We start from the raw sequence: 56,585 nt of genomic DNA on the forward strand, positions 1-56,585 counted from the left end.
GGGTCAACAAGGCCGCGCTCGACGCTGCCGGCGGCAAGGAGCCGGCGAACTGGGACGAACTGGTCGCCCTGCTCGACAAGTTCAAGGAACAGGGCATCACGCCGGTCGCCCATGGCGGCCAGCCGTGGCAGGATGCGACGATCTTCGACGCGGTCGTGCTCTCCTTCGGCAACGATTTCTACAAGAAGGCCTTCATCGACCTCGATCCGGAAACGCTGGGCAGCGCCCAGATGAAGGAAGCCTTCGACCGCATGACGAAGCTGCGCTCCTACGTGGACGACAACTTCTCCGGCCGTGACTGGAACCTGGCTTCCGCCATGGTCATCGAGGGCAAGGCCGGCGTGCAGTTCATGGGCGACTGGGCGAAGGGCGAATTCATCAAGGCCGGCAAGAAGCCCGGCACGGACTTCGTCTGCATGCGCTTCCCGGGCACGCAGGGCTCCGTCACCTTCAACTCCGACCAGTTCGCGATGTTCAAGGTGGCCGAGGACAAAGTCCCGGCGCAGCTGACCATGGCGTCGGCCATCGAGAGCCCGACCTTCCAGTCGGCCTTCAACGTGGTCAAGGGCTCGGCCCCGGCCCGCACGGACGTTCCGGACACGGACTTCGACGATTGCGGCAAGAAGGCGATCAAGGACCTGGCGGAAGCCAACACCAACGGCTCGCTCTTCGGCTCCATGGCCCACGGCCACGCCAACCCGGCTTCGGTCAAGAACGCGATCTACGACGTCGTGACCCGGCAGTTCAACGGCGAGCTTTCCTCCGAGGAAGCCGTCGAGGAGCTGAAGGCTGCCGTCGAGGCCGCGAAGTAAGCGAACGACGCTGCCCCTCACCCCGGCCCTCTCCCCGCAAGCGGGGAGAGGGAGACGGAGAGGTCACGGCATAGTCCTTCTCCCCGCCTGCGGGGAGAAGGTGCCGGCAGGCGGATGAGGGGCGTGCCTCGCCGCCGACAAACACACAATAACGGTGGTATCGACCATGGATAGCCGAAGCCGGCTGCAGGAGCTTCTGCCGAAGCTCGTGCTGGCACCCAGTTTCCTCATCGTGCTCGTCTTCGTCTACGGCTTTATCGCCTATACGGGCTTCCTGTCGCTGACGGACAGCAGGATGCTGCCCTCCTACAATTTCGTGGGGCTGAGCAACTATTCCAAGCTCTGGGCGCTGCCGCACTGGTGGCGGGCGATCTCGAACCTTGCGATCTTCGCCTCGCTCTATATCGTCATCTGCTCGGTGCTGGGCTTGGCGCTCGCCATCCTGCTCGACCAGAAGATCCGCGCCGAGGGCATCCTCAGGCCGATCTACCTCTACCCGATGGCACTCTCCTTCATCGTCACGGGCACCGCCTGGAAGTGGTTCCTCGACCCCGGCATCGGCCTTGAGAACACCATGCACCTCTGGGGCTGGGAAAGCTTCGCCTTCAACTGGATCAAGGATCGCAACTACGCCATCTACTGCGTGGTGATCGCCGCCGTCTGGCAGTCCTCAGGCTTCGTCATGGCGATGTTCCTCGCCGGCCTGCGCGGCGTCGACAACGAGATCATCAAGGCCGCCCAGATCGACGGCGCCTCCACCGCCACCATCTACCGGCGCATCATCATTCCGCTGATGCGCCCGGTCTTCCTCTCCGCCTTCGTCGTGCTCGCCCACCTCGCCATCAAGGCCTACGACCTCGTCGTCGCCTTGACGGGCGGCGGTCCCGGCCAGGCGACCGAGCTGCCGGCGACCTTCATGTATTCCTATACCTTCACCCGCAACCAGATGGGCATCGGCGCCTCCTCGGCGATCATCATGCTGGTCATGATCTTCTCGATCATCATCCCCTACCTCTATTCCGAGATCCGCGGAGGCAAAGGCCGATGAGCGCGCAAAACCCCGACAATGTCATCTCGCACAACAGGCTGACGCGCGCGCTGATCTACACCGCGCTCACCCTCTTCGCGGTCTACTACCTGCTGCCGCTCTACGTGATGCTGGTGAACTCGCTGAAGCCACTGGAGGAAATCCGCCAGGGCGGCATGCTGAACCTGCCGCAGGTCTGGACGATCGAGCCCTGGCTGCAGGCCTGGTCGACGGCGCAGATCGGCGTGCAGCCGACGGGGTTGCGCCCGTTCTTCATCAACTCGATCCTGATGGTCGTACCGGCGGTCGCCATCTCCACCATCATCGGCGCGCTGAACGGCTACGTTCTGACGAAGTGGCAGTTCCGGGGCTCGAACGTCTTCTTCGGCCTGCTTCTCCTCTCCTGCTTCATCCCGTTCCAGATCGTGCTCATCCCGATGGCACGCATCCTCGGCATGCTCGGGCTTGCCGGCTCGCTCTGGGGTCTCATCCTCGTGCACGTCGTCTACGGCATCGGCTTCACGACGCTCTATTTCCGCAACTACTACGAAAACTTCCCGACCGAGTTGGTGCGCGCGGCGCAGATCGACGGGGCAAGCTTCTTCCAGATCTTCTACCGCATCCTGCTGCCGTCCTCCGGCCCGATCATCGTCGTCTCGGTCATCTGGCAGTTCACCAATATCTGGAACGACTTCCTGTTCGGCGCCTCCTTCTCCGGCGCGGCGACGACGCCGATGACCGTGGCGCTCAACAACCTCGTCTCCTCGTCCACCGGCGTGAAGGAATACAACGTGCACTTCGCCGGCGCGATCCTCGCGGCGCTGCCCACCCTCATCGTCTACATCGTCTCCGGACGGTACTTCGTGCGCGGCCTGATGTCCGGCGCCGTGAAAGGATAGTCCCATGTCGTTCCTGAAGATCAGCAACCTGCGCAAATCCTACGGCGCGCTCGAAATTCTGAAGGACATCAACCTGGAGATCGAGCAGGGCGGCTTCCTCGTGCTGGTCGGCCCCTCCGGCTGCGGCAAGTCCACGCTGCTCAACACGATCGCCGGGCTGGAGCCGATCACCTCCGGCGACATCGCCATCGACGGCCGCTCGGTCGCGGGCCTGCACCCTTCCAAGCGCGACATCGCCATGGTGTTCCAGTCCTACGCGCTCTATCCGAACATGACGGTGGCCGGCAACATCGCCTTCGGCATGGAGATCCGCGGCGTGCCGAAGGAGGAGCGCGACAAGGCGATCAAGCAGGTCGCCGACATGCTGCAGATCGGCCATCTTCTCGACCGCAAGCCCGGCCAGCTCTCCGGCGGCCAGCGCCAGCGCGTCGCCATGGGCCGCGCGCTGGTGCGCGACCCGAAGCTCTTCCTCTTCGACGAGCCGCTGTCGAACCTCGATGCCAAACTGCGCGTCGACATGCGCACGGAGATCAAGCGCCTGCACCAGCGCATGAAGACGACGATCGTCTATGTCACGCACGACCAGATCGAGGCGATGACGCTCGCCACCAAGATCGCCGTACTGAAGGACGGCGTGCTGCAACAATTCGGCTCGCCGGCGGACATCTACAACAATCCCGCCAACACCTTCGTCGCCGACTTCATGGGCTCGCCCGCCATGAACCTGCTCAAGGGCAAGGTGGAGCAGAACGGATCCGGCCTTGCCGTCTCGCTCGCCCGCCATCAGGCCGAGCCGCTGGTGCTGTCCGTCCCCAACGCACCCGGCAGCCTTTCCGCCTATAGCGGCAAGGACGTGATCTTCGGCATACGCCCCGAGGCGCTGACCGACCCCGACGGCGCGGACCGCAATGCCCGCACGGTGGCCGAGGGCGACTGCCTGATCGAGGTGGTGGAGCCGGCCGGCGCGGATACCTTCGCCGTTACCCATCTCGGCGGCAAGGAGATCGTCGCCCGCCTGCGCGCCGACGTGCGCATCGCCGCCGGCCAGACGGCACGCCTTGCCTTCAACCTCGACAAGGCGGTGTTCTTCGATCCCGCCAGCCAGCTTCGCATATCCTGAGCAAAATCATGACCACGCAGCCGGACATCGTCATCATCGGATCGGGCATCGGCGGTTCCACCATGGCCGCCGCGCTCGCCCCGACGGGCGCGAAAATCGTTATCCTCGAAGCGGGCGATCATCTGCCCGACCGCCCGGAAAACCGCGACCAGCGCGCCATCTTCCAGCGCGGCCATTTCCGCCCGAAGGAGATGTGGTACGAGGCGGACGGCACCGCCTTCAACCCCGGCAACTACTACAATGTCGGCGGCAACTCGAAATTCTACGGTGCCGTGCTGGTGCGCTACCGCCGGGAGGACTTCGAGGAGATGCGCCACCGCGACGGCGTCTCCCCCGCCTGGCCCTTCCCCTATGAAGCGCTGGAGCCGTGGTACTGCGCCGCCGAAAAGCTCTACAACGTCCGCGGCACGCTCGGCGAAGACCCGACCGAACCGCACCATTCCGCACCCTACCCCTTCCCGCCCGTGCCGGACGAGCCTGCCATCGCCGAGGTGCGCGCAAAGATGAAGGCGAACGGCCTGCATCCCTATTCGCTGCCGCTCGGCGTCGACATCGACCGCTGGCTCGCCAAGGCGAAGACGCCGTGGGATGCGCATCCGAACGCCGACGACGGCAAGATGGACGCGGAAAGCGTGGCGCTTGCCGAAGCCCTGAAGCATCCGAATGTCGAACTGCGCACGAATTGCCGGGTGACGCGGCTCGCCACCGCCCCGCACGGCCGCACCATCGCGACGGTGCACTACCAGCGCGGCGACGTGGCGGAGAGCGTTTCGCCGAAACTCGTCATCCTCTCGGCCGGCGCCGTCCAATCCGCCGCGCTGCTGCTGCGCTCCGCCTCGGAAGCCTTTCCCAAGGGGCTCGCCAATAGCTCCGACCAGGTCGGCCGCAATTTCATGAACCACAATTCGAGCGCCGTGATCGGCCTTTCGCCCTTCTACAGGAACACTTCCGTCTACCAGAAGAGTTTCGGCTTCAACGACTATTACCTTTCTGACGGAAACGGCGGCCCGCCACTCGGCAATGTGCAGCTTCTCGGCCGCGTCTCGGGAAAGATACTGAAGGCCAACATGCCCTCCGTTCCGGAATGGCTGCTGGAACAGGTCGCGTCCCGCGCCATCGATTTCTACGCCATGAGCGAAGACCTGCCGCATCCCGAAAGCCGTATCATGGTCGATCGCGACCGGATCGTCCTGAAATGGACACGGACCAACTGGCAGGCCCATCTCGATCTCGTCGCCAGGCTCAAGGCTGCGCTGAAGAAGGCGGGCTTTCCCGTCGTGCTCACCAGAGCCTTCGACAAGCGCACGCCCTCGCACCAGTGCGGCACCGTGCGCATCGGCAACGACCCGGCGAGCGCGCCGCTCGACATCTGGTGCCGTGCCTATGACCATCCGAACCTCTTCGTGGTCGACGCCTCCTACCTGCCGACATCGGCCGCCGTGAACCCGGCGCTGACGGTCGCCGCCCAGGCACTGCGCGTGGCCGACCACATCCACTCGAGGGATCTCGCCGCATGACGACCTCCGCACGCTCCGTCGCCATCGTCACCGGCGGCCGCCGCGGCATCGGCTTCGGCATCGCCAAGGCGCTTGCGGCGGAAGGTTTCGACATCGCCATCACCGGCATCGGCGAGAGCGACGCGGCGACCGACACCATGCTCGCCGACCTCGCCACGCTCGGCGCGCGCGCGATCTACCTCAAGGCGGACCTCGCCGATCTCTCTGGCCATGCAGCAACGGTCGCGGCTGTCGAAGACCAGCTCGGCGCCATCGGCTGCCTCGTCAACAATGCCGGGATCGCCTCCGTCGTGCGTGGCGATTTCCTCGATCTCGCACCGGAGAATTTCGACGCGATCGTCGCCACCAACCTGCGCGGCACGGTCTTCTTCACCCAGGCCGTGCTGAAGGCGATGCTGAACGAGGCGGCAGGACCGCGCTCGATCATCAACATCACATCCGTCTCGGCCGGCCTCACCTCGCCCGAGCGGCTCGACTATTGCATGACCAAGGCGGGGCTTGCCGCCTTCAGCCAAGGGCTGGCGCTCAGGCTGGCGGAGACGGGCATCTCCGTCTTCGAGATCCGCCCCGGAATCATCCGCTCCGACATGACGGCCGGCGTCTCGGCGAAATACGACGCCCTGATTGACGACGGCCTCGTGCCGATGAAGCGCTGGGGAGAGCCGGACGACATCGGCGCCGCCGCGGCCGCGCTGGCGACCGGAAAATTCGCCTTCGCCACCGGCTCGGTGATCAATCTCGACGGCGGGCTGTCGATCGGCCGGCTGTGAGCAAGGATTGGCCCCTCACCCCGCCCTCTCCCCGCAAGCGGGGCGAGGGGGCGAGAGGGCACGGCAAATCCCTTCACCCCGCTTGCGGGGAGAAGGTGCCGGCAGGCGGATGAGGGGCAGCCCCACCCGGCGCGGCACCGAACGTTTCTGAGGACGAAGACATGACTTACGACTATATCATCACCGGCGCCGGCCCCGCCGGCTGCGTGCTGGCAAACCGGCTTTCCGAGGACCCGACGGTGCGCGTGCTGCTGCTGGAGGCCGGTGGCGGCGACTGGCATCCGCTGTTCCACATGCCCGCCGGTTTCGCCAAGATGACCAAGGGCGTCGCCAGCTGGGGCTGGGAGACCGTGCCGCAGAAGCACATGAAGGGCCGCGTGCTGCGCTATACGCAGGCAAAGGTCATCGGTGGCGGCTCCTCGATCAATGCGCAGCTCTATACCCGCGGCAACGCCGCCGACTACGACCTCTGGGCCAGCGAGGACGGCTGCGAGGGCTGGAGCTACCGGGAGATCCTGCCCTATTTCAAGCGCGCCGAAGATAATCAGCGCTTCGCCGACGACTACCATGCCTACGGCGGCCCGCTCGGCGTTTCCATGCCGGTCTCGGCCCTGCCGATCTGCGACGCCTATATCCGCGCCGGCCAGGAGCTCGGCATTCCCTACAACCACGATTTCAACGGCCGCCAGCAGGCCGGCGTCGGCTTCTACCAGTTGACGCAACGGAACCGCCGCCGCTCCTCCGCCTCGCTCTCCTATCTCTCGCCGATCCGGGACCGGAAGAACCTCACCATCCGCACCGGCGCGCGCGTCGCCCGCATCGTGCTGGAAGGAACGCGCGCCGTCGGCGTCGAGGTGGCCACGGGCAGTGGCGTCGAGACGATCCGCGCGGATCGCGAGGTGCTGGTCTCGTCGGGGGCCATCGGCTCGCCGAAACTGCTCCAGCAGTCCGGCATCGGCCCGGCCGACCACCTGAAATCGGTCGGCGTCACGGTCAGGCACGACCTGCCGGGTGTCGGCTCCAACCTGCAGGACCATCTCGACCTCTTCGTGATTTCCGAATGCACCGGCGATCACACCTATGACGGCGTGGCGAAACTGCACCGCACGCTCTGGGCCGGCCTGCAATATGTGCTCTTCCGCTCCGGTCCCGTCGCCTCCTCGCTCTTCGAGACGGGCGGCTTCTGGTATGCCGATCCCGATGCGCGCTCACCGGACATCCAGTTCCATCTCGGCCTCGGCTCCGGCATCGAGGCGGGCGTGGAAAGATTGAAGAACGCCGGCGTGACGCTGAATTCGGCCTATCTGCACCCCCGCTCGAAGGGCACGGTGCGCCTTTCCTCCGCCGATCCCGCCGCCGCGCCGCTGATCGACCCGAACTACTGGGAGGACCCGCACGACCGCACAATGTCGATCGAAGGGCTGAAGATCGCCCGCGAGATCATGCAGCAGGCGGCGCTGAAGCCCTATGTGATGGCCGAGCGCCTGCCGGGACCGAAGGTCGTCACCGATGAGGACCTGTACGAGTACGGCTGCGCCAACGCCAAGACGGACCACCACCCGGTCGGCACCTGCAGGATGGGGACGGGAGCCGACGCCGTCGTCGGGCTCGATTTGAAGGTGCACGGGCTTGAAGGTTTGCGCGTCTGCGACAGTTCCGTCATGCCGCGCGTTCCCTCCTGCAACACCAATGCGCCGACCATCATGGTGGGCGAGAAGGGCGCCGACATCATCCGAGGCCTGCCGGCGCTGCCCGCCCAGGTCTTCCTGCATGAACGCAACGACGCGCGCCCGCGCGCCCGCGCCAACATCCGGTAGGTAGAACCATGATCCGTCATTGCGTCTTCATCCACTTCAAGCCGACCATCTCCGCCGCCTACAAGGCCGAACTCTTCAACGAGATCGACGCCCTGAAGGATCGCCTGCCGGGCATGCTCGCCGTCCATATCGGCGTGAATGTCAGCCCGGAAGCAGGCATGGACAAGGGGTTCAGCGACGGCTTCATCGTCGATTTCGCCGACAGTTTCGCGCGGGACGCCTATCTGGAGGACCCGGAGCACAAGCAGACGGGCGCCCGGCTCGTCACCGCCGCCGAAGGCGGCATCCAGGGCATCCTCGTCTACGACCTCGAAACCGAAGATCGCTAGAGCATTTCCAGCCGAAGCAAGATCGCTTCGGCGTCGGATAATGCGGTAAGAACAAATCTGAGCATCTCCGTTGAACCTGAGATGCTCCAGGGAGCAGTTTCATACCCTTGCGGGCCTTGCTTCAGACGCGCCCCGCCCTGCGAGACAGCAGGCGCTCGAGTGCGGAGAAGGCATCGTAGATCAGCACCGCCAGCACGGCGACGACGAGGCCGCCCTGCAGCACGAAGGCGAGGTTGTTCGATTGCAGCCCGGCGATGATCACCTCGCCGAGCGTCTTGGCCGCCACCGTGGAACCGATGGTGGCAGTGGCGAGGCTGATGACGACGGAGAGGCGGATGCCGGCGAGGATGACCGGCAGCGCCAGCGGCAGCTCCACCCGGGTAAGCCGCTGCCAGGCGGTCATGCCCGTGCCGCGCGCCGCCTCCGTGACGGCGGGCGGCAGGGTGGAAAGGCCCGTCATGGCATTCTCGAAGATCGGCAGCAGGCCGTAGAGGAAGAGCGCGATCAGCGTCGGCTTCTCGCCGAAGCCCACGGCGGGCACGGCGAGCGCCAGCACCGCGACCGGGGGGAAGGTCTGGCCGATATTCACGAGGCTGCGCGACAGCGGCAGGAATTCCGCGCCGATCGGCCTTGTGACGAGGATGGCGAGCCCGACGGCGACGACGGTCGCGGCGAGCGTCGCGGCGAAGACCGTGGCGAGGTGCGAAAGCGTCAGCGACAGCAGGCTGCCCTGGTTGTAGACGGCCGGAGCATTGGTCTGCACCAGCGGTTTCAGCAAGGGTTCGAAGAGCGCCGGCTGGACGAGAAAGGCGATGAGAACGAGGAGTGCCGCCAGCCGCAGGAGATTGGGCAGGAGCCGCTTCATTGCGGCCTCGCGGCGCGCCGGGCAAGGCCGGCAAGCGTGACGCGGCCGAGCCGGGCGCCATCCGCGCCGACGACCGGCAGGGCCTGCCGGCCGGACCAGAGCAGGGCGGACAGCGCATCGCGCTGGCTGGCGGCAGCGGCGATCGGTTCGCCCTCCGCCTCGCCGGCCTCCGCCGCCTCCGCGACGGCGCCGATCGACAACAGCCGGAAGGGCCGCTCGCCGGCGCCGATCAGCGTCTCGACGAAATCCGTCGCCGGATTCACCAGCATCTCCTCCGGCGCCGCATATTGCACGATCCTGCCCTTGTCCATGACGGCGATGCGGTCGGCGAGGTGGAAGGCCTCCTCCATGTCATGGGTGACGAGCACGATGGTCGTGCCGAAATGCTTCTGGATCGCCAGCAGGTCATCCTGCGCCTTGGCCCGGATGACCGGGTCGAGCGCGCCGAAAGGCTCGTCCATCAGGAGGATGTTCGGCTCGGCGGCGAGCGCCCGGGCAACGCCGACGCGCTGCTGCTGGCCCCCCGACAGTTCATGCGGGTAGCGCGGGCCGAAGGCGGCGGGGTCGAGCTGGAACAGCGACAGCAGCTCCTTCACCTTGGCCGCGATGCGGGATTTCTCCCAGCCGAGCAAGGTCGGCACGGTGGCGATGTTCTCCGCGACGGTGCGGTGCGGGAAGAGGCCGTGGCCCTGGATGGCATAGCCGATGCGGCGGCGCAGCTCGTAGCCGGGGATGGAGCGGTTGTCGGCGCCGTCGATCAGGATCGTTCCGGAGGTCGGTTCGACCAGACGGTTGATCATGCGCATCAGCGTCGTCTTGCCGGAACCGGATGTGCCGACGATGACGGTGATCGTGTGCGGCACGATCATCATCGAGACGCTGTCCACGACCGCCGTCTCGCCATAGCGCTTGGTGATGCTGTCGATCTCGATCATGCGGCCCTGCCGGGTTTGCGGTTGGAAAGTTCGGTTGCGGCATCGAGCACGATCGCCGCGGCGAAGGCGAGGGCGACCGTCGGCACCGCGCCGAGCAGCACGAGGTCCATCGCCGTCTGGCCGATGCCCTGGAAGACGAAGACGCCGAAACCGCCCCCGCCGATCAGCGCCGCAATGGTCGCAAGGCCGATATTCTGCACCAGCACGATGCGGATGCCGGTAAGGATGACGGGGAAGGCAAGCGGCAGCTCGACGCGGAAGAGGCGCTGGCCATCCGTCATGCCGATACCACGGGCGGCATCATTCGCATCGCGCGGCACGCCGGCAAGGCCGACCACCGTGTTGGCGACGACCGGCAGCAGCGAATAAAGGAAGAGCGCGATGAAGGCCGGCGCCGCGCCGATGCCGCGAATGCCGAGCGCCGCGGCCCCCGGCACATGGACGGCGATCCAGCCGAGCGGGGCGATCAGCAGGCCGAAGAGCGCGATCGAGGGGATCGTCTGGATGATGTTCAGCACGTTGAGCACGCCGGCGCGCAGCGCCTCCACCCGGTGGCAGAGGATGCCGAGCGGCAGGCCGACGAGCGTGGCGGCGACAAGCGAGCCGAGCGCCAGGACGACATGGCGGCCCGCTTCCAGCCAGAAGCTGTCGGCCCGGCTGCCATATTCCTTGAGAATCGACAGCCCGTCCCAGGCGCCGGACATCAGAAGCCCCGCGGCAGCCGCGGCGACAGCGGCAAGCAGCGCGACCCGGGCGAGTGGAGAAAGCCGGAGACGCGCCAGCGCATCGGCCGTCAGCAGCGCGAAGGCAAAGCTCAGCAGCCAGAAGCCGGAGGCCGGCGAGACGCGGGCATAGGTGTTTTCCGGCGGCGTGAGGTGACCGGCGGAAAGACCGACGAGGATGGCCAGCGCCAGCAAGGCGACAAGCCCCAGCAGCAGCCGGAAGACCGTCGGCGTCTTCAATACGACGACAACGATGGCGATGACGGAAAAGCCGAGCAGCGTCGCGCCGAGCCCGGCGGGAAGCGCCTCCAGGATACCCCGCGCCTCGCCGGGCACGATGCGGTTGGCCCGAAAATTGGCGAAAGGCGCCAGAAAGGCGCCATAGGCCAGCAATACGGCGATCACCACGCCGAGCTTGTCGATCCGGAACGTCATGAACGCCTTTCGAGGAGAGGTCCCCCGCCCGCAGGGGCGGAGGACAACCGCACCTTACTTGATGAAGCCGTTCTTCTTCAGGAAGTCCTCGGCAACGGCCTTGGCCGGCTCGCCGCCGACCTGGACGCGACCGTTGAGATCCTGCAGCGTCACGAGATCGAGCTTTTCGAAGACGGGCTTCAGGATCTCCTCGATCTGCGGATTGGCCTTCAGCACCGCCTCGCGAATGATCGGCGCCGGCTGGTAGACCGGCTGCACGCCCTTGTCATCTTCCAGAACCACGAGGCCCGACGGCGCGATGCCGCCGTCCGTGCCATAGACCATGGCGGCATTCGCACCATTCGTCTGGTTGGCGGCCGCCGCGATCGTCGCGGCCGTATCGCCGCCGGAAAGCGTGATGAGCTGTTCCGGCTTCAAGGTGAAGCTGTAGGTCGTCTGGAAGGCCGGCAACGCCGCGGCCGAGTTCACGAATTCGGAGGAAGCGGCAAGCACCACCTGGCCGCCATCAGCGACATATTTGCCGAAATCGCTCAGGGTCACCAGCTTGTTCGGCTCGGCGACGTCCTTGCGCAGCGCGATCGCCCAGGTGTTGTTGGCAGGGGACGGCGTCAGCCAGACGAGCTTGTTGGCGTCGAAATCGAGCGTCTTGGCCAGCTCATAGGCCTTGGCCGCGTCCTTCCAGGCGGGGTCCTCGGCCTTTTCGAAGAAGAAGGCGGCATTGCCGGTATATTCCGGATAGATGTCGATCTCGCCGGCGATGATCGCCTGCCGCACGACCGGCGTCGCGCCGAGCTGCACGCGGTCCGTCGTCTCGATGCCGTTGGCATTCAGCACCGAGAGGATGATGTTGCCGAGCACGCCGCCCTCGGTATCGATCTTCGAGGAGACGACGACCTGGGCCTGGGCAGCACCGGCCGCAAGCCCGAGGGCCAGAGCTGCTCCGAGGAATTTGACGACTGGACACATGAGATAACCCTTTCGTTCTGTGCGGGAAGCCATGGCGGCATTTTCACCACGTTTGGGAAAGCCAGTCCCGGCAAAGCATTTCATATATGGCAGTCAATCGCAAAAAATAGACTGCGCCGCACCGACAGGGCATGCCGTTTGTTGCAGCGCTCAAAGCGCTTTCAAGATTGCGCGAAGCGGCAGCCTTTTGCAACAGAAACGCGTTGCAATTGCCGGTCGCATCCGACACTCTCGCCTTGGCCCGCCTCATTTTCCGATACCGCATTTCATCCTTGCCGGGAAACCATCCCGGGCCGATGTCCGGCGCAGATCTGTGAGGGACAATGAGCATTTACATTCTCGCAGTGCTGATCGGCATCGTGGCGGGGCTGCGCGCGATGACGGCGCCGGCCGCCGTCAGCATCGGGGCGGCGCTCGGCTGGCTCCCCGTCTCCGGCACTTGGGCTGCCTTCCTGGCCTATCGCTTCACGCCCTATGTCTTCGGCGCCCTCGCCCTCGTCGAGTTCGTCACCGACCAGCTGCCGGGCACGCCGAGCCGCAAGGTGCCGCAGCAGTTCGGTGCGCGCATCGTCAGCGGCGGGTTCTGCGGCGCAGTTCTCGGCACCATCGGAGGGTCGATGATCGGCGGGCTCGTCGCCGGCGTCATCGGCGCGGTCATCGGCACGCTCGGCGGCTATGAAGCCCGCAAACGCCTCGTCATGGCCATCGGCGGCAAGGATCTTCCCATTGCGCTGCTGGAAGACGCCGTCGCCGTGCTGCTCGGCCTCTTCGTCGTCTCGTCGGTCGTGCCATGAAGCGGTTCGACGCCATCATCATCGGCGCGGGCCAGGCCGGCCCGTCGCTTGCCGGCCGGCTGACCGCCGCGGGAAAGACGGTGGCGCTCATCGAGCGCAAGCATGTGGGGGGCACCTGCGTCAACACGGGCTGCATGCCGACCAAGGCCATGGTCGCCAGTGCCTATGCCGCCCATCTCGCCCGCCGCGGTGCCGATTACGGCGTGGTGACGGGCGATGTCTCCATCGATTTCGCCAGGGTGATGGCCCGCAAGGACAAGGTGCGCTTCGATGCACGCAGGGGCAACGAGGACTGGCTGGCTGGCATGAAGGGCCTCACCTTCATCCGCGGCCATGCGCGTTTCGAAAGCCCGACGGAGATTCGCGTCGGCGAGGAACGGCTGTCGGCCGGGCAGATCTTCCTCAATGTCGGCGGCCGGGCCGTCGTGCCGGATTTTTCAGGGATCGGGGACGTGCCGCATCTCGACAATGTCTCGATGATGGAGCTGACCGAGGTGCCGAAGCACCTCATCATTGTCGGCGGCAGTTATATCGGGCTGGAATTCGCCCAGATGTTCCGCCGCTTCGGTTCCGAGGTGACGGTTGTCGAAAAAGGGCCGCGGCTGATCGCCCGCGAGGACGAAGATGTCAGCGCCGCCGTGCGCGACATCCTCGAACGCGAGGGCATCGCCATCCGCACGGGGGCGGAGTGCATTCGCTTCTTCAAAAGCGTTGACGGCGTCGGGGTGGGCGTCGACTGCACGGCGGGCGCGCCCGAGATCCCGGGCTCCCATATCCTCCTCGCCACCGGCAGGCGGCCGAACACCGACGACCTCGGCCTCGACAAGGCGGGGGTGGCGACGGACAGGCGCGGCTACATCACCGTCGACGAGCGGCTGGAAACCAGCGTGCCCGGCATCTTCGCCATGGGCGACTGCAACGGCCGCGGCGCCTTCACCCACACGGCCTACAACGATTTCGAGATCGTCGCCGCGAACCTCCTCGACAATGAACCGCGCAAGGTGAGCGACCGCATCCAGACCTATGCGCTCTACATCGACCCGCCGCTCGGCCGCGCCGGCATGAGCGAGACGGAAGCGCGCAAGACCGGCCGCAAGCTGCTGGTCGGCACAAGACCGATGAGCCGCGTCGGCCGCGCCAAGGAAAAGGGCGAGACCCTCGGCTTCATGAAGGTGATCGCCGATGCGCAGACGAAGGAAATCCTCGGCGCCTCCATTCTCGGCACCGGCGGCGACGAGGCGGTGCAGGGCATTCTCGATGTGATGTATGCGGGCAAGCCCTATACGACCATCACGCATGCGGTGCACATTCATCCGACCGTCTCAGAGCTGATCCCGACGGTTTTCGGCGACATGCAGCCGGTGGAATGAGGCGGCTTGGGTAGGTGGGCCAATCACCTTGCATTGGAGCCGAGGGCGGCCCCTCATCTCGCTGCCGCGACCTTCTCCCCGCAAGCGGGGAGAAGGGCAAGAAGCAAAGTTTTCCTCCCTCAATAACGCCGCTATCCTAGGAAACCGGCGCAACACCCCCTTCGCCCCGCTTGCGGGGAGAAGGTGCCGGCAGGCGGATGAGGGGCATCGCCTGCCGGCACCGGTCCTTACTTCTTGCGCAACGTCAGCGCCGGGTTATGGGCGAAGAAGTTGTGCGGCATGATGTGCACGGTCTTCCACTCGGTCGACATGACCGGCCAGTCCTCCATGCGCGGAATGTGGTGGAAGCCGGCGGAGAACCAGGTGACGATGTCCTTGCCCATCAGGTTCTGGTCCTTCTTGACCCACTCGGCGAGCGTATCCGAGCCGTCGCTCTGCATGGCGAACTTGCCGCCGGCATAGCGCTGTTCCGGATCGTAGACCGTGTTCCAGACCGAATATTCGATATAGGCGTTGCGCTTCATCGGCGGGTCGTTGGCATAGTCGTAGGGACCATAGGCGACATTGCCGTGATGGATCATCCAGCCGGGCTCGTGGCCGAGATAGCCTTCGCGCGACGGGTTGGAGATGTGGAAGTAGCGCGGCTGCATCGCCGAGAGCCTGTAGCGCGCCTCCATTTCGGTCTTCGGCATGTTGTGCTCGACCGTCCACATCGACTTGCGCGGGCTCGACGCATCGAGCTTGGCCGGCACGATATCCATGGTCGAGAAATGGTTCACCGGCTGGTCGACGTCGAAATCGATGCGGAAGTTGAAATAGTGGTCGTGGTTGGCGGCCACGAGGTTCGGCGCGATCAGCGTGCCATAGGCGGTGTCCGCCTTCGCCGTCGCATCCTTCATCGAGGCCGAGGCGACGCCCTTCACCGCATCGAGGCCGGTCGCGCCGACATAGATGTTGATCTGGCCGTTCTGCTGCAGGCGATAGTCGATGAGATAGTCGTAGTTGCCGACCTCGGAGGCCGTGCGCACCACGAGTTCCGTCGCCGGGCGGCCTTCCGCCGGCACCGGGGTTTCCGGCGTCTGGGCGAAGACCTCGAAATGGCGCCAGGCCGGATCACCGATATTGCGCTCGAAGACGCAGATCGCATCGGGGATGACGAGCGGCGAACCCTTGTCGTCGGCGATCGTCGCCGGCAGGAAGGTGGCGTGCGCGGGGCAGTCGATGCCGGCGCGCAGCGGGCTCAGGAAAAGGCCGAAGCCATATTCCCCGCTGTCCATGTAGGTGCGCCAGTACCAGCCCTCCGTCGGGTCCATATAGGGCACGAAGACCTCGGAAAGATGCGCCTGGTAGATGACCGAGCGCCAGGTGCCGTCATCGTTGACATCGAGATTGGAGACGACGAGGCCCGGCCGCTTGTCGACGCGGAAGTTGAAGCGCCAGATGTCCCATTCGACATGGCTGCCGTCGATCCTGTAGTTCGGTCCGCCGTCCTGAACGAGCGTGACGGGCTTCATTTCCGGACGCAGCGGCAGACGCGCGGCGACCTCCTCCTCCGTATAGCCCCAGCTATCCTTCGGCGCCTGTTCCACGACACCGGTATCGATGACGCGCTGCACCTCCTTCTTGCCGATATCGTAGATGGCGAAGAGGCCCTCGATCGGCTTGGCATAGAAGTTGGACCCCTCCGGCACCTGGTAGCACGGCACCTTCATCAGGCGGGAGTTCCGGTATTCCTCCGTGAAGAAGTTGCCGCCCGTCAGCGGCAGGCAGAAGGCCTGCTCGGGCTTCAGGCCCCGCTTTTCAAGCCCCGCGATCATGTCCGGATGGCCGAGCGCGCCTTCCAGCGCGTTCATGAACTCGGTGAACAGCACCATCGGCTGGCCGGCCGTCTTGCCGTTGCTCTCGACCGTACCCCTGGAGATGTTGACGACCGCCTCGTTGAAGCCGTCGGCGCTGGTGAAGTAGACCGTCGCCTTGCGGTCGAGGCTGTCGCCCTCCTTCCAGGCAAGAACCTCCGCCTTGGCCGGCTCCTTCAGCTCGATCAGCGGATAGAGCGTGTCGTCGTCCGCCACCTTCTGCTCGCGCAGGATCTGGTTGATCTTCTGGTATTCCTCGGCCGTCAGCCCGTCGAGCGGATGGGCGGCGGCCGCGCCGGCGGCAAGGACGAGCGCAAGAGCGCTCGTCGCCAGATGTTTCGTCAGTCTCATGATCGTTCCCTCTTTTCGTTTGCTTCCGTCAGGCAAAGACCACCTGGATGTCGGTGTATTCGGCGAGCCCCTCTTCGGCGAACTCGACGCCGATGCCCGAGGCCTTCACGCCGCCGAAGGGCACGTTCGGCTGGATGGCGCCATGCTTGTTGATCCAGACGGAGCCGCAGGCGAGACGCCCAGCCACCGCCTTCGCGGCCGCGATATCGGACGACCAGACGGAGCCGCCGAGTCCGTTCGGGCTGTCATTGGCCAGCCGGATCGCCTCTTCGACGTCGGAGTAGCGGATGATCGGCAAAGCCGGCCCGAACTGCTCCTCGTCGACCAGCGCATCGCCGTTGCGAAGGCCGGCGATGATGGTCGGCGGGAAGAACAGCCCATCGCCCGGTTCTCCCCCGAGCAGCACCTTGCCCCGCTCCTTCGCATCCGCGACGAGGCGCGAAACCTTGTCGAACTGCATGCGGTTCTGGATGGGGCCGAGGATGCTCGCCTCCTCCATTCCGTCGCCCACCTTGATGCCCCGCGCATAGGCGACCAGCGCCTCGCAGACCGCATCGTGGATGGTGTCGTGCACATAGAGCCGCTTCATCGCCGCGCAGGTCTGGCCGTTGTTGATGAAGGCACCCCAGAAGAGGCCTTCGGCGATCGCCGCCGGATCCGCGTCGGGCAGGACGATGCCGGCGTCGTTGCCGCCGAGCTCCAGCGTCAGGCGCTTCATCGTGTCGGCGGCGGACCGCATGACCCTCTGGCCGGTGGCGCAGGAGCCGGTGAAGACGATCTTGCGGATATCAGGATGCGCCGACATGGCACCGCCGAGATTGAACGCCTTGTCGTCGCCGGTCACCACGTTGACGACGCCCGGCGGCAGCACCTCGTTCATGATCTCGACCAGCCGCAGGGTGGAAAGCGGCGTATGGGGCGAGGGCTTGACGACGACCGTGTTGCCTGTGCGCAGCGCCGGCAGGATATGCCAGACGGCGATCATGACCGGGAAGTTCCACGGCGTGATGGAGCCGACGACGCCGAGCGGCTTGCGGGTGAGCTCCACCCGGCCCTGCTCGTTGTCCTGCAGCACCCGCGCCGGCAGCGAAAGCCCGGTCGTGTAACCCGCCCAAGCGACGGCGCCGCCGACCTCCCAGCGCGAGCCGAGGCCGTTGAGCGGCTTGCCCTGCTCGAGCGTGATGATCTCGGCAAGCTCGCCGGCATGTTCCTCGATCTTGGCCGTCACCGCCGCGCAGGCCGCCTGCAGGGCAGCATCCTCCTGCGCCGACCAGGAGGCGAACGCCGCCTTGGCGACCGAGACCGCCGCATCCAGCTCCGCCCCGCCCATGTTCGGCGCGCGACCGACCTCCTTGCCCGTCGCCGGGTTGAGAACGGCGAAGTCCGCGCCGACGTGCGCCGGTTTGCCACCGATGGTAGCCTTGAATTCCGTCATGTCCGCCTCCTCCATGAACGTCCCGCCGCCTCCGGCGGGGACATATGGTGGCAGAGACTAGAGGGACATGGCGCGCCGGACTTGGACGGCACCGTCCCGCCTTTTGGATAAAAGCGTCAATGGCAGCGGGCGACCGCGCCCGGCGTCATGCCGTATTTCTTGCGGAACTCGCGGTAGAAATAGGAAAGGTCGTTGAAGCCGCAATCGAAGGCGACGGCCGTGACGCCCTCCGCCGCCTGCTCCCCCTTGCGGGCGGAAAGCCGCGCATGGGCAAGCTCCAGCCGGCGGTTGAGCAACCGATGGCCGGGCGTTTCGCCGAGCGGCCGGAAATGCCGCTGCAGCATGCGCTCCGAGACGTTGAGGCGGACAGCCAATTCACGCGGCCCGAAGCCCGGATCCGCACGGTGGCGATCGATCATCGCAAGCGCCCGCGACAGCAGCGTCTCGGCGGGCGCGGCAACGCCCGTCACGCGGGTCGAATGCAGGTAGGCGCCGAGAAGGCAGAGGAAGGCTTCGCCAAGCTGCGCCTGCGCGCCCTCCTCCAGCAGCATTTTCGCGATGACCGCGCGCATGGCGAGCCAGAGAGGATCGTCGCGCGAGATCGAAAGCCCGCCGGTGCACGGCGTGCCGAAGCGGTGGAGCATCTCGTCGCGTGGGATGTGCAGCGACACCTGGTTCGAGCGCTCGCCGCGATAGAGGAAGGTCGAGGGCCTGACGGAATCGACGAGGAACATGTCGCCGGGCGAAAGCTCCGCGACCTGCTCGCCCTGCTCGACGCGACAGTGGCCGGCATCCTGCACCAGCAGGAAGAAATATTCGCCGGGATCCTGCCGGATGGAGCGGGTGTTGCGCGCAACTTCGGAGGCATCGAGCGCGACGATCGCCGTATCGAAGGGACCGACGCGCCGCGTCGTGACATCGCCATTGACGACGCCTGTCCGCCCCATCGGCTCCAGGTCGAAGGAGCCGCAGACCCTCCTTATCTCCGCCTCGAGAATTTCTACCGGCACCGGCTTGTGTCCCGGCGTCATCAGCGACTGCATCGTGCCCTCCCCGGCTCTAGCAGAAAGCCTGTTCTCCCAAAACTATCTCACCACAGTCCGCGTCGCTTGCCTATCGCCGGAAGCCTTTCCCATCTGCGAAACACGCAATCTTTTCGCCCTTCCGCAAGGCAGTCCTGCCCGAATTGCCTTACCCGGCAAGCACCGAAAAGCCGCCGGCTTCCGCCGCCCGCCGCAGGCCGTCGCTCGGCGACTCGGCAAGGCCTTCCCCGGCCAGGCGATCCAGCACCGCCACCACTTCGGAAAGGCCGCGCGCTTCGGCATGGTGCATCGGCCCGCCACGCCAGCGCGGGAAGCCGTAGCCATGGATCTTCACGAGATCGATATCGGCGGCGCGCAGCGCCACGCGTTCTTCCAGGATGCGCGTCGCCTCGTTGACCATGGGCAGGAGGATGGCGTCGACGATGCCTGCCTCGTCCCATGTCCGCTGCGCCCGGCCCTCCGCCGCCTCGGCGATGATCGCGGCCACGGTTTCGGAGGGTTTCGGCGCACGGTCGCCCGGCTGGTAGTCGTACCAGCCGCCGCCGGTCTTCTGGCCGTAGCGCTCAAGGGCGCAGAGCCGGTCGGCAACGGGCGCGAAAGGCGTCTCGCCCCGCTCGCGCGCCGCCTTGCGCTGGAAGGCGGCGATGTCGAGGCCGCCGAGATCCTGTGCCTCGAAAGGTCCCATCGGCAGGCCGAAGGCCCGCATGGCGGCATCGACCGCCGCGGGCGTCGCACCCGACAGCAAAAGCCGCTCGGCCTGCGCCCGCGTCACCTTCAGGATGCGGTTGCCGATGAAGCCGTCGCAGATGCCGGCGCGCACCGGGATCTTGCCGAGCAGGCGGGCGAGCGCGAAACCAGTCGCCAGCACCTCCGGCGCGGTCGCCTCCGTCGGCACGATCTCCAGGAGCTTCATGATCTGCGCCGGGCTGAAGAAATGCAGGCCGAGGAAGCGTTCCGGATGACTGACGCCTTCGCTGATCGCGTCGGGATCGAGATAGGACGTGTTGGTGGCCAGAACCGCATCCGGCCGGCAGACCGCCGAGAGCCTTTCGAAGACGGCGCGCTTGACGGCAAGATCCTCGAAGACCGCCTCGATGACGAGGTCCGTATCGGCCAGCAGGCCGTAATCATCGCCGCCGGTGACGCCGGCCACGCGCTCGTCCGCTACGGCCTGCGGGATGCGGCCGCGCTTCACCGAGCCTTCATAGATGCCCCGCACATTGGCAAGCCCGCGCTCGACGGCCGCCGCGTCGCGCTCGATGAGGACGACCGGCAGGCCGGCATCGCGCAGCGCCGCGGCAATGCCCGCGCCCATCGTGCCGCCGCCGATGACGGCGGCCGAGCGGATGGCGCGCGGCGTGACGCCGGCAAGCTCCGGCGGGCGCGGCGCGGCGCGCTCGGCAAAGAAGACATGGCGCAGCGCCGCTGCCTGCTCCGAGCCGCGCAGTTCGAGGAAGGTTTCCCGCTCGAAGGCCATGGCGCTGGCGAAATCCGTCTCGCTTGCCTTCCGCACCGAGACAAGCGCCCGGAGCGGTGCGGCTTCCCGCTTCGCCCTGGCCGCCACGGCCTTTTCGGCACCTTCCCAGAAACCCGCCTCGACGGGGGCGACGGTACGGCCGGAGATCGGCTGCGGCCGGGCCTTGCCGGCAATGGCGTTCGCAAAGGCAATTGCGCCGGCCCGCAGGTCGCCGTCGATAACGGCATCGATCAGGCCGAGCACTTCCGCCTTCCTCGCACCGACCGGGCTGCCGCTCGTCACGAGATCGACGGCAGCGGCCGCGCCGATCAGCCGCGGCAGGCGAACCGTGCCGCCCGCGCCGGGGATGATGCCGAGCTTGACTTCCGGCAGGCCGAGGCTGGCGCTGGGAACCGCCACGCGCCAGGCGCAGCCGAGCGCCACTTCGAGCCCGCCACCGAGCGCGCTGCCGTGGATCGCCGCAACCCACGGCTTCTTCGCACCTTCGATGGTCGCCACCACGTCCGGCAGATGCGGCGGCTGCGGCGGCTTGCCGAATTCGCTGACATCCGCCCCGGCGATGAAGGTGCGGCCGGCGCAGATCAGGACGACGGCCTTCACCGCCGCGTCCGCATCGAGCGTGGCGACGGCCTCGACGAGAGCCTGGCGCAGCGCCTGCGACAGCGTGTTGACGGGCGGGTTGTCGACGGTGACGACGGCGATGGCGTTTTCGCGGGCGATGGTGACGGTCATGGTCTCATATTCCCAGATAAGCGGCGCGGATGCGTTCGTCGGCGATGAGTTCGGCAGCGGGCCCGGACATGGTGATGCGGCCGGTCTCCATGACATAACCGCGATCGGCGACCGAGAGCGCGCCGAATGCGTTCTGCTCGACGAGCAGCACGGTGACGCCGAGCGCCTTGAGGCTCTTCACCACGTCGAAGATCTGCGCCACGAGGATGGGGGCGAGGCCCATGCTCGGCTCGTCAAGCAACAGGCAGGAAGGGCGGCCCATCAGCGCGCGGGCGATCGCCAGCATCTGCTGCTGGCCGCCGGAAAGGCCGCCGGCCGCAAGGTTGCGCTTCTCCTTGAGGATCGGGAACATGGCGAAGGCGTCGTCCCGGTCCCGTTCCACCTTGTCGTCGGAAAAGAGATAGGCGCCGAGGCGCAGGTTCTCCTCCACCGTCAGGTTGGTGAAGATCTGGCGCCCCTCGGGCGACTGGGCAAGGCCGCGCCGCACGCGGGCATGCGCCGGCACCGTCGTCAGCGCCTCGCCGCGAAAGACGATGGACCCGGCCGAGACCGGCTGGATGCCGGAAAGGCACTTGAGCAGCGTGGTCTTGCCCGCGCCGTTCGCGCCGACCACCGTGACGATCTCGCCGGAGGCGACGTCGAGGTCGATGCCGTGCAGCACCTCGATGCGGCCGTAGCGCGAACGCAGTCCTTCAACCGTCAGCATTTTGCGCCTCCGCCGCCTGGGCACCCAGATAGGCCTCGATAACGCGCGGATCGCGCGCGATCGAAGCCGGCTCGCCCTCGGCGATCTTCTCGCCATGGTCGAGCACCACGATATGGTTGGAAATGCGCATGACCATCTTCATGTCGTGCTCCACCAGCAGGATCGACACACCTTCGGCCGCGACCTTGGCGATCAGGTGGTCGATCTCCTCCGTCTCGACGGCATTGCAGCCGGCGGCCGGCTCGTCGAGCAGCAGCACGCGCGGTTTCAGCGCCAATGCGCGGGCGATCTCCAGCCGCTTCAAGGCGCCATAGGAGAGCGAGCCCGCCTCCTGCTCGGCGGCCCGGCCGAGGCCGACGCGGTTGAGCAGCGCACGCGCGCTCTCTTCGGACGCCCTGCTGCGGCGGCGCGCGGCGGGCAGCGAGAAAAGATCGGCAAAGACCGAGCCACGCTCATGCAGGTGATGACCGGCGACGGCGTTTTCCAGCACGCTCATCGACTGGAAGATCTGCAGGTTCTGGAAGGTCCGCGACAGGCCGCGCCGGGCGAGCCGATGCGGCGGCATGCGCGTGACGTCCTCTCCATCGAGCGCGACACGCCCGCGGGCCGGGGCGTAGACGCCCGAGATCATGTTGAACAGCGTCGTCTTGCCGGCGCCGTTCGGGCCGATGACGGAGACAATCTCGCCGGGTTTCAAGGAGAAGCCGACATCGTTGACAGCACGGACGCCGCCGAAATCGATCCCCAAGCCTTCGATCTGAAGCAGGCTCATTCTGCCCTCCCCCGGATGCGGCGCGCGATGGAGGGCAGGAGACCCTCGCGCATGAAGATCATGACCAGCATCATGACGAGACCGAGCATGAGCTGTTCGTATTCCTGGAAGACCGTCAGCACCTGCGGCAGCGTGGTGAGGATCGCCGCGCCGAGGATGGCGCCGAGCACCGACCCCGCCCCGCCGAGCACCGCCATGGTGACCATCTCGATCGAATGCATGAAGCCGGCGACATCAGGCGTGATGAACTTGTTCTGCAGCGCCAGCAGCGAACCCGAAACCGAGGCATAGACCGCCGACAGGACGAAGGCGACGAGCTTGTAATGGGCCACATCGACGCCGACCGTGCGGGCGGCGACCTCCGACCCGTGCAGCGCTCGGAGCGCCCGGCCGGTCGGGCTGTGGTAGAGGTTGAGCGCCAGCCAGGCACCGACGACCAGCACGAGGCCGGAGAAGGCGTACCAGAATTCGGTGTTGGAAAGATCGATGCCGATGGCCTTCAGGACGGCGCGAAGGCCCAGCTCCGGCACCGCCATGCCGTCCGGCCCGCCGGTGAGCTGCGCCTCGTTGGAGAGCACCATCGAGACGAGAATGCCGAAGCCGAGGCTGGCGACGGCGAGGTAGTAGCCCTTGAGCCGCAGGATCGGCCGGCCGACGAGGAAGGCGATGGCTGCGGAAAGCGCCGCGCCCAGCACCGCCGCGAGCGCCGGGTGCAGGCCGAGATGGACCGGCGCCAGCGCACAGGCATAGGCGCCGATGCCGGCAAAGCCCGCATGGCCGAGGCTGATCTGGCCGGCATAGCCGATGAGGATGACGAGACCCGTCACCGCAAGCCCGTTGACGAAGATTAGCGAGCCGACGCGAAAATAGTAGGAGGAGGGGAAGAAGACCGGCGCGATCGCGATGACCGCGGCGAGGAGGAGGAGCGTGGTTGCCTTGCTGGAGAGCCGCATGATCACACCCGATCCGTCGACTTGCGGCCGAAAAGGCCCTGCGGCATGGCGAAGAGCACGGCGAGGATGACGACGAAGGCGGCCGCGTCCTTGTATTGCGAACTGATATAGCCGGCCGTCATCGCCTCCAGGATGCCGAGCAACAGGCCGCCGACGAGCGCGCCCTTGGGATTGCCCATGCCGCCGAGCATGGCGGCGGCGAAACCCTTCAGCGCCAGCGCCAGCCCGACATCGTAGCTCGTCAGCGTGATCGGCGTCACGAGCACGCCGGCAAGCGCGCCGATGGCGGCGGACATGGCGAAGGAAAGCGTCATCACATAGTTGGTGTTGATCCCGACGAGCTGGGCCGCGATGCGGTTGTTCGCCGTCGCCAGCACGGCGCGGCCGATCAGCGTGCGCGTGAAGAACAGCCAGAGACAGAAGAAGATCGCGAGCGCGCCGGCAATCACCCAGAGGCTCTGCGGCAGGATGGTCGCGCCGCCGATGAGGATCGGCTGGTCACCCGAAAAGGCCGGGAAACGATGGATCTGCTTGTCGAAGACGAGCTGCGTCGCGCCGCGGATGAAGATCGAGGCACCGATGGTGATGATGATCAGCGAGACGACGGGCGCGCCCCGCGCCGGCTCGATCGCCAGCTTGTTGAGCGCAACGCCGATACCCGCCGTCGCGATGATGGCGATGAGCGCGGCAAGCGGCAGCGGCAGGCCCGCGGCATGCGCGAAGAAGGTGATCATGCCGCCGAGCATGACGAACTCGCCCTGGGCGAAGTTCACGACGTCGGAAGCGTTGTAGATGATCGTGAAGCCGAGCGCGACCAGCGCATAGACCGCGCCGACCGTGATCCCGGAGAGTAGGAATTGCAGGAGTTCGGGCATGAATGCCTCCGCTTCGCGCGCGACGGTTTCCGCCGACCCGCCGCCTCATGGCGCGGGCCGGCGGGCTCGATTACTCGACGATCTTCCAGCCGCCCTTTTCGATCTGAAGCATGCGGAAGGCCGACAGGTCGAGGCCGAGATGATCCTCCGCGGTCATGGTCACCGTGCCGGTCGTGCCGACCAGGCCGGACGTGCCTTCGATCGCGTCGCGGATCGCCGACGGCTCGGTGCTGCCCGCCCGCGTGATCGCGTCGACGAGGATGCGCAGCGCGTCATGGGCGTAGCCGCCGAAGGTCGAGACCGGCTTGCCGGTCGCCTTCTCGTAGGCGTCCTTGTAGGCGACGACGACGGCGCGCTGCGGATCGCTTTCCGGCAGGAGGCCCGCGACGAGCAGCGCCGTGCCCGGCAGGCGCACGCCTTCGGCGGCCTCCGCGCCGGCAAGCTCGATGAAGCCATCCGAGGCGACACCATGCGACTGGTAGAGCGGCAGGCCGACGGCGAGCTGGGCATAGTTGCGCGTGACGATCGCCGGACCCTGGCCGAAACCGGGGTTCAGCACGGCCTGCACGCCGTCCTTGCCCTTGATGTTGGTCAGCTGCGGCGTCATGTCGGCATCGGTCGGGCCATAGGTCTCGTCGGCCAGGACCTCGATGCCGTAGTCGCCGATGATCTCCAGGCACTGCTTGCGCATGGAGGCGCCGAAGCCGTCGGAACCGGAGATCAGGCCGATCTTGCTGATGCCGGCTTTCTTCATGTCCTCGAAGATCTTCGCGCAGGCCATGCGGTCCGTGTGCGGGGTCTTGAAGGTGAAGGGGCGGACGGGATCGATGATCTCGATGGCGCCGGCAAGCGAGATGAACGGGATTTCCGCATCCTCGAAGACCGGGATGATGGCCATGGAGGTGCCCGTCGTCGTGCCGCCGATCACGGCGACGACTTCGTCGTCCTCCACCAGGCGGGTGGCGAAGGTGCGCGCCTTGTTCGGGTCGCCGCCATCGTCATAGACGATCAGGTCGATCTTCTCGCCATTGACGCCGCCGGCCGCATTGATCTCCTCGACCAGCATCTTCAGCGTCTTGGCTTCCGGATCGCCGAGGAAGGAGGCGGGGCCGGTTTCCGAAAGGGTCGCGCCGATCTTGATATCGGCAAGGGCCGGCGCGGCAAAGCCGAGGACGAGCGCCAGCGTGCCGGCAAGCGCGGTGGTGGTGAGCGAAAATTTCATGTCGGTTTCTCCTCCCAACAAAGACAAAGATTGAAGCGTAGACTCCTCACGCCGCCGCGGGGCGGCGCCACATCACCACGCGGAACCGGTTCGCGACGAAGGCCGCATCCGTCAGGCTGGCATTGCCCGCCGGATTGGCACCGGTGACGTGGAAATCGCTGAAGGCGGCGCTCTGGTTCACATAGATGCCGCCGGTCAGGTTGACAGAAAGATTGACGCCCGCCACGGCGAAACGATCGGCGGCGGCCAGAATCTGCGCCTCGTCCGTCGCGTAGAGGGCAGCCGTGATGGCACCCTTGCGCTCGGCGAGCACCGCGGCACGGTCGATGCCGTCCACTGCGTCGTCGACCGCGACGACGAAGGCGATGGGGCCGAAGCGCTCCTCCGCATAGGCGTCCGTATCCGCCGCATCGACGGCGAGGATCAGCGGCGTGGCGGTGCGGGCACCGTCGAGGCCTTCGACGGGAGCGGAATCGCGCACGACGCGGCCGAGGGGACGGGTCGTCGCAATGCGGGCAAGCGTCGCCGGATTGGCAATGGCCCCGCAGACGCCGGCCGCACGCGCCGGATCGGCAAGCAGGCTATCGACGGCAGCGGCGATGCCGGCCGCGACCGCGTCGAAGGACTTGTGGCCCTCATTCGTCTCAATGCCGCCGCGCGGCACGAAAATATCCTGCGGCGCCGTGCACATCTGGCCGGAATAGAGCGAGAGCGAGAAGGCGATGTTGCCGCACATGCCGGCAAAATCATCCGTCGCGCCGATGACGATCGAGTTGACGCCGGCCTCCTCGGTGTAGACATCGGCGCTGCCGGCGTTTTCACGCACCCAGGCGCCGAAGGTGTTGGAGCCGGTATAGTCGACGATGGCGACGGCGGGGTGCTGCACGAGCTCCCTCGTGATCTCGGCACCGGGCGCATCGGCGGCGAGCAGCACGATATCGGCCGCAAACCCTTGCTCCACCAGCACCTGGCGCGCGGTTTCGACGGTGATGGCAAGCGGCAGGATCGCCGCCGGATGCGGCTTGACGATGACGGTGTTGCCGGTCGCGAGGCTGGCGAAGAGGCCGGGATAGCTGTTCCAGGTCGGGAAGGTGTTGCAGCCGATGACGAGGGAAACGCCGCGCGGCACGATACGCCAGTGCTTTTCCATGACGATAGGCGCGCCCTTGCCCTGCGGCTTGGTCCAGGTCGCCTGCGCCGGTATGCGGGTCATCTCGGCATAGGCATAGGCGACGGCCTCGAGGCCGCGATCCTGCGCATGCGGGCCGCCGGCCTGGAAGGCCATGGCGAAGGCCTGGCCCGTCGTGTGCATGACGGCGTTCGCCATCTCGAAGCTGCGGGCATTGAGGCGGGCGAGGATTTCGAGACAGATGCCGGCGCGCGTCTCCGGCGAGGCGGCGGCCCACTGCGGGGCGGCCGCGCGCGAGGCCATGACCAGCATGTCCGCGGAGGCGGCAGGATAGGTGATGCCGAGGGCAGGTCCGTAAGGCGAGACTTCCGCACCGACGCGCCCCTCGGCCGGATGATCGGCAAGATCGAATTCGGCATCGAGCCGTGCCCTGTATGCGGCAAGGCCATCGTCCTTCGCCGTCTCGCCGTATATCCTGCCGCTCGGCACTTCGGGATAGACGGTCCAGAAATCGCGCTTGGCGGCCGCTTCGATCGCGGCGGTCAGCGTCGGGCGATGGCGCTCGAAAAGTCCGGTCATCTCTGGCTCCTCCCAGTCAGTGCTTTTATAATTGACTGACCGGTCGGTTTATGCAAGAGTTTTTTTACGGTCGCCGCTGGGAAGGGCGACAGGGAGGAACCATGACCACTTCCGGCACCATTCTGTCGGCGCTTGCCGATGGCGTTCTGAGCCTCACGCTGAACCGCCCGGACAAGCTCAACGCCTTCAACGACGAGATGCATCTCGCGCTGCGCGCCGGCTTCGAGCGCGCCCATGCGGACGAGGCGGTGCGCGCCGTGCTGCTGACCGGCGCCGGCCGCGGTTTCTGCGCCGGCCAGGATCTCGGCGACCGCGACCCGAAGAAGGGCGTGCCGGACCTCGGCCATACGATCGAGACCTATTACAACCCCCTGCTGCGCCTCATCCGCAGCCTGGAAAAACCCGTCATCTGTGCCGTCAACGGCGTCGCCGCCGGCGCGGGCGCCAACATCGCCTTTGCCTGCGACATCACGCTCGCCGCCCGCTCCGCCCGCTTCATCCAGGCCTTCGCCAGGATCGGCCTCGTGCCGGATTCCGGCGGCACCTGGAGCCTGCCGCGTCTGATCGGCGAAGCCCGCGCCAAGGCGCTGGCGCTCACCGCAGAGCCGCTCGGCGCGGAAACCGCCGCCGACTGGGGCCTCATCTGGCGCGCCGTCGACGACGATACGCTGATGGAAGAGGCGACAGCGCTCGCCGTGCGCCTCGCCGCCGGCCCGACCAGGGGTCTCGGCATGACGAAACGCGCCATCCAGGCCGCCGCCACCAATTCGCTCGACGAGCAGCTCGACCTCGAACGCGACCTGCAGCGCGAGGCCGGCCGCAGCGCCGATTACGCCGAGGGCGTTTCCGCCTTCCTTGAAAAGCGCAAGCCGGAGTTTTCGGGCAAATGAGCGCCGCCGGACTCTCTCCCCAAGCGCTCGCCGAAGCCTGCGCCAAGGCGATGTGGGACGACGACAACGCCACCCGCCATCTCGGCATGGAGCTCGTCTCCGTCGCCCCCGGCGAGGCGGTCATCGCCATGACCATCGCCGAGATCATGACCAACGGCCACGGCACCTGCCACGGCGGCTACATCTTCACGCTGGCGGATTCGGCCTTCGCCTTCGCCTGCAACACCTACAACCAGCGCACCGTCGCCCAGCACTGTTCGGTGACCTTCATCGCACCGGCCTTCCGGGGCGACCGGCTGACCGCGACGGCGCAGGAGGTGTCGCGCCGAGGACGCGGCGGCATCTACGACATCCGCATCACCAACCAGGAGGGCGAGCATGTCGCGGAGTTCCGCGGCCACTCGCGAACAGTCAAGGGCACCCATCTGCCGGAGTGAGGCAGAGGGCACATCATCCCGCATTCTCGGAGGAGATTTTCATGGAAGACCTGTCCCCCCGCCCCGGAGATCTCGAAGCGATCGAGACGGCCTCCCGCGACGAGATTTCCGCGCTGCAGCTCGATCGCATGAAATGGTCGCTGACCCACGCCTACGAGAATTCGCCCTTCTACCGCCAGCGCTTCGACGAGGCCGGCGTGCACCCCTCCGACCTCAAGACGCTCGCCGATCTCGCAAAATTCCCCTTCACCACCAAGAAGGACCTGCGCGACACCTATCCCTTCGGCATGTTCGCCGTGCCGCGTGAAAAGCTCACCCGCATCCACGCATCGTCGGGCACGACCGGCAAGCCCACCGTCGTCGGCTATACCCAGAAGGACATCGACACCTGGGCGACCGTCGTCGCCCGCTCGATCCGCGCCGCGGGCGGGCGGGCCGGCGACATCGTGCATGTCGCCTATGGCTACGGCCTCTTCACCGGCGGCCTCGGCGCCCATTATGGCGCGGAAAAGCTCGGCTGCACCGTCGTGCCGATCTCCGGCGGCATGACGGAGCGCCAGGTGACCCTGATGCAGGATTTCAAGCCGCGCATCATCATGGTCACGCCCTCCTACATGCTCTCCATCCTCGACGAGTTCCGCCGCCAGGGCGTCGACCCGCGGGAAAGCTCGCTCGCCGTCGGCATCTTCGGCGCCGAGCCCTGGACGAACGCTATGCGCGAGGAGATCGAGCAGTCCTTCGACATGCACGCCGTCGACATCTACGGCCTGTCTGAGGTCATGGGCCCGGGCGTCGCCAATGAATGCGTCGAGACCAAGGACGGCCTGCACATCTGGGAGGATCATTTCTACCCGGAGATCATCGATCCGGTCACCGGTGCGGTGCTGCCGGACGGCGAGATCGGCGAACTGGTCTTCACGACGCTCACCAAGGAAGGCCTGCCGATCATCCGCTACCGCACGCGCGACCTGACGCGGCTCCTGCCCGGCACCGCCCGCTCCATGCGCCGCATGGAGAAGATCACCGGCCGCTCCGACGACATGATGATCCTGCGCGGCGTCAACGTCTTCCCGACGCAGATCGAGGAACAGATCCTGAAATGTCGCGGCCTCGCGCCGCATTTCCAGATCGAGCTGACCCGCTCGGGCCGCATGGACAACATGACCGTGCATGTCGAATGCACGCTGGAGGCGGCCGACGAGGGTGCCCGCGCGGGATCGGCAAAGGAGCTCGCCCACCACATCAAGAGCGTGGTCGGCGTCTCCACGAAGATCACCGTGCACGAGCCGGGCGGCGTCGCCCGCTCGGAAGGAAAGGCGAAGCGGGTGGTCGACAACCGCCCGAAGGAATGAAGCGCCGGACAGGACAGTTCCAGCAGGAGTGCGGGAAACGGTTTTGCGTCCGGAGTTGTGTAGAAACAAAGAGATAGGATATCTTCCCCGTTAGAAGACGGATGAAGAGGCCCTATTCCGGCACCGGGTTGACTGTGTATAGGGAGGGCGGCCACCCTCCCGGAAGCAGCCGGGCAAAGCAAAGCAGGATAAAATGGCACGCACGCGCGCAGTTGATTTCGAGGAAAAACAGCGCGGCATTCTCTCGAGTGCCGCAGCGGTCTTTGCCGAGATGGGCATGGAGAAGGCCTCCATGTCGATGATCGCCTCGCACAGCAATGTCTCCAAGGCGCTGCTCTATCACTACTATCCGAGCAAGGACGCGCTGATCTTCGATATCGTGCGCACCCACCTCACCGAACTCGAAAGCGCGATAGAGGCCGCCGACCGCCCTGACCTTGCCCCGCAGGAGCGGCTGCGCCTCCTGGTCAAAGCCGTCCTGGCCAACTACGAGGGCCGGGACAATGAGCACAAGGTGCAGCTCAACGGGACCAGCGCGCTCTCGCAGGAACAGCTTTCCGAATTGCAGGCGATCGAGCGGCAGATCGTCAAGCGCTTCTCCGGCGTCATCCGCGACATCAATCCGGACCTCAACAAGGACCGCCCGCTGCTGATGCCCGTCACCATGTCGCTCTTCGGCATGATGAACTGGGTCTATATGTGGTTCCGCCCGAACGGGCCGGTGACGCGCGACGAATATGCGGACATCGCGACGACGCTGATCCTCGAAGGCGTCAAGGCTGTAACCTGAGGCTTACGCATCACACCTCCCCAAAAACCTCCTACCTCTCCTTCGTCATCCTCGGGCTTGACCCGAGGATGACGTGGTAGGGAGGCAGCGTTGCGCCACAAGAGCAATGCCACCCGCGCTATCCCCCATCCCTCTCCACGTCCTTGCCCGTCGCTGCGACCGATTCCAGCCGCTCGGCAAACTCCCGCCGCAGCGTCCGGCGGAGCTCGGCCGCCTTGTAGCGCCGGATGTCGACCGCATCCCTCGGCTCCAGTTCCGGCACGCGCACCGGCCGGCCGGCATCATCGACGGCGACCATCGTGAAGTAGCAGGAATTGGTATGCCGCCGGTTACCGGAGCGGATGTTCTCCGCCTCGACGCGGATGCCGACCTCCATGGAAGTGCGGCCCGTATGGTTGATCGAGGCGCGGAAGGTGACGAGTTCGCCGACATGGATCGGCTCCTTGAACATCACCTGGTCGACCGAGAGCGTTACCGCATATTGCTGCGAATAACGCGAGGCGCAGGAGAAGGCCACGCGATCGAGCAGGTTGAGCAGTGCGCCCCCATGAACCTTCCCGGAAAAATTCGCCATGTCCGGCGTCATCAGAACGGTCATTTCCAGGCGGCACGGGTCCTGCGCGATCGGCATGCTGCGGTCACTCCCTCGTTTTGGCCACCATCGTCAGGACGTCGTACTGCGCGACTGCGGCACCCAGCTGGTTCGTCACCTGGCAATCCCAGCGCACCTCGCCGTGCTCGGCATTGGCGCGCGGATTGATCTCCTTGCAGGTGAGCTGCACCTGCAGCGTATCACCCGGATTGACCGGTGTCAGGAAGCGCAGGTTGTCGACGCCGTAATTGGCAAGAACCGGGCCCGGCGCCGGATCGACAAAGAGGCCGGCGGCGAAGGAGACGATGAGATAGCCATGCGCCACGCGCCCGTCGAAGAACGGGTTCGCCTTGGCCGCCTCCTCGTCCATATGGGCGTAGAAGGTATCACCGGTGAAATGGGCGAAATGCTCGATATCGTCGAGCGTCACCGTGCGCGTTGCCGTGATGAGCTGGTCGCCGATCTTGAGTTCCGCCAGCGACTTGCGGAACGGATGCTCGCCGCCCGCCCGCGCCTCCGCACCCGGCAGCCAGCGGCCGGTGACGGCGGACAGCATGGTCGGCGCGCCCTGGATGGCGGTGCGCTGCATGTAGTGTTTTACGCCACGCATGCCGCCCAGTTCCTCGCCCCCACCCGCGCGGCCGGGACCGCCGTGCACCAGGCCCGGCAGCGGCGAACCGTGGCCGGTGGAGGATTTGGCGCTGACGCGGTTGCCGATCATCACGCGGCCATGGAAGGGCGCAAGGCCGAGCACGACCTCTTCGGCGAAGCCCGGATCGTTGGTGAAGACCGAGGCGACGAGGCTGCCCTTGCCGCGCCGGGCGAGGTCGACCGCCTCTTCCGCCGTGTCATAGGGCATGACGGTACTGACCGGGCCGAAGGCCTCGACATCGTGCACGGCGCGGGCCGAGCCCGGCCTGTCGCAATAGAGCAGCACCGGATTGAGGAAGGCGCCGGCCACGGCATCGCCGGACTGGACGCTCGGATTGTCAGGATCGCCAGCGACGATCTCGGCATCGGCGGAGAGATCGCGGATGCGCGCGCGAACCTCTTCGCGCTGGTCGAGGCTGGCGAGCGGGCCCATGCGCACGGCTTCGTCGGCGGGGTTGCCGATCGCCGTCTTGCCGAGGCGCGCGCCGAGGCTTTCGATCAGCGCCTCGCTATAGGCGCGGGGCGCGATGACGCGGCGGATCGCCGTACATTTCTGGCCGGCCTTCACCGTCATCTCGCGGGCGACTTCCTTGACGAAGAGGTCGAACTCCTCCGTGCCGGGCGCTGCGTCGAGGCCGAGCATGGCGGCGTTGAGGCTGTCGGCCTCCATGGTGAAGCGCACCGAGTTTTCGATGATCGCCTTGTGCGTCTTGAGGCGCCGGCCGGTGGCGGCCGAACCGGTGAAGGTCACGGCGTCCTGACCTTCGACGTGATCGAGCAGGTCGCCGACAGAGCCGCAGACGAGCTGCAAAGCACCCTCCGGCAGAATACCGGTCTCGATGATGCGGCGGACCATCAGCTCGGTGAGATAGGCCGTCTGGCTCGCCGGCTTCACGATGGCCGGAACACCGGCCAGCAATGTTGGCGCGAGCTTTTCCAGCATGCCCCAGCAGGGGAAGTTGAAGGCGTTGATATGCACCGCAACGCCCTGCAACGGGCTCAGGATATGCTGCGCGGCAAAGGTATTGTCCTTGGAGAGCGGTTCCACGTCGCCATCGAGCAGGACGCGGGTGTTCGGCAATTCGCGCCGGCCCTTCGAGGCATAGGAGAGCAGCGTGCCGATGCCGCCCTCGATATCGATCCAACTATCGGCGCGGGTCGCGCCGGTGGCGGTGGAAAGGGCGTAGAACTCTTCCTTCCGTTCCATCAACGCCTGACCGAGCGCCTTCAGCATGGCGGCGCGTTCGTGGAAGGACATGCGGCGCAGGGCCGGGCCGCCCTTTTCGCGGCCATGAGCGAGGATCGCCTTGAAATCGATGCCGGAGGAATCGATGAAGGCGACCGGTTCGCCCGTCGAGGCGTCGAGCAGGGGCACGCCCTCCTTCGCGCCGGCGACCCACGCGCCGCCGACATAGCTTTCAAGCCGGCGCGGCCGGTTTGCCATGACGTTCATCTTATTGTCCTTCCTGTATTTTTACGCAATCCCGGATGGAAGACCGCCTAGTTCAATCCAAGCGCGGAAAGCTGCGCATCGACCTCCGCCCGCCAATCGGCAAGCAGGGTCTCGTTGGGCGTATGCCTGAGGCCGAAACGCGACAGCGTCTCGAAACGGGCCGAGCGGGAATGGCCGAAGCTGGCGGCGACACGCGGATACCAATAGGCGACGGAAGCCTTCGCTTTCGCGCGCCCCTCTTCGTCATCCACGATGCGGGTGAGGCCGGCGAGGCCGAGTTCGGCATGGCGCGTCTCGCGCGGCAGGATGGCGCGGAAAACCTCGGCGAGCGGCTGGTAGGAGACACGCGACAATTCCTTGAGCTGCACGACGCTCGCCCGGCCCATCAGCACGTTCATGACGACGGCATCCACCCAGCCTTGCAGCGGGTAATGGAAGACGGAAAGGCGCATGTCGCCGCCCTGCCGCGCCGCGCCGATATCGGCCTCGCGGGAAAGCCGCTCGGCCCAGGGATGGTGCACGGCGTAGCGTCCGCCATCCGCGCCGAAGGTCTCCATGACCCGCAGGACCTTGCCGGCATGATCGGCCTTTTCCAGCACGATGCGGGCGGCGGAGATGCGCTCCTGGATGCCCGGCGCATCGTTGATCGTATCGGCGAAACCGGCGGAGCCGGCCAGCTCGCTGTCGACGAAACTCGCCATCAGGCGCAGGAGCTCGCCGCGATAGCGCGGCGGCACATTGGCGGGCGAGGAGAGCACGCCGCCTTGTGCCAGATAATCCTCGATCGGCATCGTATCGGACATGAAAATTCCCCTTACTGGTCGTAGCTGACGACGATGCGGTCGGTGAGCGGGTAGCACTGGCAGGTCAGCACATAGCCCTGGCGCACCTCGTAATCCTCGAGCGCGTGGTTGACCTCCATCTCGGCCTCGCCCTCCAGGATTTTCGCGCGGCAGGTGGAACAGACGCCGGCCTTGCAGGCATAGGGTGCGTCCATGGCGTTTTCGAGCGCGGCGTCGAGCAGGCTCTGGCCCTGCTTCGGGAACTTGAAGCTGCGCGTCGCGCCGTCGAGCGTGACGGTCGCCTCGCACATCGCGCCCTGGTCCGCACCGGCGACGGCCTCCACCTTGCGCCGGGCGCGGCCGGGCTGCGAGGAGGCGAACAGCTCGAACTTGATCTGGTCGTCGCGAAGGCCGTGTTCGCGGAGCGCTGCGGCAATCGCCAGCATCATCGGCTCCGGACCGCAGATGAAGGCGGTGGCAATCGACTTGATGTCGATCCAGCTCTTGAACAGCGCCGCGCACTTCTCGCCGTCGATGCGGCCGGTGAAGAGGTCGATGTCCTGCGCCTCGCTTTCGAGGACATGCAGGACGGAGAACCGGCCGAGATAGAGGTTCTTCAGGTCCTCCAGCTCCTCGCGGAACATGATCGAGCTGATCTGCCGGTTGGCGTAGACCAGCGTGAAGCGGGCGCGGGGCTCGCGCGACAAGACCGTCTTGATGATCGAGAGGACCGGCGTGATGCCGCTGCCGCCGGCAAAGCCGAGATAATGCTTTGCGACCTCCGGCTCCAGCGCGGTGAAGAACGCGCCCATCGGGGGCATCGCCTCCAGCGTGTCGCCGGGCTTCAGGTTCTCGTTGACCCAGGTGGAGAAGCAGCCGCCGTCGACGCGCTTGATGCCGACCTTCAGGACCCCCTCGTCCTTGCCGGCGCAGATCGAATAGGAACGGCGCAACTCCTCGTCCTCGAACTTGCGGCGGAAGGTCAGGTACTGGCCCTGCGTGAAGTCGAAAACGGCGCGGTCCTCGTCGGAGGGCGCAAGCGTCACCACGACCGCATCGCGCGTCTCGCGGCGAATGTCGGTCACGGTCAGGGGATGAAAACGTGCCATGTGGGCCCTCTCCCTATGGGTCAGATGCACTTGAAATAATCGAACGGTTCCAGACAGTCGGTGCAGCGGTAGCTCGCCTTGCAGGGCGTCGAGCCGAACTGGCTGATCTTTTCCGTGTTCGCCGAGCCACAGCGCGGACAGGCGATCGTCAGGTTCGAACGGCCGGAAAGCCGGTCGATGCGTTTCATCAGCACGCCATCGGCGGCCGTGCCGTCGATCGGTGGGGCGATGCCGTAGTCGCGCAGCTTTTCCCGGCCTTCGGCACTGATCCAGTCCGTCGTCCAGGCGGGCGAGAGCCGGCGTTCGAGCTTCACCTTGTCGAGGCCCTTTCCGGCGAGCGCAGCCTCGATATCGAGGTTGATCACCGTGGTGGCGGGACAGCCGGAATAGGTCGGCGTGACAGTCACCACCAGCGTGTCGTCCCGCCACTCGACATCGCGGATGATGCCGAGGTCAGTCAGCGAAATGACCGGGATTTCCGGGTCCGGCACTTCGGACAGCCAGTGCCAGACCTCATCGACCGAGGGACGAAGCGCCGGGTCCATCGCCGCCTCCTACCAGGTCGCGCCCGGATAGGCGCGCTGCAGGAACTGCATCTCCGACAGGATGAAGCCGAGATGCTCGGTGTGCACGCCGCGACGACCGCCCTTGTGCATGTAGCCATCGGCTGGTTTCTTCAGCGTGCCTTCGGCCAGCGTCTCCGCGACGATCTCGTCCCAGCCCGCCTTGAGGCTTTCGGGCGCCGGGACGATGCCGGCCTCGACCAGTTCGGCGTCGAGCGCATCGCTCATGAACATCTCGCCGGTGAAGGGCCAGAGTTCGCCCAGCGCTTCCTGCATGCGGCGATGGCTTTCGGCCGTGCCGTCACCGAGGCGGATGACGAGGTCGCGGCTGCGGTCGAGATGATAGGAGACTTCCTTGAAGGCCTTTTCCGCGATCTCGGCAATGCGCGTGTCGGAAGACCCCTTCAGTGCCTTCAAGAGCAGATAGTGCCAGGCGTCGAACAGGAACTGCCGCATCAGCGTCTTGCCGAAATCGCCGTTCGGGCGCTCGACTAAGAGGATGTTGCGGAATTCGTAGCCGTCGCGCAGATAGGCAAGATCATCGGCGGAACGGCCCTTGCCTTCCACCTCGCCGGCAAGGCCGAGCCAGAGCTGGGTCTGGCCGATCAGGTCGAGCGCGGTGTTGGCGAGCGCGATATCCTCTTCCAGCGCGGGCGAGTGCCCGCACCATTCGGAAACGCGATGGCCGAGGATCAGCGTGTTGTCGCCGATGCGCAGCAGGAATTCGAGAAGCGCGGCCTGACGGGCCGCCGGGTCGAGTGCCGCGGTCGCCATCACATATGCCCCACTTCATCCGGAATATCGAAGAACGTCGGGTGCCGGTAGACCTTGGAGTTCGACGGATCGAACAGCGGGCCCTTTTCCGAGGGTGCGCTGGCGGTGATCTCGGAGGATTTCACCACCCAGATGCTGACGCCCTCGTTGCGGCGCGTATAGACGTCGCGAGCATTGTTGATCGCCATTTCGGCGTCGGGCGCGTGCAGGCTGCCGACATGGCGATGGTTGAGGCCGTGCTGGCCCCGAATGAAAACTTCCCAAAGCGGCCATTCGCTGGACATCGTGCTCTCTCCCTTACTCGGCGGCGATCTTGGCGCTAGCGCGACGGTCGGCGACCTTTTCGGCATGCGCCGTCAGGCCGTCGCGGAACCAGGCGCCGTCATCCCATGCTTTTTTGCGGGCGTTGAGGCGTTCCGCATTGCAGGGGCCGTTGCCGGCGATCACGTTGAAGAATTCTTCCCAGTCCGGCTCGCCGAAATCGTAGCCGCCCTTCTCCTCGTTCCACTTGAGATCCGGATCCGGCACGGTGAGGCCGAGATACTTTGCCTGCGGCACGGTCTGGTCGACGAATTTCTGGCGCAGCTCGTCGTTGGAGTTCTGCTTGATCTTCCAGGCCATCGACTGGGCCGAATGCACGGAAGCGTCGTCCGAGGGACCGAACATCATCAGCGACGGCCACCACCAGCGGTTCAGCGCGTCCTGCACCATGGCCTTCTGGGCCGGCGTGCCCTTCACCATCTTCATCAGCACGTCGTAACCCTGGCGCTGGTGAAAGCTCTCTTCCTTGCAGATGCGCACCATGGCCCGCGCATAGGGGCCGTAGGAACAGCGTTGCAGCGGCACCTGGTTCATGATCGCCGCGCCATCGACCAGCCAGCCGATCGCGCCGATGTCCGCCCAGGTCAGCGTCGGATAGTTGAAGATCGAGGAATATTTCGCCTTGCCGGAATGGAGCTGCGCATACATCTCGTCACGGCTGATGCCGAGCGTCTCGGCGGCACAATAGAGGTAGAGGCCGTGGCCGGCCTCGTCCTGCACCTTGGCAAGCAGGATCGCCTTGCGCTCCAGGGTCGGGGCGCGGGTGATCCAGTTGCCTTCGGGAAGCTGGCCGACGATTTCCGAATGGGCGTGCTGGCTGATCTGGCGCACCAGCGTCTTGCGATAGCCTTCCGGCATCCATTCCTTCGGCTCGATCTTCTGGCCGGCGTCGATACGCTCCTGGAAGGCGCGCTCCACGGGGTCCATCTCATCGAGGGAGCGGACGCGGGCGGCATCGGTCTTCACCATCTGGGCATACATGGTCTTTCCTCCTGCTTTACGCGTCAGACGCGTTCGAGAATGATGGCGATGCCCTGGCCGACGCCGATGCACATGGTACAGAGTGCATAACGTCCGCCCTGGCGGTGGAGCTGGTAGGTCGCGGTGGTGACGAGCCGCGCGCCACTCATGCCGAGCGGATGGCCGAGCGCGATGGCGCCGCCGTTCGGGTTCACATGCGGGGCGTCGTCCGGCAGGCCGAGATCGCGCAGAACCGCGAGCGCCTGCGAGGCGAAGGCCTCATTGAGCTCGATGACATCCATCTGGCCGAGCGAAAGACCGGCGCGTTCCAGCACCCGGCGCGTGGCCGGCGCCGGGCCGAAGCCCATGATGCGCGGTTCAAGGCCCGCCGCCGCCATGGCGACAACGCGCGCCTTCGGAGTCAATCCTTGCGCCTTGATGGTGGCTTCATTGGCGATAAGCAAGGCGGCCGCGCCGTCATTGACGCCGGAGGCATTGCCGGCGGTGACCGAGAGATCCGGGCCGTTGACGCCCTTCAATTTTGCAAGTTGCTCGGCCGTCGTGCCGGGACGCGGATGTTCGTCGGTGTCGACGACCAGCGGATCGCCCTTCTTCTGCGGCACGGAAACGGGCACGATCTCATCGGCAAAGATGCCGGCCTCGTGCGCGGCGGCCCAGCGGGCCTGGCTGCGCGCCGCGAAAGCGTCCTGATCCGCGCGGCTGACGGCGAAATCGGCGGCAACGTTGTCGGCCGTCTGCGGCATGGAATCGACGCCGAAGGCCTTCTTCATCCTCGGGTTGACGAAGCGCCAGCCGATCGTCGTGTCGTAGACCGCATTCGACCGGGAGAAGGCGCTTTCGGCCTTGGGCATGACGAAGGGCGCGCGGCTCATGCTCTCGACGCCGCCGGCGATGACGAAATCGCAGTCGCCGGCGCGGATGGCGCGCGCCGCCATGCCGACGGCGTCCATGCCGGAACCACAGAGGCGGTTGACGGTGGTGGCGGGAATGGAAACGGGAAGGCCGGACAGCAGTACGGCCATGCGGCCGACATTGCGGTTGTCCTCGCCGGCCTGGTTGGCGCAGCCGTAGATGAGATCGTCCACCTTCGACCAGTCGACATCGGGATTGCGCGCCATCAGCCCGGAGAGCGGCACCGCCGCCAGATCATCGGCACGAACCGACGACAACAAACCGCCATAACGGCCGATCGGCGTACGGACGGCATCGCAGATAAAGGCTTCGGACACGCGGTTTCCTCCCTGATATCCAAGGGTCGATCCGTTCCTCCAGAAACATTGACCGACCGATCGGTTATCTATTTAGCACTCGATACGTCACAAATCAATGCTGATTTCTCCAAATTATGTGATGTTTCGTTCCAACAGCCGGTATCATAGCACAAACCACGCATTTCCCTATGAAAAGTCGCGCCGGATCGACTCGCGCAGCAGCGAAAGACGGCGGAGCGTCGCCTCGCTCGCTTCAGGCAAGGCGCCGGCCGCCGTGACGAAATGGCGAGCGACATGCAGGTCCGCCTCGGGCGAGAGGCGGAGATAGAGGTCGGCAAAGAGCATCCGGGCCGCCTCCCCCGGCCAGTCCGCCGGCAGGGCCGCCTGCGGCAGGCGCGGATCACGCAGCACGACGAGGCGGAACTGGTGCACGAGCACCAGCCGGGCAACGAGGCTTTCCGCCGCACCGAGCCGCATCCCGCCCCCAAGCAGGTCGGCAAGGCGCCCGAAGCGCCTGAGGAAGCCATGATAGGCCTCGGCATGCAGCGCGAGGTTCCAGTGGTCGGACGCAAAGGCGCCGAGGTCCCGCTCGCCGCTCACCACCTCGCCGCGGAAGACGACGGCCGGCTGCTTGAGATGCGGCAAAGGCCGCGCGCCGACGGCGAGGCGCGGGCCGAGCCGGGCATGACCCGCCCGCTCGAGAACCTGCATCGCCTCGTCCGGTGCCGTCCCCGTCATCTGCACGAAATGCCAGTCCGCGGCCTCCGGCGGGCCGAACAGCAAGCGGGCGGCGGCCGCAAATTCGCTCCGGGCGGGCGCGGCGAGGCGATAGAAGCTGCGCCGCCCCTCCCGCTCGCCGGACAATTGCCCGGCGGCGACGAGCCGCGAGACGGCGGTGCGCACCAGCGTCTCGCTGATGCCGACGGCGGCGCAGGTCTCGATCAGGTTGCCGGTCCACACGACGCCGCCCCGCGGCTCCACGACGTCGCCGTAGATGGTGACGATGAAACCGGCGGCCTTCAGCGGGCTGTCCTCGACGATGGCCCGCAGCAGCGCGCCGAACACGCTTTCCGTCCTGTCCTTGTCCGCCGGCAATCCCGCCCCCTGACCTGTTCCGCTCCAGCCGTGCCGAGGACTAGCCCAGAATCGGCCATGACGGAAAGCCCTACCCGGCCCCACAGAGAAAGGCACGGCCTCGTCAGCAAATATTAAGTTGCATCTGCCATGGTTCGCCGATCGCCGGATGCCGGGCAGAACCTCGCCCGGTGCAACCAGGATGCGCGGAGACACACGGAACGCGATGAACGACCGGAATGCGCAGCTCTCCCTTCAGGGGCTGGGATATTATATCCCCGCCATCGTGGTCGCGCTTGCCGTGCTCATCGCCATTTTTCTCGCCGATGCCCAGAAACAGCGGCTGGAGGAGGAATATCTGCGTTCCTTCACGACAGAGCAGCTCGGCCTGCTGCGCTCGCGCCTCGAAGGCAACATCCACGGCGACATCAACCTCGTGCAGGGCCTCGTCGCGGCGCTTTCGACCGAACCCGACATGCCGCCGAACCGCTTTGCCGATCTTGCGGGCCGCATTTTCCGCAAGGACACGCGGCTGCGCAATCTCGCCATTGCGCCGGATTTCATCGTCTCGCTCATCTATCCGGTCAAGGGAAACGAGCGCAGCATCGGCCTCGACTATCGCAAGAACGAGCCCCAGCGCGCCGCCGCCATGCAGGTCAAGGCGCTCGACCGGCTGATCGTCACCGGCCCGGTCGATCTCGTGCAGGGCGGCCGCGGCGTGATTGCGCGCTACCCGATCCACGCCGGGCGGAACAATGCCTTCATCGGCATCGCCTCCGCCGTGATCGACCTCGACAAGCTCCTGGAGAGCAGCGGCTTCGGTGAAGAGCTCAAGGTCGCCGTCTCGCTTTCCAGCCGGCCGCATGTCGGCGGCGAAGCGAGGACCTTCTTCACGACGGCCGCGGCCGTCGATGCCGATCCGGTGGTGATGACCATCGATATCGGCCATGAGGTCTGGACCATGTCGGCCGCACCGCTGGAAGGCTGGCGCCAGCCCTCTGCCGATCTCGCCTTCTTTCGCGCCGGGCTTGCGCTCCTCGCCGTCATCATCATCGCACCCATGTTCTGGGTCGGCTACCTCATGAAGGATCGCCACCGGCATATTCTTGCGCTGCAGGACCGGGAGGACCAGCTCGAAACCGTCTCGCAGCGCCTGCAGCTCGCACTCGATGCCTCGCGCGTGGGCGTTTGGGAATATGATCCCGAAACGTCGACCCTCACCTGGGATGCCCGTATGCGCGCACTCTACAACGTGCCGCCAGGCCAGCCGATCTGCCGCTACGAGGACTGGCGCGCCGCGCTCCACCCCGACGACCTCAAGGAGGCCGAGCGCGTCTTTACCAACGCCATCGAAACCGAAAAGCCCTATCTCACCGGGTTTCGTGTGCTGACCGCCGACGGTGATATCCGCCACATCCGCGCCCACGGCATGACCTACCGCGCCTCCTCCGGCGCAAAGCGCATCGTCGGCGCCAATTGGGACGTGACGGAGGACAATCGCCTGCAGGCCGAACTGCTCGAGGCCAAGCTGACGGCCGAGGCACAGAACAGGGCGCTGGAGGATGCCCATCTCGTGCTGGAGCACAATTCGCTGCACGACGCCCTCACCCGCCTTCCCAACCGACGCTTCCTCGATCAACAGCTCGCGCTGGCCGGCATGGGCGAGGATGCGCGCCCCCTCACCCTGCTGCATATCGACCTCGACCGTTTCAAGGACATCAACGACACGCTCGGCCATGCCGCGGGCGACGAGGTACTGAAACAGGCCGCGGGCGTGCTGCGCGCCCATATTCCGGCGGAGGACTTCATCGCCCGCATCGGCGGCGACGAATTCGTGCTGCTGTCACGCCGCGACCCGGCAAAGGCCGATTTCAGCGCCCTTTCGGCCCGCCTCATCGAAGCGATCAGCGAGCCGATGGCGATCGAGGGCCACGACTGTCGCATCGGCGCGAGCATCGGCATCGCGACGCGCAACGATGCGGAAGAATCCGCCGAACAGCTGCTCGTCAATGCCGACATCGCGCTCTACGAGGCCAAGCGCCGCGGCCGCAACCGCGTGGAAGCCTTCAACGACGAGCTGCGCCTGCGCACCGTAGAGGTCAAGCGGCTCGGCGACGACATCCTGCGCGGTCTCGAACGCGGCGAATTCCACCCCTTCTTCCAGCCTCAGTTCGATGCCGAGACGCTGGAGATCGTTGGCGTCGAGGCGTTGGCGCGCTGGCAGCACCCGACGCGCGGCATCATCACGCCGGACGTCTTCCTGCCGGTTGCCGAAAGCCTCAACGTCGTCGCCCAGATCGACGAGGCCATCCTCGACCAGGCGCTGTTCCAGTCCATGCGCTGGGAGGGACAGGGGCTCGGCATTGCCCGCGTCTCCGTCAATGTCTCCTGCCAGCGCCTGCGCGACGACGACCTCCTCGGAAAGCTGCGGGCCATGAACATCCGTCCCGGCTCGCTGACCTTCGAACTCCTGGAATCGATTTCCTTCGACACGGCCGACGATGGGTTGAAACAGGCGATCGACGATATCAAGACCCTCGGCATCGATATCGAGATCGACGATTTCGGCACCGGCCATGCGTCCATCGTCAGCCTCCTGGAACTGTCGCCCAAGCGGCTGAAGATCGATCGCCGGCTGGTGCTGCCCCTGCTCGAATCCACCGCGCAGCAGAGCCTCGTCCGCTCGATCATCGACATCGGCAAGGTGCGCGGCATCGAAACGGTCGCGGAAGGCGTCGAGACGCTGGCGCATGCCGAGCTGCTGCGCAGCCTCGGCTGCCATGTCCTGCAGGGCTATGCCTTCGCCCGGCCGATGGCAGCGGACGATTTCCTCGCCTTCGCCAAGGCGCGGGGCTGGATGCCGGCGGTAAAGACCGGGCTCACGACGGCAAGAGCGAGTTGAGCGCATCCGCGACGGCCCGGCCATCATGCTGGCCGCGCTGCCAGGGGTCCTCGAAGTCGCCGATCACCCGCTCGATGCCGAGCCGCGCACCCACATCTTCCAGCGCGCCGTTGCCGAGATAAGCGAAAGGGCCGACGGTCTTTTCGAAGGGCAGCAGCTGGTGGTTCGCCAGGACATGGGTGAAGGGTCGCGCATCCGCCCCCTCCTGCCGCCACCAGAGCGCCGCGGCGATCTCCAGCATGCGCGCCACGTCCAGCCCGCGGGTTTCCCGGCATTGCAGCATGTTGCCGATGAAGATGCGGCGGGCATGCACATTGCGCGCAATGGCCGGCACGATTCCCTCTACGAGAAGATGCGGCAGGACGCTGGTGAAGAAGCTGCCCGGGCCGAAGACGATGGCATCGGCGCTTTCCAGACTTTCGAGCACCGCCTCATTGGCCGACACGGGCGCGCCGTTCCGGCCGGAAAGGGCGATGTCGCGGATGCCGATGCCGCTGGCCGTATCATCGAGCGCCGTCATCCTGTGCTGCCCTTCGATCCGGGTTCCGTCGTTCAGCACGGCGGAAAGTTCGACGCCGTCGGCCGCCGTGGACGGCCAGACATGGCCGGTGATGTCGCAGAGCTTGCGGAAAACGAAGATGGCGGTGTTGATGTCGCTGTTGTGGGCGAGATGCGCACCCGTCAGGATGAAATTGCCGATGCTGCCGTTGCGGAAATCGAAATCCGCGCCGATCGCCGCGCGAAAGGTGCGCAGGTAGTTGAGGATCGCACCGCGCAAACCCGGCTCCATGCGCTCCAAGAGCGGATGGCGGCCTTCGGCATAGAGGGCGAATTCCGCGCGGGCGTCATCCTCCGTCCCGCTGGTCATGCGCGCATTGCAGACCTTGACGACATCGCCCACCTGGCCTTCGCCATGGGCCATGGTCATCAGCGCCTGGCGGATATCGCCGACGGCGAGCACGCCGAGGCTTTCGCGGATGGTCTTGGAGCTGCCCCCGCTGTCCCAGGCCGGCACGATGCGCGTCAGCCGCGCCGGCCCGGAGAGCAGCGCCAGATTGGTCGTGCGGCACGCGGTGCCGCCCGAAAAGAGCACGATATGCGGCAAGCGACCTTCGGCCATCCGGTCTCCTCTTGTCTGCGCTCCGGATTACGGCCCGATATTATAGGCCGCGCCGATGAGGGTCTTGGTATAATCCTCCCGCGGCGCGCTGAAAATGGCGTCCGTGGGTCCCTCCTCGACAATCTTGCCGTCCTTCATCACCACCACATAGTCGCTCATGGCGCGCACCACCGAAAGATCATGGCTGATGAAGACATAGGACAGGCCGTAGCGGGACTGGAGATCGCGCAGGAGCTCGATCACCTGGCCCTGCACGGAACGGTCGAGTGCCGAGGTCGGCTCGTCGAGAATGACGGCCTGGGGTTTGAGGATCATCGCCCGCGCAATCGCGATGCGCTGCCGCTGGCCGCCGGAAAACTCGTGCGGATAGCGGTTGCGCGCCGCCGGATCGAGCCCGACCTCCTTCAGCGCCGCGATCGCCCGCTTGTCGCGATCGGCCCGCGATAGTTGCGGCTCGTGCACGTAGAGACCCTCGGTGATGATCTCACCGACCGTCTGGCGCGGCGAGAGCGATCCGTAGGGATCCTGGAAGACGAGCTGCATGCTGCGCCGGAGCGGCCGCATGCCGGTGCGGTCGAGGCCGGAGATATCCGTCCTGCCGAAACGGTAGGCGCCCTTGCTGGCGATCAGCCTGAGCAGCGCCCGCCCGAGCGTCGACTTGCCCGAGCCGGATTCGCCCACCACGCCGATCGTCTGGCCTTCGCGCAGGCTGATGCTGACATTGTCGACGGCGCGGAACGTGCTGGCGCGCTGCTTCAGGAAGCCGCCGTCGATCTTGTAGTCGACGACGACATTGCGACCCTCCAGGATGATCGGCGCGTCATCCGGCGGCGCGGCCTTGCGGCCATGCGGCTCGGCCTCGATCAGCATGCGGGTGTAGTCAGCTTGGGGGTTCTCGAAGATGCCGGCCGTGCCGCCCTGCTCGACGATCTCGCCGCGCCGCATGACGACGACCCGCTCGGCGAAATGCCGGACGATGCCGAGATCGTGCGTGATGAGCACGATCGCCATGTCGAAGCGTTTCTGCAGGTCGCGCAAGAGCTTGAGGATCTGCGCCTGGATCGTCACGTCGAGCGCCGTCGTCGGTTCGTCGGCGATCAGGATGTCCGGCTCGTTGGCGAGCGCCATGGCGATCATCACGCGCTGGCGCTGGCCGCCGGACATCTCGTGCGGATAGCTGTCGATACGGCGCTCAGGCTCCGGAATGCCGACGAGTTTCAGGAGTTCCAGCACACGCGGCCGGGCCTCCTTCCGCGTACCGCCGCGGTGGTGCACGATCACCTCGGCGATCTGTTTGCCGACGGGATAGAGCGGATCGAGCGAGGTCATCGGCTCCTGGAAGATCATGGTGATCTTCGCGCCGCGGATCTCGTTGAGCGCCTTCGGCGGAAGGCCGACCATCTCCTGCCCGCGATATTTCGCGGAGCCCGAAACCCGTCCGTTCGCGGCCAGCAGGCCCATGATGCCCATCATGGTCTGGCTCTTGCCGGAGCCGGATTCGCCGACCACCGCCAGGGTCTCGCCGGGGCGGACATCGAGGCTGATGCCCTTGACGGCATCGACATCGCCGTCCGGCGTCGTGAAGGAGACCTTCAGGTCGCGCACGGCGAGGATCGGCTCCATGGTCTTCTGTGTCTCTGCCATGTCAGCGATCCTTCGGGTCGAATGCGTCACGCAGGCCATCGCCGACGAAGTTCAGCGAGAAGAGCGTGACGACGAAGAAGATGGCGGGGAAGACGAGCAGCCATGGCGCCGACTGGATGTTGTTCGCGCCTTCGGCGATCAGCGAGCCCCAGCTCGTCAGCGGCGCCTGCACGCCGAGGCCGAGGAAGGAAAGGAAGCTTTCGAGCAGGATCACCTTGGGCACGATCACCGTGACGAAGATGACGACCGGGCCGATCGTGTTGGGGATGACGTGCCGGCGGATGATCTGCCAGTCGGTCAGCCCCAAAGCCTCCGCCGCGCCGATGAACTCCCGGCGTTTCAAGGAAAGCGTCTGGCCGCGCACGATGCGGGCCATGTCGAGCCATTCCACTGCCCCGATGACGATGAAGATCAGCACGAAGCTGCGCCCGAAGAAGACGACGAGCACGACGACGAGGAAGACGAAGGGCAGCGAATAGAGGATCTCGACAAAGCGCATCATCACATTGTCGACGCGCCCGCCCATGTAACCCGAAATCGCGCCGTAGACGACGCCGATGCCGAGCGAGACGAGGCTGGCGAGGAGACCGACGGCGATAGATATCTGCCCGCCGAGCATGACGCGCGCCATGAGGTCGCGCCCGTTCGTATCGGTGCCGAACAGGAAATATTCCCGGTCGACGACACCCGAAAGCGTCAGCTTGCGACCCTCGTCCTCGGTCGAGAGGACTTCCGTCTTGTCGAACTCGTTGGCGCGGTCGAAATAGCGCGTCGTGCGCGGATCGATCGGATTCTCGGCGGTGACGACCGCGGTGAAGGTCTCGCCCTCGACGGAGAAGGACTGAAGCTCGACGCGGGCGCGTGCCGCGACACCCTTCATCGCTTCCTCCAGCGTGTCCTCGCCCGGCCGCGGCTCGAGGCTCGGCGGGATGGTGACATAGGAAGAGAAGACCTGATCGTAGCTGTGGCTGATGAAGAAGGGACCGAAGAACGAGAAGCAGGCGATCAGCACCAGCATCACGGAGCCGGCCATGGCCGGGCGATTGCGACGGAAGCGCATGACGGCGAGCTGGAAGAGGCTGCGCCCCTTCACCTCGCTCTCGGGCACGGGGGAAACGACGGCGTCAGTCATGGCGAACCCTCGGATCGAGCAGGCCATAGAGAATGTCGACCAGCAGATTGAAGACGATGACGAAGATGGCGATCAGGACGACCGTGCCCATGACGAGCGTATAGTCGCGGTTGATCGCCCCGAGCACGAAGTAGCGCCCGACGCCGGGAATGGTGAAGATGGTCTCGACAACCGCCGAGCCGGTCAGGAGAGCGGCCGCGCAGGGCGCGAGATAGGAGACGATCGGCAGCATGGCGCCGCGCATGGCATGCACCACGACCACCGATTTCGCCGGCAGGCCATAGGCCCGCGCGGTGCGGATATGGTCGGTGCGCAGGGCCTCGATCATCGAGCCGCGGGTGAGCCGCGCGAAGACCGCGAGCTGCGGCAAAGCGAGCGCGATCATCGGCAGGATGAGGAAGCGCAGCGACCCGTCGCCCCAGCCGCCGGCCGGCAGCCAGGCGAGCATGATGGCGAAGATCAGCGTCAGCACCGGCCCGACGACGAAGTTCGGCACCGTGACGCCGATCGTCGCCACCGACATGACGGCGAAATCGAGCGCGCTGTTCTGGCGCAACGCCGCGATCGTGCCGACGATGACGCCGCCGACGAGCGCGAGCAACAATGCGTAGAAGCCGAGCTCGACCGAATAGGGCAGTCCCTTGCCGATCAGCTCGGCGACGGAATTGTCCTTGTAGATGTAGCTCGGTCCGAAATCGCCGGTGACGGCGTTGCCCATATAGGTGAGGTACTGTCGCCAGAGCGGCTGATCGAGCTGGTAGGCCCGCATCAGGTTTTCCATCGTGGCGGGCGGCAGGGGACGTTCGAGGTTGAACGGGCCGCCGGGCGCAAAGCGCATGAGAAAGAACGAAATGGTGACGACGATGAATAGCGTCGGCACGGCGCTTGCGAGGCGCCGCAGAACGAAGGCAAGCATGGCCAGGTCTCCCCAGATACGAAAGCGCGCGGCCTCTCAGGAGGCCGCGCACTGACGCCGGATCATTCCGAAACGCTGAGGAAGCGGCTCAGGTGCTGGTTGGCGGCATTGTCCTGCCAACCCTGAACCTTGCTGGAGACGAGCCACAGATCGGCCTGTGTCAGGAGCGGGGCGATCGGCTGTTCCTTCATAAGAAGGGCTTCCGCCTCGTGCAGCACCTTGGCGCGCGTTGCCGGGTCCCGCTCCTCGTACGACTGCTTCATGAGCGCGTCATACTCGACATTGTTGAACTTGCCGTAGTTGAAGGTCTTGTTGGTGCTGACGCTGAGCGCCAGGAAGTTCTCCGCATCCGCGTAGTCGGCGACCCAGCCGGCACGCGCCACGTTGAACGCGCCGCCTTCCTGCAGGTAGGCGTAGTGCGAGGAGACGTCGAGGTTCACCATCGAGACGTCCGCGCCGAAAGTGTTCTTCCACATGTCGGCAACGGCCGTCGCCACGCGCTCGTGGTTCGGGTTGGTGTTGTAGCGGATCTCGATCTTCAGCGGCTTGCCGCCCTCGCCGTAGCCGGCCTCCTTCATCAGCTTGAGCGCCTCATCCTCGCGGTCGAGCTGCGAAAGCGCGCCGAAATCGGCGGTCGCCGGCTCATAGCCTTCCATGCCGGGGGGCACCATGGAATAGGCCGGGAGCTGCGAGCCCGAATAGATTTCCTTGGCCAGGAAGTCGCGGTCGACAGCCATGGAGAGCGCGCGGCGCACGTTGACGTCGCTGTAGGGCTCCTGTCGGGTGTCGAAGGCGTAGTAGTAGGTCGCCAGCGTCGGCGAGACATGGACCTGCTCGCCATAGCTCGCCTTCAGCCGCTCGATCTGGTCGGCGGAGAAGTTGTAGACGAGGTCCATTTCCTTCGCCTCGAAGCGCCGGACCGAAGCGGCCTGGTCGTCGATCGGATAGAAGATCACCTTGTCGAGCTTGACGTTCGCGGCATCCCAGTAGTTCTCGTTCTTCTCGACGACCAGGTTGTCGTTCGGGACATGGCTGACCAGCTTGAAGGCGCCATTGGAAACCATCGTGCCGGGCTTGACGAAGTCGGCGCCGTTCTTCTCGACGCTGGCCTTGGAGACCGGAAGCGCCGTCTGGTGCGCAAGCAGCTCGAGGAAGAAGGGCGTCGGCCGCTCCAGCGTCACTTCCAGCGTCGTGGCATCGACGGCCTTGAGGCCGAGCTGGTCGAGGCCGAGCTCACCCTTGTTGACCTTTTCCGCGTTCTTGATCGGATAGAGGATATTGGCATAGCCCGCTGCGGTCTTCGGGTCTTCCACGCGGGTGAAGGAGAAGACGAAGTCTTCCGCCGTCACCGGGGAACCGTCCGACCACTTCGCGTTCTCGCGCAGCTTGAACGTATAGACCGTGCCGTCGTCGGAGACGGTCCAGCTTTCCGCGGCGCCGGGAACGATCTTGCCGGACGCGTCATAGATCGTCAGGCCCTCGTAGAGGTCCTTGAGGATGAACTCCTCGATGTTGATGGAAGTGTGCGCCTGGTCGAGGGTCTGCGGTTCGCCGGCATTGCCGCGGTGAAGCACCGCTTCTGCAAGAGCCGGACCGGCGCCCAGCAGGATTGCGCCCGCAAGAAGAGCCGCACGAAAGCCAATGAGTCTGTTTGCCATTTTGTTTTCCTTCCCCGGTTGTTATTTTGGGTGCCACATCAATTGTCCCTGTTTTCCCGCTTGGCAAGCCCCTAAAAACACGAAATGCACAAAGGCCGCAGCCCGCGCAGAGGGTCGGATTTTTAAAGCGAAACGCGCCCTTCTCCGCCTGAAGGCAGCGGAAAATGAGAAAAATATTCGCATTTGCCGTTTTTATTCGCAGTTTTCTGCCCATCGTTTTGCACCGATTTCTGCGATCTATCGCCCCATCGAACACTTGAGCCAGAAACGGAGTTCCAAGATGAACTGGTTGAAGACCCTCGCCGCCGCTGCGGCGCTCCAGGCCGCCATTCTCGCCCCGGCCCATGCGGGGGAAAACCTCGCGGCCGTGCAGGCCGCCGGCGCGCTGAAGATCGGCACCGAAGGCACCTATGCGCCCTTCACCTACCACGACACCGACGGCAAGCTGGTCGGCTTCGACGTCGAGATCGGCGAGGCCATCGCCAAGAAGCTCGGCGTCAAGGCCGAGTTCCTGGAAGGCAAGTGGGACGGCCTCATCGCCGGCCTCGACGCCAACCGCTACGACGCCGTGATCAACCAGGTCGGCATCACCGAGGCGCGCAAGCAGAAATACGACTTCTCCGAGCCCTACATCGCCTCCAAGGCCGTGCTGATCGTGCGTGCCGACGACGACAGCATCAAGGGATTCGCCGACCTCAAGGGCAAGAAATCCGCCCAGTCGCTGACCTCCAATTTCGGCAGGATCGCTGAAGGCGCCGGCGCCGAGCTCGTCGGCACCGACGGCTTTGACCAGTCGATCCAGCTCGTCCTGACCGGCCGCGCCGACGCGACGATCAACGACAGCCTGTCCTTCCTCGACTTCAAGAAGCACAAGCCCGATGCCAATGTGAAGATCGCCGCCGAACAGGAAAACGCCGACTATTCCGGCGTGATCATCCGCAAGGGCGAGCCGGAGCTGCTGGACGCGATCAACAAGGCGCTTGCCGACATCAAGGCCGACGGCACGTATCAGGCGATCTCGGACAAGTATTTCGGCCAGGACGTCTCGAAGTAAATCCTGCCCGGGGACCGCTTCGCGGCGGCCCGCTCCTCGACTATAGATAAAACCACGACCTGGCCGGGGATCACCCCGGCCAGCCGCATTTCCGGAGGTTTTTCCCGTGCCGCCGTGGCTTCAACTGATGCTGGATTCGCTTGTCCCCCTGCTGTGGGCCGCGCTCGTCTTCACCATTCCGCTCACCTTGCTCTCCTTCGTGCTCGGGCTGACGCTCGGCCTCGTCACGGCCATCGCGCGGCTGTTCGGGCCGCGCCCGCTCGTCGCCGTCGCCCGCTTCTATGTCTGGGTGATCCGCGGCACGCCGCTTCTGGTGCAGCTCTTCGTCATCTTCTACGGCCTGCCGAGCGTCGGCATCCTGCTCGATGCCTTCCCGGCCGCCCTCATCGGCTTCACGCTGAATGTCGGGGCCTATACGTCGGAGATCATCCGCGCCGTCATCGCCTCCGTGCCGCGCGGCCAGTGGGAAGCGGCCTATTCGATCGGCATGAGCTGGTCGCAGGCCATGCGCCGCACCATCCTGCCGCAGGCGACGCGCGTCGCCGTGCCGCCGCTGTCGAACACCTTCATCTCGCTGGTGAAGGACACCTCGCTCGCCGCCGCCGTCACCGTGCCGGAACTCTTCCAGACGGCGCAGCGCATCGTCGCCACGACCTACGAGCCGCTGATCCTCTACATCGAGGCGGCGCTGATCTATCTCGCGCTCAGTTCCGTGCTGTCGGCCCTGCAGGTTCGGCTGGAAAGGCGCTTCGCCCGCTATGGCGGCTTCCTGGAGGCCCGCACATGATCGAACTCAGCCACATCGAAAAACGCTTCGGCGACAACCATGTGCTGCGCGACATCAGCCTCGTCCTGCCAGAGGGCACGGTGACGGCGCTGGTCGGCCCTTCGGGCGGCGGCAAGAGCACGCTGCTGCGATGCATCAACCTGCTCGAGACGCCGACCTCGGGCTCCATCAAGCTCGGCAGCGAGACGATCGATTTCACCCCCGGCCGAAAGGTGGGCTGGGACGCCGTGCAGAAACTGCGTCGCCAGACCGGCATGGTCTTCCAGAACTTCCAGCTCTTCCCGCACCAGACCGCCATCGCCAACGTGATGGAAGGCCTCGTCACCGTCCTGAAATGGCCGGCCGACAAGGCGCGCGCCCGCGCGATGGAACTGCTTGAGAAGGTCGGCATGGCGCACAAGGCCGACGCCTGGCCGGCAACGCTGTCGGGCGGCCAGCAGCAGCGCGTCGCCATCGCCCGCGCGCTCGCCCCTTCGCCGCGCGTCCTGCTTTGCGACGAGCCGACCTCCGCGCTCGACCCCGAGCTTGCGGAAGAGGTGGTCGAGGTGCTGAGCCGGCTTGCGCGCGAGGGCACGACGATGGTCATGGCGACGCACGACCTGCGCCTCGCCTCGCGCGTTGCCGACACGGTCGTCTTCCTCGATGGCGGCGTCGTCGTCGAGGAGGGGCCGCCCCGCGCAATCTTCTCCACGCCGGAGCGCGAGCGCACGAAAAAGTTCATCGCCTCCCTCAGCGCGCCGCAAAGCTACGATATCTGAAGTGCACGCTACCTCACGTTACGGTAGCAAGGAAATCCGGTTCGCAGCAGTTGCATCGGACAGGCGATTCAAGCAGAGTGACGGAATATGCGTATCTCGCCATGCCCCGGCATGTCTTTCAGGGGAGAAAGTCTCATGATCAAGAAAACACCAAATCCGATCGACGTCTTCGTCGGTTCCCGCGTCCGCCTGCGCAGGCTGATGGTGGGCATGAGTCAGGAAGCGCTTGCCGACCGGCTCGGCGTCACCTTCCAGCAGGTGCAGAAGTACGAGAAAGGCACCAACCGCATCAGCGCCAGCCGCCTCCAGGCGATCTCCGACGTGTTCCGCGTTCCGCCGAGCTTCTTCTTCCAGGACGAAGACAGCGCCGTGCCGGCCGCCGGCGTCATGCACGAGACGGGCGACGTCTCCACCTTCGTCTCCTCCAAGGAAGGCCTCGACCTCAACCGCGCCTTCCTGAAGATCGAGGATGCGGGCGTGCGCAAGTCGATCATCGCGCTGGCAACCGCACTTTCCAAGGCAAGTGCCACCACCGAGGCGGGCGAACGCGCGGACAACGCACCGGAACTGCGGATCTGACCCCACATGCCGGCGCGGCTGCAGACGCTCGGTCATCTGCGCCTGCTCGATGAGGGCGGTAACGATATCGTCTTTCCCGAAAAGGCGCTTCTGATCCTTTGTTATCTCCTGGCGCGCGGCGTGAGCAACATGCCGCGGGCGGATGCTGCAAGTCTCTTCTGGGATGATGCCAACAGCGCCGCCGCCTTCGCCAACCTGCGGCAGACCGTTTCACGAACCCAGAAACGCCAGCGGGAGCTGGACCGGACCTACCTCACCTTCACGGACACCACAATCGCGCTCGGGCCGGAAGCCATCGAAAGCGATATCGACAAGGTGCGCGACGGTGCGGGGCTTTCCGTGCTCGCCGGCCTCCTGACCGACGATTTCCTCAAATATGTCAGGCCCGGCAACCAAGCGCTTTCAAGCTGGATCGTACTGCAGCGGGCCGCGCACATGGCCCTTCTGCGCAGTGCCCTGCTCGACGGGGATGCGCCGGACGGCGCCGGTACGCGCCAGGCCCGCGCCGCCGCTGCGCTGCGCCTGCTCGAAAGCAATCCGAACGACGAGGAGGTGCGTGCCGTGCTGACGGGCCGGACGGCGGTGCCCGCCAGTCTCATGACCCTCCAGCCGCCCGCCCGCGTGCTGACGCCGCAGGAGGCGGACATAGCGCTCCCCCGGCAGAACCCGCCGCGTGTCGTGTTGCTGCCGCCAGTCACCACGCTCGCCGCCCGTACAGCCGCCCGCTTCAGCGAAGCGCTGATCGAGGACGTGACGATCGGGCTCTGCGCGTTGCGCTCCATTTCCATCATCGCTCCGCATACCGCGGCGCAAATCTCGCTCCAGGCCGACAGGGCCGACACCTACGAGCGCCACAAGATCAGCTACATCCTGGAAACGCGGCTGCGCGACGAGGGCGACCATCACACGCTCTTCGCCCAGCTCATCTTCTTCGGCAGCGACGAGGTGATCTGGGCCGAGCGCTTCCCGCTCTCCGCCGAGGGCCTTGCCCGATCGCGACAGATGATCTCGCACCAGATCGCCGGGGCGATCGCCACCGAGATCGAGCGCAACGAACTGGTGCGCGGCGACTACGAGCGTGACGCGGCCGCCTATCGCAGTTTCCTTGTCGGCCAGGTCCAGCTGAAGAACCTCGACCTGCGAGACATCCGCCGCGCCCGCAAGAGCTTTCGCGAGGCCCTGCAGGCCAATGGCGCCTTCGCCCCGGCGATCGGGGGCCTTGCCCGCAGCTACTTCCTCGAATGGCTGGTGACGGCGCGCGGCGACGAGGACCTGCTGCGCCAGGCCGAGCGCCACGCCGAAGAGACCATCCGCGCCGACGAGCGCCTGCCCTCCGGCTACCGCGAGCTTGGCGTCGTCAAGCTTTATGCCCGCCAGTTCGACGAGAGCGTCGCTTATCTCGACCGCGCCGAGGCGCTCAGCCCGCACTACGCCAATGTCATCGCGAGTTATGCCGATACGCTGGTGCAGGCCTCCCGGCCGGATGTCGGCCTCAAGAAGATCGAGCAGGCGATCGACCTCAATCCGCTGCCGCCCGACGAATACTTCTGGACCGCCGCCGGCGCCAGCTATTCGCTCGGCCTCTACCAGCAGGCACTCGACTATATCGCCCGCATGAAGGACCGCACTCCGGCCGACCGCCTCGCCGCGGCAAGCTGGAGCATGCTCGGCGACATGAAGAAGGCGCGGCAATTCATCCGCCGCACCTATGACGTCCACCCGAATTTCGATCTCGACTCCTGGATGGCGATCGTGCCCTTCAAGGAAGAGTGGCAGCGCAGGCACTATTACGACGGATTGAAGAAAGCCGGCTTCTAGCGACCGGCACAAAGAGAGAGGAAGTGGACATGGCAAGACTGGTTGTTCTGGGCATTCAGGGGGACGACGGCCTCTGGGTCGCCGATCTCGATGCCGGCACGGTGACGCAGATCGCCGCCCCCACGACGGGGGCGCTGAAGGCCGCCGATGATCTGCGCAAGGCCGGCGCATCGGTGATCAAGGGTGTCAACCTCGCCGCGCTCGCAACTTCGGCAGATGCCGTGTCCGGCGGCTTCATGGATGCGTCCGGCGGTTTCATGGACCCCTCCGGCGGCTTCATGGACAAGTGAGCCTCGGCCCGGCTCACAGCGTGACCGCCTATTCGGACCGCATCTGCAGTCCCGATGAGACGTGGAGCCGGATCGAGGCCTTGCTGCCCCGGTTCGGCATCACGCGGCTGTCCCGCCTGACCGGGCTCGACAACGTCGGCATCCCGGTCTGGAACGCCGTCAGCCCCAATGCCCGTTCGATCGTCATCAACCAGGGCAAGGGCATCACCGATATCGACGCGAAGGTCTCCGCTGCCATGGAGGCGCTGGAGCGCTCGATCGCCGGTGAGCCTTTGGTGCCGGTGCGGCGGGCCGCACGGCGCGATTTCGCGGCGGCCGGCGAAGCCTGCCTGCCGCTCGATATCTTCGTTGCGAGCGGACAGGCCTTCCTTGCCGAAGACGAGCCCTTCGACTGGCTCGCCGGGCGCAACATCGTGACGGGCGAGACCATCTGGGTTCCGCGCGAAGCCGTCTGCCTCGACAGGACCGATGCGGCACCACGCTTCTGGCAATCCTCCGACGGCCTTGCCTCCGGCAATTCGGAGAGCGAGGCGATCCTGCACGGCCTCCTGGAGCGCATCGAGCGCGACGCCGACCGACTGTGGCGCCTGCTGCCACGCCAGAAGCGCCAGGCGACCGCCGTCGATCCCGCCGGCTTCGCCGATCCGCTCATAGAGGCGCTGGCCGGCCGTTTCCGTACGGCCGGGCTGGATCTGCGCCTCTTCGACATCACCAGCGACCTTGCCATCCCCACCTACGCCGCCGTGCTCGGCGATGCCGGCCTTGCCGCAAGGAAGCGGCCGCTCTTCCACGATGCGACCATCGGCTACGGCACCCATCCCGTGGCCGCGCGCGCCGTGATCCGCACGCTCACCGAAGTCGCGCAATCGCGCCTCACCTATATCAGCGGCGCGCGCGACGATCTCTTCGCCGAGACCTTCACCCGGCCGCTGGCACCGGAAACCCTCGCCCTCTTCGAGGCCTGGCCGGGCGCGGCGAAAACCTATCCCGCACCCGTGGGCGACGCCGCCGCGTTGCTCACCCATTGCGTGGAACGGCTCGGTGCATCCGGCATCACGCCCATCGTCGCCGTGCCGCTCGGGGATGCCTCGCTGCCGGTTCGCGTCGTCAAGATGGTCGTGCCGGCGCTTGAAAACCCGGAAGGCGCACGCCGGCATGCCGTCGGTCCCCGCGCCCTCTCCCGCATGCTGTTCGGAACCACATGAAGATCCTCTTTGCCGGCCCGAGCCTGCCCGATGCCGCCGCTCTTTCTGGCGACGCCGTCGAGGTCCGCCCACCGGCGGCCCACGGCGACGTCTTGGCCGCCGTGCGCGCGGGCGCCACCGCCATCGGCATCGTCGACGGCAATTTCGAGCACGTGGCGCCCGTCTGGCACAAGGAAATCCTCCATGCGCTGGACCAGGGCGTCGCCGTCCTCGGCGCCGCCAGCATGGGTGCGC

The 56,585-nt window shown here is 66.0% G+C and carries 52 protein-coding genes (2 of these 52 only partly in view); 23 read left to right on the forward strand and 29 right to left on the reverse strand.

The window, feature by feature from the left end; translation table 11 throughout:
• From WMC41_RS17385 to WMC41_RS17420, 8 genes are all read left to right on the forward strand, one after another.
• A protein-coding gene (locus WMC41_RS17385; protein WP_244768492.1) for an ABC transporter substrate-binding protein crosses the window boundary here: on the forward strand, positions 1 to 812 show its 3' portion. Its footprint begins 400 nt before the window's first position; the window shows 812 of its 1,212 coding nt (coding positions 401-1,212); its start codon lies beyond the left edge, outside the window; it ends in the stop codon at positions 810 to 812.
• Between the two features lie 166 nt (positions 813 to 978).
• The gene (locus WMC41_RS17390; RefSeq protein WP_244768180.1) at positions 979 to 1,860 is read left to right on the forward strand and encodes a carbohydrate ABC transporter permease; all 882 of its coding nucleotides are present in this window, start codon (positions 979 to 981) and stop codon (positions 1,858 to 1,860) included.
• Complete coding sequence (locus tag WMC41_RS17395; protein ID WP_432345135.1) at positions 1,857 to 2,738, forward strand: carbohydrate ABC transporter permease; 882 nt, start codon at positions 1,857 to 1,859, stop codon at positions 2,736 to 2,738. Before WMC41_RS17390 ends, WMC41_RS17395 begins: the two co-directional genes overlap by 4 nt.
• 4 nt (positions 2,739 to 2,742) lie before the next feature.
• Positions 2,743 to 3,858, forward strand: a complete 1,116-nt coding sequence (locus WMC41_RS17400; RefSeq protein WP_288079733.1) for an ABC transporter ATP-binding protein — start codon at positions 2,743 to 2,745, stop codon at positions 3,856 to 3,858.
• Positions 3,859 to 3,866: 8 nt separating this feature from the next.
• Positions 3,867 to 5,375, forward strand: coding sequence for a GMC oxidoreductase (locus WMC41_RS17405; protein ID WP_432345138.1), 1,509 nt, complete (start codon positions 3,867 to 3,869; stop codon positions 5,373 to 5,375).
• A complete protein-coding gene (locus WMC41_RS17410) occupies positions 5,372 to 6,145 on the forward strand; it encodes a 3-ketoacyl-ACP reductase (protein WP_432345141.1) in 774 nt (257 codons plus the stop codon). Before WMC41_RS17405 ends, WMC41_RS17410 begins: the two co-directional genes overlap by 4 nt.
• A 161-nt stretch (positions 6,146 to 6,306) precedes the next feature.
• Positions 6,307 to 7,962 carry a GMC family oxidoreductase gene (locus WMC41_RS17415; protein ID WP_432345143.1) on the forward strand — a complete coding sequence of 552 codons (1,656 nt, stop codon included), beginning with the start codon at positions 6,307 to 6,309 and terminating at the stop codon, positions 7,960 to 7,962.
• 8 nt (positions 7,963 to 7,970) lie between these two features.
• Positions 7,971 to 8,291 carry a Dabb family protein gene (locus WMC41_RS17420; protein WP_244768174.1) on the forward strand — a complete coding sequence of 107 codons (321 nt, stop codon included), beginning with the start codon at positions 7,971 to 7,973 and terminating at the stop codon, positions 8,289 to 8,291.
• Positions 8,292 to 8,412: 121 nt separating this feature from the next.
• On the opposite strand, the gene WMC41_RS17425 is transcribed toward WMC41_RS17420, so the two are convergent.
• The 4 genes from WMC41_RS17425 to osmF are packed head-to-tail and all read right to left on the reverse strand — an operon-like array spanning position 8,413 to position 12,214.
• Positions 8,413 to 9,156, reverse strand: coding sequence for an ABC transporter permease (locus WMC41_RS17425; protein WP_432345146.1), 744 nt, complete (start codon positions 9,154 to 9,156; stop codon positions 8,413 to 8,415).
• Positions 9,153 to 10,091 (reverse strand): ABC transporter ATP-binding protein, encoded by a 939-nt coding sequence (locus tag WMC41_RS17430; protein WP_432345148.1) that lies wholly within the window; start codon positions 10,089 to 10,091, stop codon positions 9,153 to 9,155. Before WMC41_RS17430 ends, WMC41_RS17425 begins: the two co-directional genes overlap by 4 nt.
• Positions 10,088 to 11,248, reverse strand: a complete 1,161-nt coding sequence (locus tag WMC41_RS17435) for an ABC transporter permease (RefSeq protein ID WP_432345151.1) — start codon at positions 11,246 to 11,248, stop codon at positions 10,088 to 10,090. Before WMC41_RS17435 ends, WMC41_RS17430 begins: the two co-directional genes overlap by 4 nt.
• 54 nt (positions 11,249 to 11,302) lie before the next feature.
• A complete protein-coding gene (gene osmF / locus WMC41_RS17440) occupies positions 11,303 to 12,214 on the reverse strand; it encodes a glycine betaine ABC transporter substrate-binding protein OsmF (RefSeq protein ID WP_432345154.1) in 912 nt (303 codons plus the stop codon).
• Positions 12,215 to 12,537: 323 nt separating this feature from the next.
• Between osmF and WMC41_RS17445 the strand changes: the two genes are divergently transcribed.
• Both WMC41_RS17445 and WMC41_RS17450 read left to right on the forward strand, forming a co-directional pair.
• Positions 12,538 to 13,008: a DUF4126 domain-containing protein gene (locus WMC41_RS17445; RefSeq protein ID WP_432345157.1), complete on the forward strand. Its 471-nt coding sequence runs from the start codon at positions 12,538 to 12,540 to the stop codon at positions 13,006 to 13,008.
• On the forward strand, positions 13,005 to 14,378 hold the full coding sequence (locus WMC41_RS17450) for an FAD-containing oxidoreductase (protein WP_432345160.1): 1,374 nt from the start codon (positions 13,005 to 13,007) through the stop codon (positions 14,376 to 14,378). The genes WMC41_RS17445 and WMC41_RS17450 overlap by 4 nt, the downstream gene beginning before the upstream one ends.
• Positions 14,379 to 14,605: 227 nt before the next feature.
• Here WMC41_RS17450 and WMC41_RS17455 read toward each other — a convergent pair whose 3' ends face one another.
• From WMC41_RS17455 to paaN, 10 genes are all read right to left on the reverse strand, one after another.
• On the reverse strand, positions 14,606 to 16,585 hold the full coding sequence (locus WMC41_RS17455; RefSeq protein ID WP_432345163.1) for a tyramine oxidase: 1,980 nt from the start codon (positions 16,583 to 16,585) through the stop codon (positions 14,606 to 14,608).
• Between the two features lie 28 nt (positions 16,586 to 16,613).
• Positions 16,614 to 18,020 (reverse strand): aldehyde dehydrogenase family protein, encoded by a 1,407-nt coding sequence (locus WMC41_RS17460; protein ID WP_432345165.1) that lies wholly within the window; start codon positions 18,018 to 18,020, stop codon positions 16,614 to 16,616.
• Between the two features lie 116 nt (positions 18,021 to 18,136).
• A complete protein-coding gene (locus WMC41_RS17465) occupies positions 18,137 to 19,063 on the reverse strand; it encodes a helix-turn-helix domain-containing protein (RefSeq protein WP_432345168.1) in 927 nt (308 codons plus the stop codon).
• Between the two features lie 148 nt (positions 19,064 to 19,211).
• Positions 19,212 to 21,272: a 3-hydroxyacyl-CoA dehydrogenase NAD-binding domain-containing protein gene (locus tag WMC41_RS17470; protein WP_432345171.1), complete on the reverse strand. Its 2,061-nt coding sequence runs from the start codon at positions 21,270 to 21,272 to the stop codon at positions 19,212 to 19,214.
• Between the two features lie 4 nt (positions 21,273 to 21,276).
• Positions 21,277 to 21,978: an ABC transporter ATP-binding protein gene (locus WMC41_RS17475; protein WP_133033620.1), complete on the reverse strand. Its 702-nt coding sequence runs from the start codon at positions 21,976 to 21,978 to the stop codon at positions 21,277 to 21,279.
• On the reverse strand, positions 21,965 to 22,750 hold the full coding sequence (locus WMC41_RS17480) for an ABC transporter ATP-binding protein (protein ID WP_432345174.1): 786 nt from the start codon (positions 22,748 to 22,750) through the stop codon (positions 21,965 to 21,967). The genes WMC41_RS17475 and WMC41_RS17480 overlap by 14 nt, the downstream gene beginning before the upstream one ends.
• Positions 22,747 to 23,703 carry a branched-chain amino acid ABC transporter permease gene (locus WMC41_RS17485; RefSeq protein ID WP_432345177.1) on the reverse strand — a complete coding sequence of 319 codons (957 nt, stop codon included), beginning with the start codon at positions 23,701 to 23,703 and terminating at the stop codon, positions 22,747 to 22,749. Before WMC41_RS17485 ends, WMC41_RS17480 begins: the two co-directional genes overlap by 4 nt.
• 2 nt (positions 23,704 to 23,705) lie before the next feature.
• Positions 23,706 to 24,578: a branched-chain amino acid ABC transporter permease gene (locus tag WMC41_RS17490; protein WP_244768161.1), complete on the reverse strand. Its 873-nt coding sequence runs from the start codon at positions 24,576 to 24,578 to the stop codon at positions 23,706 to 23,708.
• Positions 24,579 to 24,648: 70 nt separating this feature from the next.
• Positions 24,649 to 25,800: an ABC transporter substrate-binding protein gene (locus tag WMC41_RS17495; protein WP_272806634.1), complete on the reverse strand. Its 1,152-nt coding sequence runs from the start codon at positions 25,798 to 25,800 to the stop codon at positions 24,649 to 24,651.
• Positions 25,801 to 25,846: 46 nt separating this feature from the next.
• Positions 25,847 to 27,508, reverse strand: coding sequence for a phenylacetic acid degradation protein PaaN (gene paaN / locus WMC41_RS17500; RefSeq protein WP_432345180.1), 1,662 nt, complete (start codon positions 27,506 to 27,508; stop codon positions 25,847 to 25,849).
• A 101-nt stretch (positions 27,509 to 27,609) separates the two neighbouring features.
• Between paaN and paaG the strand changes: the two genes are divergently transcribed.
• The 4 genes from paaG to WMC41_RS17520 all read left to right on the forward strand — a co-directional run bounded on the left by paaG (position 27,610) and on the right by WMC41_RS17520 (position 30,977).
• Positions 27,610 to 28,398: a 2-(1,2-epoxy-1,2-dihydrophenyl)acetyl-CoA isomerase PaaG gene (gene paaG, locus WMC41_RS17505; protein ID WP_432345183.1), complete on the forward strand. Its 789-nt coding sequence runs from the start codon at positions 27,610 to 27,612 to the stop codon at positions 28,396 to 28,398.
• Positions 28,395 to 28,835, forward strand: coding sequence for a hydroxyphenylacetyl-CoA thioesterase PaaI (gene paaI, locus WMC41_RS17510; protein ID WP_272806637.1), 441 nt, complete (start codon positions 28,395 to 28,397; stop codon positions 28,833 to 28,835). The genes paaG and paaI overlap by 4 nt, the downstream gene beginning before the upstream one ends.
• A 41-nt stretch (positions 28,836 to 28,876) precedes the next feature.
• Complete coding sequence (gene paaK, locus WMC41_RS17515) at positions 28,877 to 30,187, forward strand: phenylacetate--CoA ligase PaaK (RefSeq protein WP_272806638.1); 1,311 nt, start codon at positions 28,877 to 28,879, stop codon at positions 30,185 to 30,187.
• Between the two features lie 193 nt (positions 30,188 to 30,380).
• Positions 30,381 to 30,977 carry a TetR/AcrR family transcriptional regulator gene (locus WMC41_RS17520; protein ID WP_064331296.1) on the forward strand — a complete coding sequence of 199 codons (597 nt, stop codon included), beginning with the start codon at positions 30,381 to 30,383 and terminating at the stop codon, positions 30,975 to 30,977.
• 118 nt (positions 30,978 to 31,095) lie between these two features.
• Here the strand turns inward: WMC41_RS17520 and WMC41_RS17525 are convergent, their stop codons facing one another.
• The 10 genes from WMC41_RS17525 to paaX form a co-directional block, all read right to left on the reverse strand.
• Positions 31,096 to 31,608, reverse strand: a complete 513-nt coding sequence (locus WMC41_RS17525; RefSeq protein WP_432345188.1) for an acyl-CoA thioesterase — start codon at positions 31,606 to 31,608, stop codon at positions 31,096 to 31,098.
• Positions 31,609 to 31,615: 7 nt separating this feature from the next.
• Positions 31,616 to 33,673 (reverse strand): phenylacetic acid degradation bifunctional protein PaaZ, encoded by a 2,058-nt coding sequence (paaZ, locus tag WMC41_RS17530; RefSeq protein WP_432345191.1) that lies wholly within the window; start codon positions 33,671 to 33,673, stop codon positions 31,616 to 31,618.
• Positions 33,674 to 33,720: 47 nt separating this feature from the next.
• Positions 33,721 to 34,476, reverse strand: a complete 756-nt coding sequence (locus WMC41_RS17535; RefSeq protein ID WP_432345194.1) for a Phenylacetic acid catabolic protein — start codon at positions 34,474 to 34,476, stop codon at positions 33,721 to 33,723.
• Between the two features lie 11 nt (positions 34,477 to 34,487).
• Positions 34,488 to 35,564, reverse strand: coding sequence for a 1,2-phenylacetyl-CoA epoxidase subunit PaaE (gene paaE / locus WMC41_RS17540; RefSeq protein ID WP_244768152.1), 1,077 nt, complete (start codon positions 35,562 to 35,564; stop codon positions 34,488 to 34,490).
• A 20-nt stretch (positions 35,565 to 35,584) separates the two neighbouring features.
• A complete protein-coding gene (gene paaD / locus WMC41_RS17545; protein ID WP_432345197.1) occupies positions 35,585 to 36,109 on the reverse strand; it encodes a 1,2-phenylacetyl-CoA epoxidase subunit PaaD in 525 nt (174 codons plus the stop codon).
• A 9-nt stretch (positions 36,110 to 36,118) separates the two neighbouring features.
• Entirely contained in the window at positions 36,119 to 36,901 is a 783-nt protein-coding gene (gene paaC / locus WMC41_RS17550; RefSeq protein ID WP_432345200.1) for a 1,2-phenylacetyl-CoA epoxidase subunit PaaC, read from the reverse strand.
• A complete protein-coding gene (gene paaB, locus WMC41_RS17555) occupies positions 36,901 to 37,185 on the reverse strand; it encodes a 1,2-phenylacetyl-CoA epoxidase subunit PaaB (RefSeq protein ID WP_023516149.1) in 285 nt (94 codons plus the stop codon). The genes paaC and paaB overlap by 1 nt, the downstream gene beginning before the upstream one ends.
• Positions 37,186 to 37,198: 13 nt before the next feature.
• Positions 37,199 to 38,203 carry a 1,2-phenylacetyl-CoA epoxidase subunit PaaA gene (gene paaA / locus WMC41_RS17560; RefSeq protein WP_244768149.1) on the reverse strand — a complete coding sequence of 335 codons (1,005 nt, stop codon included), beginning with the start codon at positions 38,201 to 38,203 and terminating at the stop codon, positions 37,199 to 37,201.
• Between the two features lie 23 nt (positions 38,204 to 38,226).
• Complete coding sequence (pcaF, locus tag WMC41_RS17565; protein ID WP_432345204.1) at positions 38,227 to 39,432, reverse strand: 3-oxoadipyl-CoA thiolase; 1,206 nt, start codon at positions 39,430 to 39,432, stop codon at positions 38,227 to 38,229.
• Between the two features lie 168 nt (positions 39,433 to 39,600).
• Positions 39,601 to 40,509 (reverse strand): phenylacetic acid degradation operon negative regulatory protein PaaX, encoded by a 909-nt coding sequence (paaX, locus tag WMC41_RS17570; protein ID WP_432345207.1) that lies wholly within the window; start codon positions 40,507 to 40,509, stop codon positions 39,601 to 39,603.
• Positions 40,510 to 40,714: 205 nt separating this feature from the next.
• On the opposite strand from paaX, the gene WMC41_RS17575 reads away from it, so the two are divergent.
• Positions 40,715 to 43,390 (forward strand): bifunctional diguanylate cyclase/phosphodiesterase, encoded by a 2,676-nt coding sequence (locus WMC41_RS17575; RefSeq protein ID WP_432345210.1) that lies wholly within the window; start codon positions 40,715 to 40,717, stop codon positions 43,388 to 43,390.
• On the opposite strand, the gene WMC41_RS17580 is transcribed toward WMC41_RS17575, so the two are convergent.
• The 5 genes from WMC41_RS17580 to WMC41_RS17600 all read right to left on the reverse strand — a co-directional run bounded on the left by WMC41_RS17580 (position 43,368) and on the right by WMC41_RS17600 (position 49,860).
• Entirely contained in the window at positions 43,368 to 44,510 is a 1,143-nt protein-coding gene (locus WMC41_RS17580) for a gluconeogenesis factor YvcK family protein (RefSeq protein ID WP_432345212.1), read from the reverse strand. The two genes, WMC41_RS17575 and WMC41_RS17580, sit on opposite strands and share 23 nt — an antisense overlap.
• A gap of 27 nt (positions 44,511 to 44,537) precedes the next feature.
• Positions 44,538 to 46,154 (reverse strand): ABC transporter ATP-binding protein, encoded by a 1,617-nt coding sequence (locus WMC41_RS17585; protein WP_244768144.1) that lies wholly within the window; start codon positions 46,152 to 46,154, stop codon positions 44,538 to 44,540.
• Position 46,155: 1 nt separating this feature from the next.
• Positions 46,156 to 47,286, reverse strand: coding sequence for an ABC transporter permease (locus tag WMC41_RS17590; protein ID WP_244768143.1), 1,131 nt, complete (start codon positions 47,284 to 47,286; stop codon positions 46,156 to 46,158).
• On the reverse strand, positions 47,279 to 48,202 hold the full coding sequence (gene oppB / locus WMC41_RS17595) for an oligopeptide ABC transporter permease OppB (protein WP_244768142.1): 924 nt from the start codon (positions 48,200 to 48,202) through the stop codon (positions 47,279 to 47,281). Before oppB ends, WMC41_RS17590 begins: the two co-directional genes overlap by 8 nt.
• A 62-nt stretch (positions 48,203 to 48,264) precedes the next feature.
• Positions 48,265 to 49,860: a peptide ABC transporter substrate-binding protein gene (locus tag WMC41_RS17600; protein ID WP_432345217.1), complete on the reverse strand. Its 1,596-nt coding sequence runs from the start codon at positions 49,858 to 49,860 to the stop codon at positions 48,265 to 48,267.
• Positions 49,861 to 50,140: 280 nt separating this feature from the next.
• On the opposite strand from WMC41_RS17600, the gene WMC41_RS17605 reads away from it, so the two are divergent.
• From WMC41_RS17605 to WMC41_RS17640, 8 genes are all read left to right on the forward strand, one after another.
• Positions 50,141 to 50,914, forward strand: coding sequence for an amino acid ABC transporter substrate-binding protein (locus WMC41_RS17605; RefSeq protein WP_272806650.1), 774 nt, complete (start codon positions 50,141 to 50,143; stop codon positions 50,912 to 50,914).
• Between the two features lie 106 nt (positions 50,915 to 51,020).
• Positions 51,021 to 51,701, forward strand: a complete 681-nt coding sequence (locus WMC41_RS17610) for an amino acid ABC transporter permease (RefSeq protein ID WP_272806651.1) — start codon at positions 51,021 to 51,023, stop codon at positions 51,699 to 51,701.
• Positions 51,698 to 52,459 carry an amino acid ABC transporter ATP-binding protein gene (locus WMC41_RS17615; RefSeq protein WP_432345221.1) on the forward strand — a complete coding sequence of 254 codons (762 nt, stop codon included), beginning with the start codon at positions 51,698 to 51,700 and terminating at the stop codon, positions 52,457 to 52,459. The genes WMC41_RS17610 and WMC41_RS17615 overlap by 4 nt, the downstream gene beginning before the upstream one ends.
• 135 nt (positions 52,460 to 52,594) lie before the next feature.
• Positions 52,595 to 53,038 (forward strand): helix-turn-helix domain-containing protein, encoded by a 444-nt coding sequence (locus tag WMC41_RS17620; RefSeq protein WP_432345224.1) that lies wholly within the window; start codon positions 52,595 to 52,597, stop codon positions 53,036 to 53,038.
• Between the two features lie 6 nt (positions 53,039 to 53,044).
• Positions 53,045 to 54,856: a hypothetical protein gene (locus WMC41_RS17625; protein WP_432345227.1), complete on the forward strand. Its 1,812-nt coding sequence runs from the start codon at positions 53,045 to 53,047 to the stop codon at positions 54,854 to 54,856.
• Between the two features lie 29 nt (positions 54,857 to 54,885).
• A complete protein-coding gene (locus WMC41_RS17630) occupies positions 54,886 to 55,146 on the forward strand; it encodes a hypothetical protein (protein WP_244768135.1) in 261 nt (86 codons plus the stop codon).
• Between the two features lie 20 nt (positions 55,147 to 55,166).
• Positions 55,167 to 56,351, forward strand: a complete 1,185-nt coding sequence (locus WMC41_RS17635; RefSeq protein WP_432345229.1) for a YcaO-like family protein — start codon at positions 55,167 to 55,169, stop codon at positions 56,349 to 56,351.
• Positions 56,348 to 56,585, forward strand: partial view of a TfuA-like protein gene (locus WMC41_RS17640; RefSeq protein ID WP_432345231.1) — the beginning only. The gene runs 476 nt beyond the window's last position; 238 of the gene's 714 nt are visible here — the first part of the coding sequence; its start codon is at positions 56,348 to 56,350; the stop codon falls past the right edge of the window. Before WMC41_RS17635 ends, WMC41_RS17640 begins: the two co-directional genes overlap by 4 nt.

Source organism: Shinella yambaruensis (assembly GCF_050859155.1).
In the GTDB taxonomy this organism is placed as follows: Bacteria; Pseudomonadota; Alphaproteobacteria; order Rhizobiales; family Rhizobiaceae; genus Shinella; species Shinella yambaruensis.

Coding starts and splice junctions, on each gene's coding strand:
- WMC41_RS17390 (WP_244768180.1), top strand. CDS start 979: ATGGATAGCCGAAGCCGGCTGCAGGAGCTTCTGCCGAAGCTCGTGCTG.
- WMC41_RS17395 (WP_432345135.1), top strand. CDS start 1,857: ATGAGCGCGCAAAACCCCGACAATGTCATCTCGCACAACAGGCTGACG.
- WMC41_RS17400 (WP_288079733.1), top strand. CDS start 2,743: ATGTCGTTCCTGAAGATCAGCAACCTGCGCAAATCCTACGGCGCGCTC.
- WMC41_RS17405 (WP_432345138.1), top strand. CDS start 3,867: ATGACCACGCAGCCGGACATCGTCATCATCGGATCGGGCATCGGCGGT.
- WMC41_RS17410 (WP_432345141.1), top strand. CDS start 5,372: ATGACGACCTCCGCACGCTCCGTCGCCATCGTCACCGGCGGCCGCCGC.
- WMC41_RS17415 (WP_432345143.1), top strand. CDS start 6,307: ATGACTTACGACTATATCATCACCGGCGCCGGCCCCGCCGGCTGCGTG.
- WMC41_RS17420 (WP_244768174.1), top strand. CDS start 7,971: ATGATCCGTCATTGCGTCTTCATCCACTTCAAGCCGACCATCTCCGCC.
- WMC41_RS17425 (WP_432345146.1), bottom strand. CDS start 9,156: ATGAAGCGGCTCCTGCCCAATCTCCTGCGGCTGGCGGCACTCCTCGTT.
- WMC41_RS17430 (WP_432345148.1), bottom strand. CDS start 10,091: ATGATCGAGATCGACAGCATCACCAAGCGCTATGGCGAGACGGCGGTC.
- WMC41_RS17435 (WP_432345151.1), bottom strand. CDS start 11,248: ATGACGTTCCGGATCGACAAGCTCGGCGTGGTGATCGCCGTATTGCTG.
- osmF (WP_432345154.1), bottom strand. CDS start 12,214: ATGTGTCCAGTCGTCAAATTCCTCGGAGCAGCTCTGGCCCTCGGGCTT.
- WMC41_RS17445 (WP_432345157.1), top strand. CDS start 12,538: ATGAGCATTTACATTCTCGCAGTGCTGATCGGCATCGTGGCGGGGCTG.
- WMC41_RS17450 (WP_432345160.1), top strand. CDS start 13,005: ATGAAGCGGTTCGACGCCATCATCATCGGCGCGGGCCAGGCCGGCCCG.
- WMC41_RS17455 (WP_432345163.1), bottom strand. CDS start 16,585: ATGAGACTGACGAAACATCTGGCGACGAGCGCTCTTGCGCTCGTCCTT.
- WMC41_RS17460 (WP_432345165.1), bottom strand. CDS start 18,020: ATGACGGAATTCAAGGCTACCATCGGTGGCAAACCGGCGCACGTCGGC.
- WMC41_RS17465 (WP_432345168.1), bottom strand. CDS start 19,063: ATGCAGTCGCTGATGACGCCGGGACACAAGCCGGTGCCGGTAGAAATT.
- WMC41_RS17470 (WP_432345171.1), bottom strand. CDS start 21,272: ATGACCGTCACCATCGCCCGCGAAAACGCCATCGCCGTCGTCACCGTC.
- WMC41_RS17475 (WP_133033620.1), bottom strand. CDS start 21,978: ATGCTGACGGTTGAAGGACTGCGTTCGCGCTACGGCCGCATCGAGGTG.
- WMC41_RS17480 (WP_432345174.1), bottom strand. CDS start 22,750: ATGAGCCTGCTTCAGATCGAAGGCTTGGGGATCGATTTCGGCGGCGTC.
- WMC41_RS17485 (WP_432345177.1), bottom strand. CDS start 23,703: ATGCGGCTCTCCAGCAAGGCAACCACGCTCCTCCTCCTCGCCGCGGTC.
- WMC41_RS17490 (WP_244768161.1), bottom strand. CDS start 24,578: ATGCCCGAACTCCTGCAATTCCTACTCTCCGGGATCACGGTCGGCGCG.
- WMC41_RS17495 (WP_272806634.1), bottom strand. CDS start 25,800: ATGAAATTTTCGCTCACCACCACCGCGCTTGCCGGCACGCTGGCGCTC.
- paaN (WP_432345180.1), bottom strand. CDS start 27,508: ATGACCGGACTTTTCGAGCGCCATCGCCCGACGCTGACCGCCGCGATC.
- paaG (WP_432345183.1), top strand. CDS start 27,610: ATGACCACTTCCGGCACCATTCTGTCGGCGCTTGCCGATGGCGTTCTG.
- paaI (WP_272806637.1), top strand. CDS start 28,395: ATGAGCGCCGCCGGACTCTCTCCCCAAGCGCTCGCCGAAGCCTGCGCC.
- paaK (WP_272806638.1), top strand. CDS start 28,877: ATGGAAGACCTGTCCCCCCGCCCCGGAGATCTCGAAGCGATCGAGACG.
- WMC41_RS17520 (WP_064331296.1), top strand. CDS start 30,381: ATGGCACGCACGCGCGCAGTTGATTTCGAGGAAAAACAGCGCGGCATT.
- WMC41_RS17525 (WP_432345188.1), bottom strand. CDS start 31,608: ATGCCGATCGCGCAGGACCCGTGCCGCCTGGAAATGACCGTTCTGATG.
- paaZ (WP_432345191.1), bottom strand. CDS start 33,673: ATGAACGTCATGGCAAACCGGCCGCGCCGGCTTGAAAGCTATGTCGGC.
- WMC41_RS17535 (WP_432345194.1), bottom strand. CDS start 34,476: ATGTCCGATACGATGCCGATCGAGGATTATCTGGCACAAGGCGGCGTG.
- paaE (WP_244768152.1), bottom strand. CDS start 35,564: ATGGCACGTTTTCATCCCCTGACCGTGACCGACATTCGCCGCGAGACG.
- paaD (WP_432345197.1), bottom strand. CDS start 36,109: ATGGACCCGGCGCTTCGTCCCTCGGTCGATGAGGTCTGGCACTGGCTG.
- paaC (WP_432345200.1), bottom strand. CDS start 36,901: ATGGCGACCGCGGCACTCGACCCGGCGGCCCGTCAGGCCGCGCTTCTC.
- paaB (WP_023516149.1), bottom strand. CDS start 37,185: ATGTCCAGCGAATGGCCGCTTTGGGAAGTTTTCATTCGGGGCCAGCAC.
- paaA (WP_244768149.1), bottom strand. CDS start 38,203: ATGTATGCCCAGATGGTGAAGACCGATGCCGCCCGCGTCCGCTCCCTC.
- WMC41_RS17575 (WP_432345210.1), top strand. CDS start 40,715: ATGAACGACCGGAATGCGCAGCTCTCCCTTCAGGGGCTGGGATATTAT.
- WMC41_RS17580 (WP_432345212.1), bottom strand. CDS start 44,510: ATGGCCGAAGGTCGCTTGCCGCATATCGTGCTCTTTTCGGGCGGCACC.
- WMC41_RS17585 (WP_244768144.1), bottom strand. CDS start 46,154: ATGGCAGAGACACAGAAGACCATGGAGCCGATCCTCGCCGTGCGCGAC.
- WMC41_RS17590 (WP_244768143.1), bottom strand. CDS start 47,286: ATGACTGACGCCGTCGTTTCCCCCGTGCCCGAGAGCGAGGTGAAGGGG.
- oppB (WP_244768142.1), bottom strand. CDS start 48,202: ATGCTTGCCTTCGTTCTGCGGCGCCTCGCAAGCGCCGTGCCGACGCTA.
- WMC41_RS17600 (WP_432345217.1), bottom strand. CDS start 49,860: ATGGCAAACAGACTCATTGGCTTTCGTGCGGCTCTTCTTGCGGGCGCA.
- WMC41_RS17605 (WP_272806650.1), top strand. CDS start 50,141: ATGAACTGGTTGAAGACCCTCGCCGCCGCTGCGGCGCTCCAGGCCGCC.
- WMC41_RS17615 (WP_432345221.1), top strand. CDS start 51,698: ATGATCGAACTCAGCCACATCGAAAAACGCTTCGGCGACAACCATGTG.
- WMC41_RS17620 (WP_432345224.1), top strand. CDS start 52,595: ATGATCAAGAAAACACCAAATCCGATCGACGTCTTCGTCGGTTCCCGC.
- WMC41_RS17625 (WP_432345227.1), top strand. CDS start 53,045: ATGCCGGCGCGGCTGCAGACGCTCGGTCATCTGCGCCTGCTCGATGAG.
- WMC41_RS17630 (WP_244768135.1), top strand. CDS start 54,886: ATGGCAAGACTGGTTGTTCTGGGCATTCAGGGGGACGACGGCCTCTGG.